Source organism: Acinetobacter halobius (assembly GCF_044130335.1).
Classification (GTDB): Bacteria; Pseudomonadota; Gammaproteobacteria; order Pseudomonadales; family Moraxellaceae; genus Acinetobacter.
The window spans coordinates 227962-285632 of the sequence record NZ_JBIQOD010000002.1 but is presented as its reverse complement, the minus strand read 5'-3'; the positions used below and the strand labels follow the sequence as shown (position 1 = coordinate 285632).

The following is a 57671-nucleotide window of genomic DNA, read 5'->3' as shown; positions in this document are numbered from 1 at the left end:
ACTGATGGTGAGCTCCCTGCGCAAAATATTCAGGTTGAGACGGTCAATATTTTGCAACAACTCAGCCCATGGGGGCAAAAGTTTCCAGCCCCGATTTTTGAAGGAAATTTTCAGATTTTAGATTTCCGTTGGTTGAAAGAAGTGCATTTAAAATTACGCCTTGCTTTAGATAATGGTCAGGTGGTTGATGCTATTGCTTTTAATGCAGCGGACAAATACCAGTTTAATGAGATGAATCATCAAGTTCGTTTGGTCTATGAGTTGGATAAAAATGAATTTCGTGGCAATGTCAGTGTACAACTTCGCATTTTGTATTTAGAACAACATTAAAAAACCGCTCTATAGAGCGGTTTTTTTAAATACATTTTTGTTTCAATTAGAAGCGGTAAGCACCACGTAAACCGAATATATTGCCTTCATCAGCAAAGTCAACTGAACCTTCTAGGCTAACCTGTTGTGTGAAGAATTTTTTCGCACGAATGGTAAATACGTCAGCATCTTCTTCGTCTGTATCAGAAAAACCGAGACCAACGCTCAAGGTTTTATCTAAATATAAGTCAGCAGCTAAGTTATAAGCATCAATATCGCCAAAAGATGCACCACCTTCAAAATTCATGTCGTAGGTGCCGACTTGGGTGACATATTTTGCACGTAAGGTTGGGTCTACATCGTCGCCATAATCATTATCATATCCGAATAAACCGACTGCAACCAATAGGCCTGGAACGGGAAGGTAGCCAAGCTCAGCAGAATAAATTGTTGTATCTAGATCTTCAACATCATCCATTTCATGTTTGGTTTGTCCAATATTCCCGTTGATATAAAAATCTGAGTTTGGCACAAAATATTCGAGTCCAACATTAAAAGCAGTGACTTCATAGATATCATAGTCAATATAAGAAACTGCGCCATTGAGATTACTGGAGCGGTTTAAAAAAGCAGCTTCATTCAGCGGATTGTTTTTGACTTGAACTGGGTTGAAGTAGTATATGCCATCTACACCAAAACCTGTTGCAGTATCCCCATGATCAGGATCAACGACAGCAATGGTGCCACCAATTTCACCTTGGTAAGCATGTGCAGTCCCGAAGCTCGCAATCAGTGCTGTAGTAAGCGCAAGTTTTTTAAGCATTTTAGAGATTCTCTCTTTGTTATAAGAATAATGACTGTTCTATGACAGTTGTAACGCAGTGTACAAAAAAGTAGCAGAGAGTCAATCTTTATTTATAACAATGCTTTATAGAAATGAAAAAAGCCCATTCGAGAATGGGCTTTTGTTTTCAAACTTTGATTGAATGGTTTTAGAAGCGGTATTTCGCAGCTACACCGAATTTGTTGTAGTCGTTGTTGCCGACTTCACCAAAACCAACACGGCCTTCAAGGCTGACTTGTGGAGTGAAGAATTTACGAGCATTGATACCGAATTCATTGGTATCAGTGAGATCATTGCTGTAATAGTCAGCCCCTAAGCTTAAAGTTTTGTCGATGAAATAATCGCCTTTAAGGTTATATTCATCAAGGTCTCCGAAAGCGGCACCTGCTTCTAAGTTTATGTCTTTACCATTACTGAGTGTTGTGACATATTTGGCACGTAAAGTTGGGTCTACGCCATCGTCATAATCGTTATCATAACCCTTTAGACCCGCAGCGATTAATAAACCTGGAGCAGGTAAATAACCGACTTCAGCACTATAAACTGTAGTATCAAAGTCACCGCCATTATCAAAAGAATAATCATCACGTCCAACTTTACCACCGAGGTAGAAGTCTGAGTTCGGGATGAAGAATTCTGCACCAATGCCATATTGCTGACGTTCATCATCACCAACTTCATCGTATTGGTATTTGGCATTTACATTACTGGCACGATCTAAGAATGCTGCTTCTGCAAGTGGCGCATTACGAGTTTGTACGGGGTTAAAGTAGTATGTACCATCCACACCAAAAGAGCCGCTTGAACTACCATTGTCTGGATCAATTAGGCCAGCAGAAGCACCGACTTCTGCTTGGTAGGCATGCGCAGTACCTGTGATTGCCAAAGCTGAAAGAAGTGCTGAAGCAATTGCTAATTTTTTCATGGAATGTACCCCTCGAAAGTGGACCGATATTTAAATTTTTTGTTACAACTTCAGTCTAGGTCAAAATAAAAAAGCGTCAACCAATGGAAAGTTAATGCTCTGTATCCATGGTTACATCATGTAATTTTTCATATTTAAATAATTGATAATAAATTATATTTTTATAATGTTTTGTTTTATTAAAATTGTGTAGATTCTGTGGATCTCATAATTTTTGTCCATATTTTATACAATTTTAGGCCAAAATGTTTAGCCCATTTGTCTGCTGAGAAATGCTCTCAGATTTGTTTTATGTGGTTGCTGAAGCATATAGAGATTTGCTTGCTCATTGAAGTAATCACTTTCTTGACTGAAGGTTAACTTTCCATCTTATGAAGAAGAGCCAGTTGTGTCGGGTTTGAGATGAATAATCACAGCCACTGAGTGTGCTATAATCAGCGACTATTTTTTCGCTTTATATTGATTGAGAGTAATTCACGTGGAAATTAATCCGTATCTAAACCAATTAAAAGACTTAAACGACCGTGGTCTGACATTACGGGGGTATCTTTGACTACGATCTGAAAAAAGAGCGTTTAGAAGAGGTTCTCCGTGAATTAGAAGATCCAGCGATTTGGAATGATCAAAGCCGTGCGCAAGCGATGGCCAAAGAAAAAGGCGAACTTGAAAACGTCTTAAACGTGTTAGATGGTTTGGCAACACAGCTTGAAGACGCAGAAGCGATGCTCGATTTGGCAGTCGAGGCCGATGATGAGAGTCTGCTGACTGATGTTCAGGCTGAATTGAATTCTGCAGAAGAAGAATTAGCGAAGCTTGAATTCCGCCGTATGTTCAGCAACCCAATGGACCCGAACCCATGTTATGTGGAAATTCAAGCAGGTTCAGGGGGTACAGAAGCGCAAGACTGGGCTTCAATGTTACTGCGTATGTACATGCGCTGGATTGAACGTCATGGTTTTAAAGCTGAATTGATGGAAGAGTCAGACGGTGATGTCGCCGGGATTAAGTCAGCAACGATTCGTGTGGAAGGTGAATATGCTTATGGTTGGTTGCGTACTGAATCGGGCGTGCATCGTTTAGTTCGAAAATCGCCATTTGACTCAGGTAACCGCCGTCATACCTCGTTCTCTGCTGTGTTTGTGTCGCCAGAAGTTGATGACAATATTGAAATTGATATCAACCCATCTGACGTGCGTACAGATACTTACCGCGCTTCAGGTGCTGGTGGTCAGCACATTAACAAAACAGACTCTGCGGTACGTTTAACCCACGCACCGACAGGGATTGTGGTGGCATGTCAGAACCAACGTTCACAACATGCCAACCGTGATCATGCATGGAAACAGTTACGTGCGAAGTTGTATGAGTTGGAAATGAGCAAACGTAACGAAGCGGCTCAAGCACTTGAAGACTCGAAGTCAGATATCGGTTGGGGCAGTCAGATTCGTTCTTATGTTTTGGATGACTCACGTATTAAAGACTTACGTACTGGTGTTGAAAATTCCAATACAGGTGCAGTACTAGATGGTGACCTTGATAAGTTTATTGAAGCCAGCTTAAAACAAGGTTTGTAATTTAAATAATGAATGAAAGCAAAGCGTTAAAATTTATTTTACAATATATCTAAAAAATTCGATATTAAAATCGAAAAAATACGATATATTAGATAAAAGAAACTGAATCACGCTTTGCTGCCCATTAAACGTGTCTTGAGTATGGATATAGATTTAATTTTTAAAGCCTTGGCTAATCCGACGCGTCGTCAAATTTTGGAATGGTTAAAAAAGCCTGAACAATTTTTATCGAGCGACGAATGTGGTGACTTTAAACGGGGCGTATGTGCAGGTCATATCGAGCGGTTGGGCAATGTGTCGCAATCGACGATGTCGAACCATTTATCTGTGTTACAGCAGGCCGGTTTAATTCAAGTCGAGAAAAATGGACAGTGGTCATATTTTTCGCGCAATGAAGCGTTGATTCAGCAATATATCGAACATTTGCAACGTTCACTTTAATTGAAAAAAGTGGCGATCGAGGCGACTATGGCTGAACTGAATACTCCTTTAACTTTGGGTGATTTACACTTAAAAAACCGCGTCATTATGGCTCCATTAACGCGTAGTCGTGCAACAGCAGACCGTGTGCCAACAGCCATGATGGCAGAGTATTATGCACAGCGTGCAAGTGCAGGTTTGATTATTTCTGAAGCGACCGTGATTTCGGAAGAAGCCAATGGCTATTTGAATACACCGGGGCTATTTAATGAAGCGCAAGTTGAAGGCTGGAAACAGGTGACTCAAGCGGTACATGACAAAGCGGGCTTAATTGTTGCGCAGTTGTGGCATGTCGGTCGTGTATCGCACCCTGATTTATTGGATGGCGAAACCCCAGTTTCTGCAAGTAGCGTACAACAAAAGGGCTATGTCAGTTTATTACGTCCAAAACGTGAATATGTGGTTCCTCGTGCATTAGAGATTGCTGAAATTCAAAGCATTGTTGAGCAGTACAAGCAAGCAGCGGTTTATGCTAAAGCGGCGGGCTTTGATGGTGTGGAACTGCATGCGGCCAATGGTTATTTGATTGATCAGTTTTTACAAAGCTCAACCAATCTACGTAAAGATCAATATGGTGGCAGTGTAGAAAATCGTGCGCGTTTGTTGCTTGAAGTGGTGGATGCATTGATTGAAGTCTGGGGTGCAGGTCGTGTTGGGGTGCATCTAGCCCCACGTGGTGATGAACATGACATGGGCGATGATGATCCACGTGAAACCTTTGGTTATGCACTGGAGCAACTGGGTCAACGTCAGATTGCGTTCTTCTTTACCCGTGAATATTTGGCTGATGACAGTATCAGTACGTACCTCAAACAACGTTCGGGTGGTGTACCATTGATTGCCAATATGCGTTTAAGCCGTGAAGATGCGATTGATCTGTTGGCATCGGGTCAGGCCGATGCAGTGTCTTGGGGTAAAGACTATATTGCCAATCCAGACCTGTATGAGCGTCTACTGCAAGATGCGCCACTGAATGAACTGAAACTGGAAAATATGATTGGAACTGATGTCGCGGCAGGCTATGTGGACTATCCGACTTTAGCTGAAATGGAAACTGCTGCGGTTTAAATTGCTTTTCCGTTAAATTCGCGACAAGATAACAGCGCAATTCATTTCATGGCATGAGTTGCGCTGTTTTATTTTTGCATTGATTTTTGGAGCACGTATTTGGCTACTCCTTTTTGGTATAACGCAGCACTTGCGCTGATCAAACCGCTGTATAAGTCTAAAATAAAAAAACGTGCAGAGAGTACAGAACAGTTTCAACAAGAATGTCTCGAACGTTTCGGGCCATTTCAACCCGTTAAAAATCGCCAAGCGATTTGGTTCCATGTGGTGTCGGTGGGTGAAACCAATGCAGCGCAGCCTCTCATCGAGCATTACTTAAAAGCGGGTCATCCAGTCTTGGTGACCAATACCACCAAAACGGGTCAGGCACGGGCCAAATCACTCTTTTTAAAAGCACCTTATTTAGACCTGTTCCAAGCGGTATATTTACCTGCAGATCAGAAGCCCTTAGTTCGTCAGTTCTTTGCATTGTATCAGCCTAAACTCTTGGCTTTGGTGGAGACGGAACTGTGGCCAAATTTAATTGCCCAAGCGGGGCAGAGTCAGGTGCCATGTATTTTGATGAATGCCCGTCTTTCTGAAAAATCAGCCAAAGGCTATGCCAAAGTATCTAGCCTGACGCAACCAATGTTACACGGACTAGATCAGCTCTTGGCACAAGATCGGGCAACTGCGGAGCGCTTTATCCAGCTCGGTGCAGTTCAGTCAAAGACGCAGGTGGTGGGGAGTATTAAGTTTGATATTCATGCGCCTGAATCATTTGTTAAACAGGCGGCTCAGCTCAGGCAAGAATGGTCATTGGCTGGACGTAAGATCATCACTATGGCCAGTACTCATGCACCTGAAGAACAAAAATTGTTAAGTGCGTTTAAGCCATATTTGGATGCACAGCCTGAACTGTTGTGTATTGTGGTACCGCGTCATCCAGAGCGTTTTGATGAGGTCTTTAATGTCACGCAAAGTTTAAATTTAAACACCACTCGCAGAAGTACGGGACAAAGAATAGAAGCAAAAACTCAAGTCTATTTAGCCGATTCAATGGGAGAGATGTGGTTATGGTATGCCTTATCGAATACCTGTTTTGTCGGTGGCTCGCTGAATGAACCCGGGGGTGGGCATAATATTTTAGAGCCGATTGCGTTAAATGTGCCAACAGTTTTGGGCAAAAACTATTTTAATTTCCAAAGTATTGTTGATGAGTTTGTACAAGCCGATGCAGTGAAAGTTGTTGATGATGCTGAACAGGCTGCCGCAGTGTTGATGACACTGTTAGAGGATATTGAGCAAGCGAATACACTGAATCAAGCGGCACAGCAAATTATGCAGTTAAATACGGGTTCTTTGAAAAAGCATATTCAAGTGATTGATGCTTATTTATAAAATTTGAGTGAGTTTGTCATTACTACAAATACTGTAACTTTTATGTATGGTTTTGCGTAGGCAGTTCTTACTTTTCAAAGATGAAAAGTAACAAAAATCTTTTGCTGCGCTGAAGGTACATCCTGTACCTCAGCCCAGCGGGCGACATCCTTGTCGCCTTTCACGATGGCATGTGCTGATTAGGCCTCCACTGTTTGGATTTTTTCTATTTATTATGAATATCGTTCTCTTAGATCCGCGCCAAACTGAATCTGAACTCTGGTCCATTCGTGCCAAGCGTCAGCTTGAACATTTACATCAGCATTTAGAGCTTAAAGTCGGTGATACTTTAAAAGTCGGGATACAAAATGGAAAGCGTTATCTTACAGAAGTGATGGACGTCTCTGAAACAGCTATACGCTTAAAACCCTTACATGAAGAACCTGTACCCGCCAAACTGCCGGTGACGTTAATTGTGGCGATGCCACGCCCTAAAGTTCTACGTCGTTTGATTATGGATGCGGTGACTTTAGGGATTGAGAAAATCATTTTGCTGCACAGCTATCGGGTCGATAAAAGTTATTGGCAAACCCCATTTTTACAACAGTTGGATCACTATGTGACTTTGGGGCTAGAGCAGGCAGGCGATACGGTTGCGCCAAAAATTGAAATTTATAAACGCTTTAAGCCTTTTGTTGAAGATCAATTGCCAAGCCTGATTTCAGCCGATAGGCCTGCCTATGTGGCACATCCCTATAGCGATGCCAACATGCCTTTTGCGATTCAACATCCCTGTACGATTGTGATCGGGCCAGAAGGTGGATTTATTCCTTATGAAGTTGAACTCCTTGTAAAAAACGGCTGCCAAGCGATGAGCTTAGGCAACCGTATTATTCGGACTGAAACTGTGATCCCTTATGTTTTAGGACGCTTATTTGGCGGTTGAAGCATCCATTGGGTAGCTGTCATTCTTCGCTACGCGAACTTCTTGAACAGGGTATGGGATAGAAATATCATGTTCAGCAAAAGCTTCCACCACATATTCTTGTACAGCACTGATTGAGCCAGATACCGTGGTTTCTGTGGTGTTAACCCACCATTGAACTTTAAGATTCACCGAAAAATCTGCAAGTGCAGCGACGTTCACACTAAAACCCGGCTGACTTAAAATAGTCGTATCTCGGTCTAAAATGCCTAAAATAATATCTTTGGCTTTTTTGATATCATCTTCATAACCAATACCGACCAAGAACTCACAGCGACGACGTGGATAGGCAGTGTTGACCGTAACAGCGCTGGTATACACAGTTGCATTTGGGATCACAATACGACGACCATCTGGGGCGCGTAAGTAAGTGGCACGAATTTGAATATCCTCAACATTGCCTTCCATACCCGAGACGATGATGTCATCACCTATTTTAAAGGGTTCACTCAATAAAATGAGAATTCCCGAAAGCAAATTTTGGAAGATATCTTTAAAGGCAAAACCAATGGCAACTGAGCCAATCCCCAAAGCGCTCATCAACTGACCGGGTGTGAAACCAGGAATTGCAATCACCATGGCAATCAGAAAACCAATAAAGATGATGGCTGAACTGCCGACACGGTTTAGGACAAGGACAAGATTCTGCTTGGTATAGGAGCGATCAGACAGTGCTTTACGAACAAACAGTTTGAACAGCTTAGAGAGTAGATAAAAAATGATAAACGTAATCAGCGCAATACAAAAATAAGGCATACGCTCCCAAAAACCATCGACAAATTTGTCGATGGTGGAATAGGCGTCATTATATTTTGCCGTATGTGCGATTACACTTTGCGTGGTCTTTGCAGTCGCGTCATGTAGCATCTCTGACGTACCTTGCGCAACTTCACTCAAGGTAGGGGTTTGTTCTGACACTGGTCTTCCAATCACTGAAAATTTGGCATATTTTGCCTGAAAATTGTGTGTATTTAATAGAGAAAAACGTATGAGATTGGCGCATTGGCTGATGACAATGCTAAATCAACCATTCTCTTCATTTTTAACTCGGTTAAATTTTGGATTAAGGTGTGCTTAGTGCTGCTATATCGGCCATAGAACGATTAAATGTAACAATATACTTAAAAAAGATCAGATCGCACCTATTTACAGCCTCTTGGGCTGTTCATGTTACGGATTTGACACAGGAACTCATTGAAAGATCACTATAAAATGTGTTTTAAATTGTAGAAATAATATACGACCAAAGCCGTGTTGATCTGTTTAAAAAACAATCGTCATACTGTGGTTATGCAGTCCAATAAAAAACCAATAACTGTGGCATAAGCTCTCGCGATGAGAGCCAGAATATAAGGAAGTATGATATGAAAGAAGTCTATCCTGTACCTGCTGAATTTGAAAAAACTGCACGCACCAATGAGCAAGAATATTTTGAGCGTTATCAAAAATCACTAGAACAACCTGATGAATATTGGGCTGAACAAGCTTTGAAGCTGGATTGGATCAAGCCGTTTAGTCAAGTTAAAAACACCAGTTATGATAAAGATAATTTTAAAATTGAATGGTTTGCAGATGGTCAACTGAACTTAAGCGCCAACTGTCTTGATCGACATTTAAAAGAGCATCCGTATAAACCTGCGATTATTTGGGAAGGTGACCATCCTTCACGCCATAAGATTATTTCCTATACTGAACTGTATGATGAAGTATGTCGTTTTGCCAATGTCCTGAAAAAGCATGGTGTGGTAAAAGGCGATCGTGTGGTGCTGTATATGCCGATGATTTCAGAAGCAGCCATTTCGATGTTGGCCTGTGCCCGAATCGGTGCCGTGCATTGTGTGGTGTTTGGTGGCTTTTCGCCTGACTCATTGGCGAGCCGAATTGATGACAGCCAAGCTAAAATTGTGATTACCGCAGACTCTGGAATGCGCGGGGGTAAACCGATTCCGCTGAAAGAAAATGTAGATGCGGCATTGAATCTACCCGGTACAGACTCGGTACAAAACGTGATTGTGGTACATCGGACAGGTAATCCGATCACGCTGAAAGAAGGACGTGATTTGTGGTATCACATGGAAATCATGACTGTCAACGAGATCTGTCCACCTGAACCGATGAATGCAGAAGATCCACTGTTTATTTTATATACATCAGGTTCAACGGGTAAACCGAAAGGCGTACTGCATACCACAGGGGGTTATTTAACCTATGTGAATAGCACCTTCCGTGAAGTATTCGACTTAAAACAAGATGATGTGTTTTGGTGTACCGCCGATGTGGGCTGGATTACGGGGCACTCTTATGTGCTGTATGGACCCTTGTCGAATGGAACGACAACGGTGATGTTTGAAGGAATTCCACAATACCCAACGTGGGCACGTACAGGGCATATTGTGGATAAGCACAATGTGACAATTTTATACACGGCACCGACAGCGATCCGTGCCATGATGCGTGAAGGGGATGCCTTTGTCCGTGAGAGTGATCGTAGCAGTTTACGTTTAATTGGTTCTGTTGGAGAGCCGATCAACCCAGAAGCATGGAATTGGTATTACACCGTGGTAGGGGAAAGTCGTTGCCCCGTGGTGGATACTTGGTGGCAAACCGAAACAGGCGGGATTTTGATTTCTCCACTTCCGGGTGCGACACCACTTAAACCCGGGTCTGCAACGCGTCCTTTGTTTGGGATTCAACCTGCTTTGGTCGATGCTGAAGGTAACGAGTTAGAAGGAGAGGCTGAAGGCAATCTGGTGATTAAGGATTCATGGCCGGGACAAATGCGAACCATTTGGGGGGACCCTGAGCGGTTTATCGAAGCGTATTTTGCAACCTATCCAGGTACATATTTCACGGGTGATGGCGCACGCCGTGATAAAGATGGTTACTACTGGATCACAGGACGGGTGGATGATGTGCTGAATGTGTCAGGGCATCGCTTGGGTACGGCTGAAGTGGAAAGTGCTTTGGTGGCACATGAGGCAGTGGCTGAGGCTGCGGTGGTGGGGATGCCGCATGACATCAAAGGGCAGGGAATTTGTTCCTTTGTCACTTTACAAGCGGGCACAGCGCAAACGGAAGAACTCCGTGCAGAGCTGATTCAATGGGTGAGAAAGGTACTCGGTCCTGTGGCGACCCCAGATGCCTTACATTGGGCGCCGTCTTTACCAAAAACACGTTCAGGCAAAATTATGCGACGTATTTTAAGAAAAATTGCGGCGAACGAGTTAGATAGTTTGGGCGATACATCGACGCTGGCTGAACCACAAGTGGTCGAGGTGTTGATTAAAGAAGTATATCCAAACGGCTAAAATCGGCCTAAAAATACCGTCTTAAGCAGACGGTATTTTTATTTAAGCATAAGCAACAACAGGTTTGGATTGCGCTATAAACATGTATATAGGATGCAGTCGAATGAGATAGAAGAGCGATCTTAACGCTGATGGATATTCTCTAAAGTATCGACCATCGTCCGTGTCATTTGATCAATTTCATAATTGACCGCATCCCCCACTTTTACCGATGCCCACGTGGTTAAACGTAAGGTTTCAGGAATCAAATCAACTGAAATTTCATGGCTGTTACGATCAACACGGTTGATGGTGAGGCTACAACCATTCAGACCAATAAAGCCTTTTAAGAAAAAGTATTTGATATTGCCCTCTGGAATGTGGAGATCCACATGTAAGGTCTCGCCGTGACGGCTCAGCTGCTTGACCGTGGCTGTTCCTTCGATATGTCCATACAAGTTGTGCCCCCCATTTTCCATTCCGACTTTGGCTGAACGTTCGATATTCACCTCATCACCTGCTTGTAAAGTCCCTAAAGTAGTCAGGCGTCGAGTCAAATCTGAGACATCAAAATGGACTTGATTGGCGGTAAGATCAATATGCGTCGCGGTTAAGCAGGTGCCGTTAATGGCTACACTTGCACCGATGAAGACATCGTGAAAAAAGTTGTGGGTATTTGAAACCACAAAGGTGCTAAAGCCATCACCATGACGGACATCTAAGATTTTCTCTAAGCCTTGTACGATACCTGTGTACATCAGAAGTCTTCCTAATTCGGGGTTTATGTTTAATGTAAATGATCTATCACTTGATGTGGCATTATTTTGAGTGGAGGTGCGCTAGAGCTGTATCTTTGATGGGATTCCGACGCCAATAATAGGGTCGTAAAAATCGGAGCAACAGACGTAATGGCGTCATCCATACGATGCGACTATGGCGACGCTTATTCTCTAAAATGCGTTGAGCCAAATAGCGACAGACCACTTCAGGTGGATCAATAATAAAAAAGAATAGCCTTTTCATTTTGTTCCAGTGCTGCACATTGCCATTTTGCCATGAGGACACCAGTAGGTCGGTTGCTACCATTCCGGGACTGAGCGTTCCGACTTGAATATGGGTCTGTTTGGTTTCTTTAAACAGGGCTTGACTAAAGTAACCTACGGCACGTTTGGTGGTGGCATAGATCGTCATGCCTGCACTCCATTCGCCGCGAGTACCCCAACCTTCCATATTGAAAATTTGACCATAGCCTTGTGCCAGCATGCCGTTTAAGGCCACTTGTGAGCCGAACATACTGCCGAGAATATTGGTTTGAACCACTGTCTGTATGTCTGCTGCTGTGAGATCTTTAAAGTCCAGAGTCGCCGTACAACTGCCTGCATTATTAATCCAAATCTGAACAGCGCCAAATTGTTGAACAGCTTCATCCCAAAGCGTTTGTACTTCATGGATCTGCGTGACATCACACGTGACGGCATGAATCTGCGCAGTGGGAAAGCGATATCGCAACTGTTGCAAGACGCTGTGCAAATCTGTGCTATTTCGACTAGATATTACCACGGCTTGTTGTTGTTCTAAGAAGGCTTGAGCTAAACCCAAGCCGATACCTTTAGATCTGCCTGTAATGACGATGCAACCTGATTTTGAAGTCATATTGATCCTTTATTTTGTGTACTAAAGGAAGCCGTTTCCTGATTGCGAAGCATACAATAACAAATGGATAGACTGATCATGGCAAGGTTCATGACCACAGGATTAAAAGCACGAACAAGACTGTCTGGTATCAGAAAAGTGACCAATGCGAATAAAAACACTAAGCTGAAGATACTGAGGTAATGCAGATATTTACTTGAATTAAATAGGAACAATAAAGCAAAAACACACTCAAGCACACCTGAGAGCTGACCTGCCAGTTGAGCCTGTGCGTAGGAAAACCCAAAAGTTTGCCAAATGGCAATTTCATCGGGATTGATAAAAAGGATTTTAGGGACTAAACCCTGATAGCCCCATAGAAAGGCCAAAGAGAGATTAATGAATTTCAAGAGTGGGTTGTTGTTCATATCAAGGGGTTATTTTTTACTTTGTACGGATTATACACCAATAAAAAAACCCTCAAGCCGAGCCTTGAGGGAAGAATAGAGTCACCTATCATTATTATTTTTTTAGTTCGTGTCTGCTGCTTACCGAGCTAAGCAGATTTGGCAGTCTCAACGGATTGCTGTTGAGCTTCCAACTCACGAACCAATGGCAACACTTTGGCACCGAAGTATTCAACCTCTTCGATAAAATGTAAAAAACCTGAAAGGATTAAATCCACCCCAACGGCTTTTAATTCCACAATACGTTCCGCAATTTGGCGTGGTGTACCAATCAAATTGGTTTTAAAGCCATCATTGTATTGAACTAAATCTTCAAAGGTCGATTTGGCCCAATTGCCTTCACCTTCAAGTGTTGCAGCACCCGCCTCACGGGTGGCATCGCCAAAGGCATGAACCGCTTGAATATTGGCTTTATCAATAATTTCTTGCAGAACACTTTTCGCTTCTTCCTCTGTATCTCGGGCAATGATAAAAGCATTCACCCCAATTTTGACCTGATGGCCATTCTGTTGGGCTTTTGCACGAATATCATCAATCTGTTTTTTAAGCTCCTCAGGGGTATTGCCATTGGTGAAATACCAGTCTGAAACCCGCGATGCCATATCCCGTGCAGCACGAGAACTGCCGCCTTGGAAAATTTCAATGTGTGGCTTCTGCACAGGTTTGGGTGACAAGGTGTAGTCTTTGAACTGGTAGTATTTTCCATTGAAACTATAGTTGTCTTGGGTCCAAACACCTTTTAATGCACGAATAAATTCTTCCGAGCGGGCATAGCGTTGGTCATGTTCAGGCCATGCTTCACCAATGGCATCAAATTCGCCGCGGAACCAACCACTGACCACATTAATCGCAATACGTCCTTGAGTTAAATGGTCGATGGTTGCAAGCTGTTTTGCGGCAAGCACGGGTTTCCACGGGCCAGGTAAAATGGCTGCAATCACTTTGAGTTTGCTGGTTTTGGCTAAAATACCGTGACTAAAACTGACCGATTCATGTTGGTTTTCTGCGTTATAACCCGCAGTAAAACGAATCTGAGTTAGAGCATAGTCAAAGCCATTCTTTTCCGCAGTCTGCGCTAAACGGACGTTATAGTCATAGCTCCAATCTGTGCGTTGCTCAATATTACTTACCACTAAGCCACCGCTGACATTGGGAACCCAATAAGCAAACGTAATATTTTTATTCTGTTGTGACATGTGAAAACCCTCTCCATGCTTTTTGCGTTAAGCGACTTGTGGTTTGGCTTTTTTCTGATGCAAGCGAGACTCAGCTGCATCTAAATTTGGGACCGCAGCTGAAGGCAGTACATCGTCTTGTTCAATTTGCGTGTTGATACCCAAGTTCTGATTGGCTAGTTGGGTCTTTTCTTTCACCACTTCTGCACGCTGACCTTTCGCAGGGGCCCACTCTAGGATGGGTAAAGCACGAGCTACCGCAAGAGTAATCCGATCTCGTAATAATTCACTTTGGATGGTATACGCTGGGGTAAAGTCTTTGTCTGTGGCATAGACGCCAATCGGTAAAGTTTGCGCTTGGAAGAAACTGAAGAGTGGACGAAGTTGGTGTTCAAGTACCAGTGCATGGCGTTCACTGCCACCCGATGCGGCAAGTAGTACTGGTACATCGACCAGTGCTGTTTGTTCAACAAAGTCGAAAAAATGTTTAAACAAGCCCGTAAAAGAGGCGCGGTAAACTGGTGTTCCAACAATCAATGCATCAGCAGCTTCGACCGCGGCTAAGTCATCTTGCACACGTTGTGGCAGTTGGTTGCGGTAAATTGCGCCACCAAGTAAATGTCCAATTTCACTAAACTTAATAAAATGTACATGGATTGGGGTTGCTTCACCTAGTTCATTTAAAATTTCTTGCACTAGCGCTTCGGTTTTAGACGGGGTATTTAAACCACCTGACACAGCGACAATATTGAGTGGTTTTTGCAGTAAAGTTGACATAAGAAAAGCCCTAAAATGTTGTATCTCGGAATGGGCTTATTTATCTAATATCTCGGCTTAGACTGTAAAATAAAGAAATAGCGTTAAGTTATCAGATTTTAAGATATATCTTTTTTGTGTTTCAAATGGACTCCAATTTTTTTTCAAACATTTGAAATCAAAATATATATTTAGTTTAAATAAGGTTTTTCATTATGAGTATAAAATTTATATCAAAATGTGATTAGTTATTTATATTGTGGGATTGAACTGAATTTGCTGCCGTTTTAGTGCATAAAGCGTGATAAAGTGAAAAAAAGTTATACTTTGCATATCCTTATCGGCACTTGTATGGTTAGAATAGTCAAGACTAGTGCACTCGAAATCTCTCGTTGCTTATGAATATATTAATCGTTGATGACCATCCGCTGTTTCGCCATGCGTTGATCCAAGCTGTTCGTTATAGCTTACCGCAAGCTCAGATTCATGAGACAGCTGCAGTAAACGAATTCTATGAACGCCTTGAAAAAGGTCCTGAACCTGACTTGGTGTTATTGGATTTAAACTTACCTGGTGCTTCAGGCTTTTCAGCATTGGTACATGTCCGTGCTCAGTATCCATCATTGCCGATTATTGTGGTTTCTGCACATGAAGAAACTTCGATTATTCAACGTTCAATTGCACATGGTGCAATGGGCTATATTCCAAAATCAGCACACCCAAGTCATATTGGCGAAGCCATTCGTGAAGTCTTAGATGGCGAAATTTGGTTACCACCAAATTTACCTGCGAACATGAACTTTGACCCACGTGCAGCGGATGAAACAGCTTTGGCTGAGCGTATTCAGTCTTTGACCCCACAGCAGTTCCGTGTATTGATGATGGTGGCAGAAGGCTTGTTGAATAAGCAAATTGCCTATGAACTTGATGTTTCAGAAGCGACAATTAAAGCACATGTGACTGCTATTTTCCGTAAGCTTGGAGTACAAAACCGAACTCAAGCTGTGCTGGCGATCAATGCTTTAAATATTGAAGAAAAGAAAATATAAAATCATTGAGATAAAAAAAGCGCTGAAACATCAGCGCTTTTTTTATGTTTTGGACTTAAGCCAAGCAATTTTGTTTACTGGTAACATCTGTACAGAACAGAGGATTTAAAGCACATTGCAGGTCATCAATTTGCTCTTCAGAGACATAGCCCAATTGTTTTAAATAGGCTGCGACACGATCATCCCTTAGACTTAAAAAGGCTGCATCATATACCCCAAGATCGACAAAAAGTGCAGCAGTTTCGAGGCTGTTGAAACGGTCTAAATAAACTTCGTTGTCATACATCAGGAAAATATGATCTTGAGTACCTTGAGCATTAATAGCTAAGCGTTCCGCTAAAACTTGTGGTGGGGTCTTGATAAAGAGTAGATCCGAAAGTTGGTCAAACTGGGTAGTGTCGAGTTCATCCTGATCGGTTTTGACTTTACCAAGCCATGCTTTAAACACCAGCACTGCACCGCCACGGAGCAACATACTCCATATCTGATGACGCACATCTTCATTTAAACCGCTACTTTCTGCCTCTAAGGCGAGCAGTAATTGCTGTTCTTGTTGTTGCAGCTTTTCAAACAGACCTAAGCCTTGTGGCTGGTAGGCTACTGGTTGGAACACATCAAAATCGAGTTGTTCAAACACTTGCAATGCGAGTGGGACAGCACTGTGATACAAGGTGTCTAAGGCTTGAACATGGGTTTCACTGAGCTTGCTTTGTTTAAACAGTTCACGCCAGTCAATTGTTGGTAAAAATGCATTGGCACTATATTGACGTAAGAATTGTTGTGACTGATCTGAACCGTGTGGCATGGCTTTAGAAATGTTCATCGTAAAACTCCAATATGAGATATGGATGATCAGTTTCTTGAGCTAAAGAAAGAAGGCACACATTTAGACAAAACTGATCTTTTCTTAGTCCTAGTTATCTGCCAATGCCTTATGGATATGAATACGACTAAAGTCGTATTTTTGATTTTTCAATATATTTAATTAATATAAAACAATGGTTTAAAAAATTGTAACTAAGTATACAAGTGTTCACTAATGTAACTGGTGTATTTTGCCATAGTAAAAGTAAATGTGTAATTTTTAGCCAGTTTAAATGGGCTCAAATATACTCAAAATGATCACTTTGGTTAGTGGGGGCGAAACTTTAGTCATTTGGCTTAAGATTTTGAGGTTCAAATTGACAAACCTCAAATAGGATCACTTGAGGTTTGTGAATACATGTAGCGAATTTATTCAGTGTTTGAAATTTTTAAACCCGAGAGCCATGCACGTAATGAGGCGGGTTTTAATGGTTTCTTCAACAATACAATATTCATGTCTTTGACCCGTTGAGGCAGCTCAGGATCTGAATCTGCTGTGATTAAGGCAACAGGCACGTTTTCTTGACGGTTGGCTAAAATGAAGTCCAACCCGATTTTGTCATGATTCAAGTGCTGATCGACCAACCAGACCTGAATGTTTTCTTGCTGAATCATTTCAAACGCTTGTTCAGGTTCAGTCGCTTTAAACACTTGATAGCCCCATTTAGTGAGTAACGTCGACATCCCTTCTAAAATCGTTTCGTCATTGTCCAAACACAGAATTTTATAGGCTTTGGTTTTGAGTGGAACGGCCTGTACAGGTGCAGCAACCACTTTTGGTGGGTCTATGATCGGGACTTCAATCATAAAGCAGGAGCCTTTGCCATATTCTGAATAGACATGTACAGGGTAGTCGAGCAGACTGGTCATTCGTTGCACGATGGCTAAGCCCAGACCTAAACCTTGTTCACCCCATGGCGAGGTATGGCCACAGCGCTCGAATTCTTGAAACAGTTTGATTCGTTGTTCTTCTGCAATACCGGGGCCTGTATCCCAAACCCCAATTCGAATATGACGTGGTTGATCACTGGAACGAAGTACACCCACCACCACTTTGCCTTTGGCAGTATAGCGCAGGGCATTACTCACAAAGTTTTGAATAATACGACGAATCCACTGCGGGTCGGTATCTATCCAGAATTGCGCATCATGTACGCTGAAACGAATACCTCGTTGTGCGGCAATAGATTTAAATTGCAATTCAAGGTCACTGAGTAAATCATGTAGCGGATAAGCCTGACGGTTGGGTTGAATAGTGCCACCTTCAAGACGGGCAATATCTAATAATGCAGACAACATACTTTCCGCACCATGTAAGGCACGATCAAGCTGTTGTAAAGTTTTGCGGTCTTCTTCACTTTGTACGCTTTGTTCTAAAGCGGTACTGAACAGACGTGCAGCATGCATTGGTTGCAATAAGTCATGACTGGCAGCGGCAATAAAGCGACTTTTTGACATATTGGCTTTATCGGCTTGTTCACGTGCCAGTTGTTGTTCAGACAATGCATCTGCCAACTGTTGAGTTCGATCTTGAACCCGTGCCTCAAGCATGGCTTCATTTTCACGGAAGGCGGTAATGTCGGCAAAGGTGGTGACAAAGCCACCGCCTTCAATCGGGTTACCGCGCATTTGAATGACACGACCATCTTTACGGATCCGTTCAAACTCATGTGCGCTACCAACTTGCATCCAGTGCATCCGTTTCCGTACATGTTCCTCGACCGAACCTGGGCCACACTCGCCACGTTCTGCGTTATATCGAATCAAATCAGAAATTGGACAACCGACATAGACAATGTCTTTAGGATAATCAAACAGTTTTAAATATTGGTTATTCCATGCCACCAAACACATGTTTTCATCGACCACACTCACCCCTTGGGTCATGTGGTCAATCATGGTCATGATCAGGTTTTGATTAAAACGTTGCCATTGTGAGGCTTGGTCTAGAATGTTTGCCACTTGGCCAAGTGCGAGACCATTGTTGACCATCGCGGTGGTGAGCAGGGTACGTGCCGACGCAGCGCCGATGGTGCCTGCCAGATATTGTTCAGTGAAACGCCACCACATACCGTTGGCATTGCTGTTTTCATTCAGCACCACATTGTTTTGTGCGCAGAACTGTTGAAATGCGCGCATGGTTGCGCCATCGCCTGTAATCCGTTTGGCTAAGGTGATCAAATCACCGACTTTCAAACGTGCAACATCGTGATGAATGTAGTTGATGTCCGTTGACGTGCTTTGTGTTGGCAGTGGCTTGGTTTCATAATAGAAAAAGCTTTCAGCCTGAATTTGTTCAGCTACGCTTGGACGAAATACACGGGAAATCCAAATGTATAAAATAATATTCAGACCGAGTGCCCACACCACTCCATGGGTAAGCGCGGCAAAGGATTCAAAACCGAGCAGGGCTTCAGGACGTAACCAGTTAATACCCATTGGTCCGAAATTGAGAAAGCTTTCGGTAAAGTGTGCATATTCAGCCGGCAAACTGCGTAATACAGTGGGTAACAGCAGGGTGTAGGCCCACATGCCAAAACCTGCCAATAGACCTGCATAGACCCCTTGTTTACTACCACCACGCCAGTAAAGACCACCAATGAGGGCCGGTGAGAACTGAGCCACAGCACTAAAGGCCAATAAGCCAAAGACTGATAATTGGTCAATGTCATTGAAGAAATGGAAGAACAAAAAGCCCAGAAGCATGACGGCTAAAATACAGACCCGACGGGTGAATTTCAGTACCAAAGGTAGACGCTTGTCATGACGTGATAGCACATTTGTGCGCCATAAAGCTGGCATGATTAGGTCGTTACTCAGCATGATAGATAAGGCGACGGATGATACCAACAACATACCCGTAGAGGCCGAAAATCCCCCTAAAAATGCCAAAAGAGTTAACCAGTCTTGTCCATAACTCAAAGGTAAAGACAGGACTGCGACATCCGGGATCGCTAAATAACCAGGCGTTGCATGCAGCGCCCAACTGGCAATCGGGATAATCGCAATGATGGTTAAAACTAAATAGACAGCAAACCAGCGCCGTGCCCCGCGAATGTGCTTTTCATCGCGGAGTTCAACCACAGCGACGTGGAACTGACGCGGTAAACAAATGATCGCTAACCCTGCTAATAAGGTTTGAATCCAGAAGGTATCGGGCACACCGATTAGCTGTACTTGATGGAACGTCTCTGCGACGTCTTTAGAGATTTGATGGACATTTTCAGGTGCAGCAAACACGAAAAAGAGGGCCACACAGAGTAAAGCAAATAGTTTGACAAAAGACTCAAAGGCAACTGCTAACATCAGACCGCCATGTTGTTCGGTATTGGCAATCTGTCTGGTTCCAAAAATCATGGCCAAAATGGCCAAAATGCCAGTGAGGAACAGGACACCGTTGGTGGTTGAGGCAATGCTACCTGCTGTTGGTTCTAAAATTACCGCAGCACTGAGGGCAATGGCCCGCAGCTGCAGGGCAAGGTAAGGAATAATGGCAATGACGGCGAGGATAGTCACCATTGAGGCTAAAGGTCCGCTTTTACCATAGCGTGCTGCGACAAAGTCTGCGATGGATGAAATCGCATGGTGCTGGCGGACACGCCCTAAACGACGCCAAATGTCATAGCCCAGTGCAACGAAGAGTAGTGGACCAAGGTAAATGGGCAGAAAGATAATGCCTTCACGAACTGCGGCACCTGTAGCACCATAAAAAGTCCATGATGAGCAGTAGACGCCTAAAGTTAAACTAAACAATAGCATGCGCCCACGCGTACTCAGGCGACTGGCGTGTTTTTCACCAAAAAAGGCACAGATAAAGAGTAATGCAATGTAGAGGGCCAAGACCCCTATGATGAGCCAGCTGTTCATTTTACCTAAAGTTTTTCCACCATGGTTGCATCATAACGCATCTCGGAGAGAGCCTGCTGTGCTTGTTTAAAATTTAGAGACCAAAGTCTAAATTACAACCAATACAGAAGCTTGCTAATTTAGCAAATGTAATAATTCGAATTAAAAAATTGTATCTACGGTTGGATACAGACAGGAGTGTGGTTATGGACGAGAGACAAGTAGAACAGATTCTACAAAATCCCAAATTCAAGGAAATGGTTAGTCGTAAAAGTAAACTCAGTTGGACATTAACGGGCATTATGTTGGTTGTGTACGTTGGTTTCATGTTGTTAGTTGGTTACAACAAAGAGTTTCTAATGACTTCAGTCAGTGGTGGGGTGACCACGATTGGCATGCCATTAGGCCTAAGCATTATTGTATTGTCTTTTGTTTTATGTGGTGTGTATTCGTATATTTCGAATAACAAACTAGATGCATTAAATGAAGAAGCAATGCGTGAAGTTGAAGCCATTGCGCAAGAGAAAGGACAGCACTAATGAAATGGAATTCATTGAAAGCGCTTACAGTCGCTACGATAACACTGTTGGCTTCAAGCCTAGCAATCGCAAGCCCTGATTTAGGTGAGGCTCAACAGCAGGCGACAAACTGGCATGCCATTATCATGTTCGCAATTTTTGTGGGCTTTACATTGCTGATCACTAAATGGGCAGCAAAACAAACCACCAATACTGCTGACTTTTATACAGCGGGTGGCGGTATTTCGGGCTTCCAAAATGGTTTAGCAATTGCGGGTGACTATATGTCCGCAGCGTCATTCTTGGGTATTTCCGCAATGGTTTTCAGCTCAGGCTTTGATGGTTTGCTTTACTCACTTGGCTTCATGGTGGGCTGGCCAATCGTATTGTTCTTGGTTGCTGAGCGTCTACGTAACTTAGGTAAGTTCAACTTATCTGACGTGGTGTCATTCCGTTTAGCTGAGAAACCAGTACGTACACTTGCTGCGGTGAGTTCATTGGTGGTGGTTGCATTCTATCTGATTGCTCAGATGGTGGGTGCAGGTCAGCTGATCAAACTGTTATTTGGTTTGAACTATAACATTGCGGTGGTGATTGTCGGTCTTCTGATGATGGCTTACGTGATCTTCGGTGGGATGCTGGCAACGACTTGGGTGCAGATTATTAAAGCTGTAATGCTTTTGTCTGGCGCAACATTCATGGCTTTCATGGTGATGAAAGGCGTGGGCTTCAGCTTCTCTGAAATGTTCTCTCAATCAATTCAAGTTTTCTCTAAAGTACATGATATTTCTTTAGCAGAAGCGGGCAATATTATGGGCCCTGGTAAACTTGCAGCGAACCCAATTGATGCGATTTCTTTAGGTCTTGCATTAATGTTCGGTACAGCAGGTCTTCCACACATCTTGATGCGTTTCTTTACTGTTAAAGATGCTAAAGAAGCACGTAAATCAGTGGTTGTTGCAACAGGTTTCATTGGTTACTTCTACCTATTAACTTTCATCATTGGCTTTGGTGCGATCCTTTATGTATCGAATAACCCTCAGTTCCTTGATGTTGCGAAAATGGCAGTAACTGGCAAGCTTGAGCTTGTAGGTGGTAACAACATGGCTGCGGTGCACTTGTCTGACGCTCTTGGCGGTGACTTGTTCATGGGCTTCATTTCAGCGGTAGCATTCGCAACAATTCTTGCCGTAGTAGCTGGTTTGACATTGTCTGGTGCTTCAGCAATTTCACATGACTTGTATGCAAACGTATTCAAGAAAGGTCAAACAACCCCTGAATCTGAACTTCGTATGTCTAAAATCGCGACTTTAGGTCTTGCTATTTTTGCGATGATTTTAGGAATTCTGTTCGAGAAGCAAAACGTAGCCTTCATGGTGGGTCTAGCATTCTCTGTAGCAGCATGTGCAAACTTCCCAGTACTTGTACTTTCAATGTTCTGGAAAGGTTTAACCACACGTGGTGCAGTGATTGGTGGCGTGGTTGGTCTAGCAACTGCAGTAACATTGATTATCTTATCTAAAGCGGTTTGGGTAGATACCTTGGCTATCTCTGAAACCCCAGTGAACCCATTCAATGGTCCAGCAATCTTTGCTATGCCATTGGCGTTCTTCTGCTGCTGGTTGTTCTCTGTGACTGATAATTCAGCACAAGCTCAAGCAGAACGTAAAGCATTTGATGCGCAGTATGTACGTTCACAAACAGGTATTGGTATCTCAGGTGCTTCAGATCACTAATCTGAACCTGATAAAAAAAGCCCCAACTGATGGGGCTTTTTTTTTGTGGGTAGCTCTGAACTTTTGACCGCAAACTGTCTTTTATCTAGACATTGTTAGATGGAGGTATTAGCAGAAAAGTAAGTAAGATGAAAAGGAACGTGATGACATCTACAAAAACCATGAGCTTCCTACTTTATTCATGTTAAATTAACCACGTAGAACAAAAATGAACCACACTGGGCTTTAAAAAATAATAACTTGGATGGCTAGATATGCAGGTATTGGTCGACTTTTGGAAAGGTTTTCGCTTACTCCCTTCAGCATGGCTGCTGTTACTGCAATTTATGATGCTGATCTTGGCGATGCTGAGCGGACATAGTTTGTCTTTGCGTGTCTTGGTTTGGGGCTTAGGTGTATTGGTGTTATTGATGATTGCCAAAGTCATACGCCAAACCCCAGTATTTACCATTCTAGGGCTGAGTTTTGTCGGTGGAGCCCTGTTCTTTTCCTTATTGATTTTGTTGGGTGCCACGCATCCGATGCTCTTGGTGATTAGTCATGCCTTTGAAGCAATGGCGTATTTTATTGCGGCCTATGGCTTGTTGCGCTATATGTTCGCAGACCGTTATCTGACCAAAGACGAGCTTTTTGCAGCGGGTGCAGTGTTTACCCTTATCGCATGGGGCTTTGCTTTTCTATATAGCATTTGTCAGATTTTGGAGCCCAATAGCTTTTTAAATCCCAATGTGGTGGGCGCACAGTCATGGCTAGATTTATTATTTTTAAGTTTTAGTTTGCAGTCGGCAACGGGCTTGTCTGATTTAATGCCGCTAACACCACTGGCCCGTATGATTGCCATGTTACAGATGTTTTGTGGCGTCATGTATTTTGCGCTAATTGTCTCTCGTTTAATCGCATTGCAATATATTCAGCATCGACCCAATGATCATAAAGAAAATTAAACTGTTACAGGATTCGCACTGCCTTATTTTTAAACATAAATTATGATGGTTCTGAATCGTTAAACTTTAAACAATTCACTTTTCAGTCTGAATCAGACTCGTCTCATTAACCATCTTGGTTATATCTTTGTATTAAAAATAATTTTCTGGGGGAATTATGCCTTCCATAAAACCATCACTGTTTGCGAACGTCAAACAGAATGTATTTCTTAGCACGGTCGTGATTCTAGTGCTTTTTCTAGCCTTAATTCTTTTTGACCCAAGCGGGTTTGAGGCTTTGACCAAACATTTAAATCAATGGATTATTGATTCATTTAGCTGGTTTTATGTCTTAGCCGTTGCATTATTTCTTATCATACTGGTATTTATTGCACTCTCCGACATGGGGAAAATCAAACTTGGTCCAGACCATAGTTTACCTGAATATAGCAGTGGTTCTTGGTTCGCCATGCTATTTACCGCGGGTATGGGGATTGGTCTCATGTTCTTTGGTGTGGCTGAACCCGTGATGCACTATGTCAATCCACCCACGGGCGATGGACAAACTGTAGATGCTGCACAACAAGCGATGCGCATTACCTTTTTCCATTGGGGATTACATGCATGGGCCATTTATGCGCTTGTGGGCTTGTCACTGGCTTATTTCTCTTTCCGACATAATTTGCCTTTAAAAGTTCGCTCCGCTTTATATCCTTTGGTCGGTAAAAAAATTTATGGTGCAACGGGAGATGCGGTTGATACTTTTGCAACCTTAGGCACTATTTTTGGGATCGCTACTACACTTGGATTTGGGGTAACTCAAATTAACTCGGGACTGAATTATTTATTTGGTATCCAGCAAAGTATCGGGATTCAGGTCGGACTGATTATCTTTGTCACTTTTTTGGCTTCACTCTCGGTCGGTTTTGGTTTAGATAAAGGCATTAAACGTCTGTCTGAACTGAACTTAGTACTCGCATTGGTGTTATTACTGTTTGTCTTTTTTGCCAGTTCTTCTATTTATATCCTACAAACTAGCATTCAAAATGCAGGGCAATATGTTTCCAACTTATTTGCCATGACCTTCAACTTATATGCCTATCAACCGAATGGTTGGATTGGTGGTTGGACGATTATGTATTGGGCTTGGTGGATTTCGTGGTCGCCTTTTGTGGGGATGTTTATTGCCCGAGTGTCTAAAGGTCGAACCATTCGCGAGTTTATTGTTGGGGTGCTGTTCATTCCTACAGGTTTTACGCTGATTTGGATGGGCTTTATGGGAAATGCGGCACTGTTCAGTATTATTCAAGAAGGCCACACTTCTTTAATTACTGCGGTACAACAAGATTCATCGGTTGCACTATTTGAATTTTTAACTCATTTGCCTTTCGTTCAAATATCAAGTCTGATTGCGACCGTTCTGGTGGTGTTATTCTTTGTCACTTCTGCTGACTCAGGTTCATTGGTGATTGATTACTTAACCGCAGAAACAGAAAACTCACCCTTATGGCAACGGCTGTTTTGGACCATTCTGATTGCTTTACTGTCGATTATCCTGCTGATGGCAGGTGGGCTTTCCGCCTTACAATCGGCCACGATTATGAGTGCTTTACCGTTTACTTTGATTATGCTGTTGGTCTGCTGGGGCTTATTGAAAGCACTACGTTTAGATGTCACCAAAATGCGTGCACTGCAAGATGCGCGAATTACCCCTCGTGCGATTCAAAATCCACGCAGTTGGCAACAGCGTCTAGGTCTGATTATGCATTATCCGCATACTCAGCTTGAGGTGGAGCAGTTTATTGAACAGCGGGTGCAAGCTGCTTTTTCGGCGGTACAAAAGGAATTCCAGCGTCGTCAATTAGACGTGACCATTCAACAGATTGAGCATGGCTTGCAGTTACGCGTAGATCACCATAATGAAATTAACTTCATCTATCAGGTTGTTGCCCGTGAAACACAACCGCCAAGTTTTATGGCGGATAGACTGGAGGAACAGCAGTTTTATCAGGCTGAGGTTTTCTTAAGAGAAGGTGGGCAGAATTATGATGTGATGGATTGGACTTTAGAAGATCTACTGCAAGATATTATTGACCAGTACGAACGTCATTTACATTTCTTAAATTTAGTCAGAACCACAAACTAAAAAAAGGACGCTTCAAGCGTCCTTTTTTTTTATTCAGTTTCTAAATTGAATTAGAAGCGGAATTTAGCATTTACGCCAACAGTTTGTGTATCGAGATTTTCGATTTCTTTAGCGTTAGCATTTACATAGCTTGCGCCTACAGCAACTGCTGGAGTGATGAAGTAGTTAACGTTTGCACCCCAAGCTGAGTCAGGAGTACCTGCAAAGCTTGATTCAGCATAAGATGCGCCTACGCTCAATTTAGGCGTTAAGTACAAATCAGTTTTTAATTGGTAAGCAGTGTCGTCGCCATAAACAAGACCAGCTTCTAAACCAAGTGCCATGTTTGTACCGTCGATGTTACCTACATATTTAGTACGTGCAGTGATTGCGTCTTGGTCTTCACCAATTGTTGCGGTTTCACCAACAGCTTTAACAACACCATTGCTCATTACATTGAACGCATCAAGAGCAAATTGGTCAGCAACGCTAGTATAACCTACAGCAACCAAGAAGTTCGGAGCAGCTAAAGCACCCACTTCAAGTGCATAACGGTCACCATTGTCATCAGGCGTTTCGCTGTTTTTACCATCTAAAATAGTGTGGCTGTAAGATGCGCTTGCATATACAGGAACAACTTTAGTTGGGATATACGCTTCAGCTTTTGCGCCGTAGTTGTGAGCGATGAAATCAGTACCTTCAGAGCCTAATTCAGCATAGTTATATGCCAAAGAAACATTTGAAGCTTGGTTTAAAAAAGCAGCTTCAGCTAAAGGACCTTTAGATGAATCAACATCTTTAAAGTAGAAAGTACCTTGTAAACCGCCAGTAAAATCTTTGTCATTTGCATCAGATGCATCGATGTATTCAGATTGACCCTGTACTTCGAATTGGTATGCTTGAGCACCGGTCATGGCTAATAATAAAGCAGTGGCTAAACCGAGTTTTTTCATGATATTTACCAGTTTGTTAACATTGGATTAAACAATGAACATTCTATTGTAACAATTTATTAAGTCAATGAACTCTAATGACATTATAATATTGAGTAAATGCTCTAATTATGATATTGATTAAAAAATATTCAAATAAACAGATCCATGTCAACCAAAAAAAACTTATGTCAGAACAATAGGGTATATCTATTTATAAAACAGAGAATGCGCAATATTGAATTATCCTGAACTGATTCTTTAATTGATAAATTAGATTGAATTAATAATAACAAACGGTAAAAAAACTAATAAAGTCCCCTTTAAACACTTCAATTTTGTGACATAAATCATGTAAATGCTTAAATTTAGTGCATTAAAACGGCTTTTTGCTTGCATAATGTACATATCTGCAAGTCATTTGTGAGAATTCTCACAATTTTTGTGCAATTATATCAATTCATAGTGCTTTACTTGGCTTTACAATCGAGCAGATTTATTTCATAATTATTTTAGCGAATCATTTAACAATATTGTTGTTTTCTGAGAAGCTAATTCTCCTCAAACAGTTTTTGTTTATATGCCCAACTTTCCCCAAGGTTGGGCTTTTTTTTATTTAAAATTCAGAGACTTTTATTTTATAAGCAGGCAAAGGGTTAAAATATTTTTTGAACCAAAATGGTGCATTATTTTGTTCGATACATTCATTCATATTTTAACATGGCATAAAAAAACCCAATCTTTTGAGGAGATTGGGTTTTCTTGCCAAAACTTGTGGGAAAATTAGAATATTTGCTGAGAGTATATTCTAATTCGCCCCAATGTTGTGCATTATGCACCATAATGTTGCGCATGTAAATATGGCATCTTCAAATGTAAGCGTCTAAAAAAATATTGAAAGAAATTCATCTTTAACATGAAAGTTATTAATGATTGATTTCCTTAGCTTTCATTTGTATTTGAGTATGAGCCTCAAGGAATTTTGCATGAATGAATACTAAAAACTAGGCAAAACAAAGAATTAATGACTTAAATAAGAGATATATTGTTTGTATAATGAGCATTATTGATTATATTTTTTTCTTTTTTCAGAATAGGGGGCGTAGTTTAAGTATGCGAGAAGTACGCTCTGAACATCTGAGTAAAAAGTTATATGTCGCAATGAGCATTATTATTTTGTCATTGTGTAGTCTTTCTATTCCTTTGATGGTCAAAAGTTATAATGATTATATAAAAGCTAACCAAGCACTCATTGAGATACAAGCTTTGCAAGCAGTAGCTGATCTTGCCAATAAAATTTCGCGAGAGCGTGCACCAGCGAACAAAGTGATGTCGAGTAATCAACAAGACTTTGCTAAACATGTCTTGGAGCTAAAAGCATATCGGGCTAACGTCGATGGACAAATGCGTAGTACTCAGGAAATTCTTAAAAAATCGGGGTTTTCTAATTTAAATTTAGACTTATTTTCTCAGCTCGAACAAGCATTAGCACAGGGAAGACAGCAAGTAGATCAATATGCAGCTTTGCCACGTGAGCAACGTAATGCAGAAAAAATGGATCAAGCTATTTTAAAAATGTTTACGGCTTGGGAGCGTAGCCATGATGTTTTGAAAGATGTGATTGCCGTTTCAGAAGGAAAAGACACGGCCATTTCAAATTTTTATACGCAAATTTTGTTATTGGCAGATTTAAGGGATCAAGCTGGGCGGGCAGCATCAAATGTCATGGCGCATGTAACCTTTGAACAACCGATTCCTGAAACCAACTTGGCGCGTTCCTTACAAACACGTAAGCAAGTCATGTACTTGTGGGAGCTGATTGATACACTCCAACCTGAACGTGATAAAACCCCTGAATTCAAGGCATTACATCAAGCTGTTTATAATGAGTTCTTAGCCAAAGGATTGTTGATTGTTGAGCGACTGATGAATGAAAGTATTTATCATCGGCCATATTATTTAACGGGAACACAACTTACCGAGGTGATTGTTGATAAATTCACCACGGTTGTGGATTTGCAGAATTATTTACTCAAATATAGTGTGGAAAAAGCTACACTTGAAAAACGTAAGGCTAAAAATGTTTTGCTCACGACTGTAAGTATTTCATTAGTCTCGATTATTGCTGCGTTATTCACTATGATTTATGCACAAAAAAGAGTTTTTGCTCCATTAATTCAGGCGCGGGAAATCCTCCTCGATTTGTCTAATTCGAGTATGCGTTCTAACGATTTAGAGTCTAAAGATCAATCCGCCAATGTACATTCATTGTTTACAGCGATACAGCAGCTTAAACACACGCTTCAGCAACGGGATGCATTGGAATTTCGGTTGAAAAATATTGCACATTTGGATTCTTTAACAGGCGTCGCAAACCGTTATGCGCTTAACGAGTACATTAAGCTTTTGGAAAATCAGCCGACGCAGTTTTCTGAAACTTGTTTAATGATGATGGATATTGATTATTTTAAACAAGTGAATGATGTTCATGGGCATTTGGTGGGTGACCAAGTCATTCAGTTTGTGGCTGAGAAATTAAAAGATAATATTCGGACTTCTGATTTGTTGGTGCGTTATGGCGGCGATGAATTTATTGTACTCATTGAAAACATTAGCATGGAACGTGCTTTAAAAATTGCTGAGAAGATTCGCTGTGAAATTTATGAAGCAGCATCAATGGATTCAACACGTAGTCCAGATTTGAGTGTGACCATAAGTATTGGTGTTGCGATTGGAGCTGCGAGTTGGACTGAACTTTTGGAGAAAGCCGATCGTGCCTTATTTCAAGCCAAAGAGCAGGGGAAAAATAAGGTGGCGAGTTGAGTTTATTTGTGAAATTCTTAGCTACTGGAAATATCAAAAAAACCAGGGTGATATAACTCAATAGAAGTCTGTGTTTAAATTAAATTTGATAATAATAGAAGGAGCTAAACGTGAGCGAAGGCTGTATTTTTTGTCAGATGATTCAAAATAAAATACCTTGCCACGTCATTGATAGCAATGATGACTATATGGCTTTTTTGACTATCTTCCCAAATACATTAGGCGCAACGGTTGTGATCCCGAAAAAGCATTATGCAAGTTATGCTTTTGATTTAGATGATGATGTTTTAACTGGGTTAATACTCTATACCAAGAAAATTGCGAAAAAGTTAGATGGATTCTTTGAAGACGTTGGACGTACCGCAATGGTATTTGAAGGTTTTGGTGTCGATCATATACATGCAAAATTGTTCCCTATGCATGGAACTATGCAAGTGCATGAAAACTGGAAAGCTGTAAATTCTAATGTTGATAAATACTTTGAGCAGTACGAAGGCTATATTTCATCACATGATTTTCAGCGAGCAAATGATGACGAGTTGGCGAAATTGGCGGAGAAGATTCGAGCATTTGAATAATATAAGTAAACTGTTGGTATGGTAATCCCCCCTAACCCCTCTTTGATAAAGAGGGGAACACCATTTAATTCGTAATGGGAACTCCCTCCTTTTTAAAAGGAGGGTTGGGGAGGATTTACTACTTCAACATCGGCTTCAAAAACTTCGCTGTATGCGAAATTTTATTCTTCGCAACCTGTTCAGGCGTTCCTTCCGCGATAATCATCCCGCCACCTGAACCTCCTTCTGGACCTAAGTCGACAATCCAGTCTGCGGTTTTAATCACATCCAAATTATGTTCAATCACCACAATGGTATTGCCCTTATTACGCAGTTCATGCAAGATATCTAAAAGCTTAGCAATGTCATGGAAATGTAGACCTGTAGTTGGTTCATCCAAAATGTACAGTGTTTTACCCGTATCACGTTTCGCTAGTTCACGAGCCAGCTTCACACGCTGTGCTTCACCACCTGATAGTGTAGTTGCAGACTGGCCTAAGCGAATATAGCCTAAACCGACTTGATTTAAGGTTTCCAAACGACGGTGAATGACAGGAATCGCGTCGAAGAAATGCATGGCGTCTTCCACTGTCATTTCCAACACATCCGAAATATTCTTGCCTTTATAACCGACTTCTAAGGTTTCACGGTTATAGCGTTTACCATGACAGTTATCACAAGGCACATACATATCAGGTAGAAAGTGCATTGCGACTTTGATCATGCCGTCACCCTCACAGGCTTCACAGCGACCACCTTTCACGTTAAATGAGAAACGCCCTGCGGCATAGCCACGTGCTTTGGCTTCTTGGGTCTGTGCAAAGAGTTCACGAATTGGGGTGAATAAACCGGTATAGGTTGCAGGGTTGGAGCGAGGTGTACGACCGATCGGGCTTTGGTCGATATCAACCACTTTATCAAGGAATTGCAGACCATCTATCGAGTCAAACTTTTCTGCAGTTAAAGTGGTTGCACCATTCAGTTGAGTCGCTGCCAAAGGCAATAATGTACGGTTAATCAAGGTTGATTTACCCGAACCAGACACGCCTGTGACACAGGTCATCACGCCTAAAGGAATAGTTAAATCTACATTTTGTAGGTTATGACCTGCAGCACCCATCAATTTAATTTGTTCATCAGGCTTTGGTGGTTCAGTACGTTTTTTCGGAACTTCAATTTTCAGTTTACCTGATAAATACTGACCTGTGAGCGAGTCTGTATTCGCGAGAATTTCATCATACGTCCCTTCAGCAATCACATGACCACCATGAATCCCTGCACCTGGACCAATATCAATAATATGGTCTGCTGCCCGAATCGCATCTTCATCATGCTCAACCACTAACACTGTGTTGCCTAAGTCGCGTAAGCGAACCAAAGTTTCCAGCAAACGGTCGTTATCACGTTGATGCAGACCAATAGATGGCTCATCGAGGACATACATCACGCCCATTAAACCTGCGCCAATTTGTGAAGCTAGACGAATACGTTGCGCTTCACCACCAGACAAGGTTTCTGCTGAACGCGATAGGCTTAAATAGTTTAGACCCACAGAGACCAAGAAATGCAGGCGCTCACGAATTTCTTTAAAAATCTTATCGGCAATTTCACCTTTAGCCCCATCAAGATTTAAGTCCTGATAATAGCTTTCAGCATCGCCAATCGACATTTTGGTAATTTGGGCAATGGTTTTGTCTTTGACACGAACATGACGTGAAATTTCGTTCAGACGTGAGCCACCGCAGGCATCACAGGCCGCATTGGATAAATACTGTGCCAAATCATCACGAACATAGTTACTTTCAGTTTCGCGGTAACGACGTTCTAAGTGCGGCAAAATTCCTTCAAAGGCTTGTACGCGGTTATGTTTACGACCACGTTCATCTATGTAACTGAGATCAACTTTTTCTTTGCCTGTACCATAGAGGAATTTCTTTTTGGTATCGGCATCTAGTTCATTCCAAGGCGTATCCAAAGAAAAACCAAAATGCGCCGCCACTTTTTCAATCATGCTGTAGTAGTACGGGCGTTGTCTGTCCCAACCACGAATCGCGCCTTGGCTAATCGAAACATCAGGGCTTGGAATGAGTTTTTCAGCACTAAAATGACTACGGGTCCCTAAACCATCGCAGGTTGGACAAGCACCAAAGGGGTTGTTAAATGAAAATAAACGTGGTTCCAGTTCTGCAACAGCACGGTCACATTCAGGACACGAGTGTTTAGCCGAAAAAATCCGATCGGGATGTTCACCGTTCATCCACGAGAGAATGGCAATATCACCACCGAGACGTAGAGCAGTTTCAAAAGATTCTGCAATACGGTTGCCGAGGTCATCACGGACTTTGAAACGATCCACCACCACTTCAATGGTGTGCTTTTTCTTTTTATCGAGTTCTGGGATCGGATCGAGATCTACAATTTCACCATCGACACGGGCACGCACAAAACCTTGACTTTGTAGTTGTTCAAACAGGTTTGAATATTCACCTTTACGTTCCCGCACGACTGGCGCCAGCAGCATCAGGGCGGTCCCTTCATCTAATCCTTTTACTGCATCGACCATTTCCGACACAGTCTGAGCCACCATCGGCAAATCATGTTCTGGGCAAAACGGTGTGCCGACACGTGCGTAGAGTAGACGTAAATAGTCATAAATTTCGGTAATGGTGCCCACCGTAGAGCGTGGGTTGTGGCTGGTCGACTTTTGTTCAATCGCAATTGCAGGGCTTAAGCCTTCAATTGAGTCAACTTCAGGTTTTTCCATTTGTGATAGAAACTGGCGCGCATAGGCCGAGAGCGATTCGACATAACGACGCTGACCTTCGGCGTACAGTGTATCAAATGCAAGCGATGACTTACCTGAACCAGAAAGTCCCGTGATCACCACGAATTTGTCGCGGGGAATATCAAGGTTCACATTTTTTAAGTTATGGGTACGTGCGCCTCGAATACGGATATGACTTTGGCTCATAAAACTATCTCGAAATTGTGCAGATAAAGGAGGTATATGATAACGACTTATGCTTTGTTCAAGTGTTACAGATGATTTTATAGCGACAAATTATGTCGGCTAGAAGAAAAAATGCTGCTGATAGACTGTAGCTAGATTTGATGGTCGAGACAAGTCTCAAAGTAGAGTGACAGACTGAGAGTTGGAGATGAAAAATTTGATATAAATATAGGAATAGAAGAAACATTAAAAATGTCAGGTGTATGGCAAAGCTAAAATGCTGTTGTCATTTGTATCGTTTGTCATACGCCTGAATGAGATCGCAATAGTGATGCGCTTATGCTGCGACTAACATGCGATGGCATAGCTACGTTCAAAGATTGAATCGACTGTTTCAAAAGCAAAAGGACGCGCGATGTCATGATGAATTCGCGCATAAAAATTAACCTCATGCTCAAGGGTTTGCAAGAAAGTGTCGTAGTCATCTTCAAAGTCAGGTAAGTCGAGTAAATCTTGTTGCCGACTTAAAAGACAATGATATTTTTTAATAAAAGCTAACATCAGTTTTTGAATGTGTGGATTGGTATAATAAATCAGATAGGTCGCGGCAGAACCACAGTGTAAACAGCCTTTTTCAAGATAAATTTCTTCGTTATTTAGCCAGCAGCATTGTACGGTAAAAAATGCACGAATGGCTTCAGTACCTAGAGTATCAGGATGCATGGGAATGGCCCTCGAAAGTTAATTATGCAAATGATAATTATTATCATTAGTGAAGTTTAGTTTTAAATCCTTAAAATAGCAATCGCGTCATCTGAAAAAATACGATGTTTGGGCAATAAAAAAGCCCTGAAGGGTTCAGGGCTTTTGGGATCATTTGAGCTTTTAAGCGTGGTCTAAACCGAGCCATTGCTGTTGTTTATAAGCGCTGTCCCAGAATAACCATTCCAGTTCAGCCCCTTTACGGTAGGCTTTATGCATTTTCTCAATGGTATCGGCATCACAACGTGCAGCTACTTTATCAATGGTTGCAATCACATTGCGCACAGCTTGATTGAATTCTTCTCCAGCATAAGTATCAATCCAGGCTTGGTATGGGTTGTTAGCGATAGAGTTGCCCACAATGTCTTTACCGACTTCAGCATAAATCCAAAAACAAGGTAAGAGCGCCGCTAACACCACAGGATAGTTTTCAGACCATGCTGTTGCGGTTAAAAAAGAAGTGTAATGATGACAAGCTAAAGTCAAAGGGGTTTCTTCAAATTGTTGTTTTGAAATCCCAAAGTTTTTCATAAAACCATCGTGCAAGCTGCGTTCGACTACAATTGCTTCTTTGGCCCCTTGGCTAAACTGAATAATGTCATCAGCATCATAAGCTTTGGCGCCACATACGGCGAGCGCGCGACCATAAGCCACCAAGTAATGTGCATCTTGGATGACATAATGACAAAACGCTTCTTTATTCAAGCTACCTGAAGCCAATTCTTGGTTAAAAGGCAAAGCCAATGTTTTTTGATATAAGTCGACATTACGTTGCCAAACATCTTGAGAAAAAGCCATTAATTTATCCTGAGAAAAGCCGAAATATGGGCAAGACTATAACAACTGTTGACTCGGAAGAACAATCCAACACTGTGTGGTGAGGAAATAAGTAAAAATTAACGAAGATGTTTTGGTTTCATCTACAAAAACGGTCATAATTGCGACCATAAAACTCAACCTGATTTTTAAGTTTTAGTTAATTTCCAAATTTTTTAAAGGTCGATCTGTCATGATGAAACATTTTGGTTTCTCTATCATTTTTACGATCGTGTGTCTTGCGTTGTCTGCGTACTGGGGTTTTACCCATGGACCAGACGCGGGCTTAAAGACCATGTTTACTGCACTGACTATTACTGCCATTTTAGCGGTGATGGAAGTCTCTTTATCTTTTGATAATGCTGTGGTCAATGCGTCCGTGTTACGTGGTTGGGATCATTTTTGGAAAATGTTATTCCTTACCGTGGGTATTTTAGTCGCTGTATTTGGTATGCGCTTAATCTTCCCTGTCGCAATTGTAGCGGTAACTGCAGATATGGGCTTCGTTGAAGTCGTTCAATTGGCTTTAAATGATCCGAAGACTTATTCACAACGTTTGATGGATCATCATCCTGAAATTGCTGCATTTGGTGGCGCGTTCTTATTGTTAGTGTTTCTTAACTTCTTTTTGGATGAAGGTAAAGATACGCACTGGTTCCGTTGGTTGGAGCGTCGTTTGGCAAACTTGGCCAATGTCCCTGCAATGTCTGTATTCTTGGCCTTGATTGCACTCTTGGTGATGGCGGCGAATGTTGATGAAGCCAAACGTCTAGTCGTGACTATGGCAGGAATCTGGGGCATCGTGGTTTATATTGGTGTACAGGTACTGAGCCATTTACTCGGTGGCGAGCCTGAAATTGATGAAGATGGTAATGCAATTGTGCATGATGCCAATGGCGCAACGACAGGTGTCGTTAAAGCGGGTATCGGTGGTTTCTTATACCTCGAAGTTCTCGACGCATCGTTCAGTTTCGATGGTGTGATTGGTGCCTTTGCCATTACTTCCGATGTCGTGATTATCATGTTGGGCCTTGCCATTGGTGCGATCTTTGTGCGTTCGATGACCATTTACTTGGTCGAAAAAGGCACCTTGGATGCTTATGTCTTCCTTGAACATGGTGCGCACTATGCAATTGGTGCTTTGGCATTTATTATGCTGGCAAGTGGTACAGGTCTTCATGTTCCTGAAATTGTTACAGGTTTAATTGGTGTAGCCTTTATTGTTTGGGCCGTGATTGCGTCTATCCAATATCAAAAACATCAAGCCGTTTAAAGCAGCTTGTTTTGAACCGAAGAAAAGCGCAGCTCAGGCTGCGCTTTTTGTTTTTCAGATCAGGAACGCTTTTATTAAATATAAAATTCATGTCGCTAGTCGGATTGAATAGCCTATAATCTTGATCCAAGATTAATTCAATACAGTCTGTCTTCGTTTATGATGAATGCTTTAGAACGTCGTTCAACTTTTGCCTTAAGCAGTATTTTTGCCTTACGCATGTTGGGTTTGTTCATGATCATCCCTGTCTTTTCTGTAGCAGGGCAGACTTATGAATATGCAACACCTGCACTGCTCGGTTTAGCTGTGGGGATTTATGGTTTAACCCAAGCTATTCTACAGATTCCGTTTAGTCTGATTGCTGACCGTTATAGTCGGAAGCCTTTGGTGGTTTTTGGGCTGCTTCTGTTTGCTTTGGGCGGTGCAATTGCGGCAATGTCAGACACTATTTATGGGGTGATTATTGGTCGTGCTATTGCTGGTGGTGGTGCTGTTTCTGCTGTGGTGATGGCGCTCCTCGCCGATGTGACCCGTGAAGAAAACCGCATGAAAGCCATGGCAACCATGGGGATGAGTATCGGGGTTTCTTTTGCTGTAGCCTTTAGTTTGGGGCCGTGGCTTACAGGTTTAGTGGGTATTTCAGGTTTGTTTTGGGTAACGACGATCATGGGCTTGGCCGCCATTTCAATGTTGCTGTTGGTTCCAAAAGTTACCCGCCACCATCGAAATTTTGATCAAGGTTATTTGGCTCAGCTCAAACAAGTTTTAAAAATGGGTGATCTGAACCGCCTGCATGTATCAGTGTTTAGCTTACATTTATTGCTGACAGCAATGTTTATTTATGTCCCATCACAGTTGATTGATTTTGCCAAAATTCCACTAAATTCGCATGGTTGGGTGTACTTGCCATTGTTGGTAATTAGCCTGTTTTTTGCTTTCCCAAGTATTGTATTGGCTGAAAAATACCGCAAGATGCGTGGCATCTTTTTAACTGCGATTGGCGGTATTATTTTAGGCTTAGGCATTCTAATTTTTGGTTTTGAGTCAAAGTATATTTTGCTCACGGGTTTGGGCTTATTCTTTATTGCTTTTAATGTTATGGAGGCGTTGTTGCCCTCATGGTTATCGAAAGCCGCACCAATTCAGTCTAAAGCCACCGCGATGGGCGTAAATGCCAGCAGCCAGTTTTTAGGCGCTTTTTTTGGTGGCGTTACAGGTGGACAATTATTGTTATTAAACAATACTGCTTTGGGCTGGAGCATTTTGACTGGACTTGCCATTATTTGGTTATTGATTAGTTTTGGTTTGGCGCAGCCACGCTATTTATCTTCGATGGTGCTACGTTTACCTGAACATAAACAAACAGATGAATGGACTTCCCAACTTTTAGCGATTCGTGGTATTGAAGAGGTCGTGGTGATGTCTGATCAGCAAGTGGCGTATGTCAAGGTCGATAAGCAGCAAATAGATGATGCGACGCGACAAGATTTAACGCAGTTGTTAGGGAAAGAGGTAGCCATTTAAGCATAACTCTTATAAAGTAAATAATAGAAACAGATAGGAAGTAAACATCAGATGCGCGGTGTAAATAAAGTTATTTTAGTGGGCACATTAGGCCGAGATCCAGAGACGAAAACTTTTCCAAATGGTGGTTCGTTGACTCAGTTTTCAATTGCAACCAGCGACTCTTGGACAGATAAAAGTACAGGTGAGCGTAAAGAGCAAACTGAATGGCATCGTATTGTGTTACACAACCGTCTAGGTGAAATTGCGCAACAATACCTGCGCAAAGGCTCAAAAGTGTATATTGAAGGTTCATTGCGTACGCGTCAGTGGACAGACCAAAATGGTCAAGAGCGTTACACCACAGAAATCCGTGGTGAGCAAATGCAGATGCTAGACAACAACCGTCAGCAAGGTGAGCAAATGCAAGGCGGAAATGATGGTTATGCACAACCACGTTTCAACAATAACCAAGGTGGAGGTTATAACAATAACAACCAAGGCGGTTATGGTGGCAATCAAGGTGGTAACAACCAACAAGGTGGTTATGCGAACAATAACCCAAGTGGTTTTGCACCAAAAGCAGCACCTCAGTCTGCGCCTGCAACAGCACCAGCGGATATGGATGATGACCTTCCGTTCTAACTGGTATCAGGTATAAACCTTGTACAAAGTGATCAAAAAGAACTTGATTGATATCAAGTTCTTTTTTTATGTGCAGAGAAACTCAGATATTTTGGATAAGGCACATTGTTTATTTTAAAGGGCTTAAAAATTGAAATTAAGACAATCAAAAAGCGAAGCCTCTGGATGGATGTATTGTGGAACAGGCTTTATCGGCTATACCGTTTTTATATTCTTTTTGCTCTCAGAAAGAACACATGGCATCCATTATTCTGAAAATCTTGCTTTATTTAATCAAAATATACTGTATTTTTTGGCCTTTCTCTTAGTTACGTTATCTATAGGGAAAAAGCGTCTATTTACAGATGGGCATGGAAATAGCCCCGTATGGGTGGATAGGTATGTTGCCCCATTTGTATTTTTTTTATTAGGTGTCATATTCCCTGCGATGTTTTTTATTCTGATAATTAAATAAGTTAAAGTGATCATTTAATATCGTAGATCTTGTATCAATGAATTTATACAGGCGCATTTTCAAGGGCTTTTCTGTTGTGGCTGTGCCTGCATTAAAGTGTCTTCATTGGAAACTCACAGTTAAATAGTGGTTTTTTATACTGTATTTTATTTTCTAAATATTGATCTGATAATTTAATTGTAATTCATCAGCATTTTTACCTCTAATTCCCCAGTTTTCTTTTGGGGTTTCAAATATTGTGATTTCAATATCATTGAAATCAATTCCACATAAATCATTAATGTTTTGAAATAGTGTGTTAATGAGGGCTTTTTTTGCTTCTTTTGTCCTGCCCTCAAACATAGAGATTTCGATAATGATGTAAGATTCTGTACGGTCTGATGGGTAAATAAAATGTTCTGATTCTAATGAAATGAAACGTTGAAATTTTTTTTCTATGGGATATTTCAGTGTTTTGGTTAACGCTTGGTGAATGGCAATACTTAGATGATCTCGATGTCTTTTTATGGTTTTATTTAAAGCATAGATTTTAATTTGGGCCATGACTTTCTCTATATTTTAAAATGAAATTAATGGGGATAGATCATCATTCATCTTAACAGAGTGTATGCAAATTCATTTGAAAAAGATCATTGTTAGTTTGTACGCATTTAAGATGAACGGATTGAAAACCCACCATCGAATAGTGGGTTTTGGTCGCAAATTTTATTTTTTCAGTGAAACCCACATTGTAATTGTGGCACGAAAAACCAGTTCTTGAGCAGTGTTTTTAACTTCAACATTGACCACATAATCACTGCCTTCATTCCAAACAAAATTGGACTGTGCTGGTGTTGCCACTGCGACTAAATCAGTCGATGCTTTCTGTATATATTCGACTTGCATGCCTTTTGGAATCCAGCGGTGCGTATTGGGTACGGTCACATCGGTCATGGTGCCTCCGGCGAGTTCTGCCATATTACACATCGCAATGGCATGCACAGTACCAATATGATTCAACACAGCACGGTGTTTTTTTATGCTCACTTCGCAGTAGTCTGGGCGCAGTTGTTCGAATAATGGGGAGATACTGCTGAAATAAGGCGCCTTTAAACACAGCAGTTTTGAAAATGTCCATTTCCCAGCAGGTTTGGCTTCTAGGGTTTTCCATATTTTTAAGGCTTGACTCATGGTGATGTCCTTCATGCATTATTTGAAGAATAATATTCTCATACAGAATATTATTCTGTATTTGGCTGATTTGACGACTCTGCTACACAAAAGAGCGAGTCTTGATTTATGATGAGCACAGTAAAAAAGGAATGATGATGCAAAACATAGCCTTACTTGAACGAATTTATCCTGGTCGACGTGCGGAGCTTAAACGTCAGATTTTAAATTGTGCTTTACAACAGTTTATTCAGCAGGGTATCGAAAGCACGACCATTGAGATGATTCGAGATGCTGCTGAGACCAGTGTTGGGGCGATTTATCATCATTTTAAACATAAAGAAGGCATCGTTTCGGCTTTATATATTTCGGCTTTAAAGGATCAAGCGACTCAACGTATGCAAGCTTTGCAACAGAGTCAAAACCTTAAACATGGACTGTATGCCGTTATTCATAGTTATCTGGACTGGGTAGAGCAGTATCCTGATTTTGCACGATTTTTATATGCAGCCAGTTACAGTGTGCAGCAAGGGATACATGCCGAAACGTTAAAGCAGGAAAACTTACAGCGTAATTTGCAATTAGGTCAGTGGCTGGCTCTTCAGCCTGATGCCGAGTACATGACTGCTGTGCCAGTTGAACTTCGCCTTTCTCTGATGATTGGACCAACAGAAAGCTACTGCCGTGCTTGGTTATCTGGTCGAGTAAGCCCTTTACCTACAGATTATGCAAACATTTTAGCTCAAGCAGCATGGCAGTCTTTAAATGCATTTCAGATGTAAAACTTGATAGTGACAACTGTGAAAAGGGTAAAACTTAACGAGGGCTTTTTAATCTAGAAAACCGATAAATTTCATAAAAACTTACTGTTTCACCAATTTTTAATTTGCACGTATTCTAGCTTCATTACTTAAGCACATTCATTCATTTTTGAGGAAAAATACATGAGTTTAATCAATACTGAAGTTAAAGCGTTTAATGCAACAGCGTACCAAAATGGTGAATTTATTGAGTTGTCTGAACAAAACCTTAAAGGCAAATGGTCTGTTGTATTTTTCTATCCTGCTGACTTTACCTTTGTTTGTCCAACCGAATTAGGCGATTTAGCCGATCATTATGCTGAATTCCAAAAATTGGGTGTGGAAATTTATGGTGTATCTACAGATACTCATTTTACCCATAAAGCATGGCATGACACTTCAGATGTGATTGGTAAAATTCAATATCCATTGATTGGGGATCCGACTTGGACATTGTCTAAAAACTTTCAAGTACTGATTGAATCTGATGGTTTGGCTGATCGTGGTACATTTGTGATTGATCCCGAAGGAAAAATCCAAATTATTGAAATTAATGCAGGCGGTATTGGCCGTGATGCTTCTGAACTGTTACGCAAAGTAAAAGCTGCGCAATATGTACATGCGCATCCAGGTGAAGTATGTCCAGCAAAATGGAAAGAAGGTGAAGCGACGCTGGCTCCTTCAATTGATTTGGTCGGTAAAATCTAAGTAGATCGAATGATACAAGGTCGCGCATCGTTCCAATCTATTGGAACGATGCGCATAAAAAAATCAGCCCAGTGGCTGATTTTTTTATGTTGAGTACGGTTATTTTTTAAAGGTGATAGCCTTTACTGTTGGTGGCAAAGTCGCGTAGGCCTTGAATCAAATGTTCAATCAGTTTTTCCATGACCAAGCGCTGTCCTTTGCGTGAAGCATAGACCAGTTGTACGGTGCCAATATTGGAACACCAGTCAGGTAAAATATGAACCAAGCGACCAGTTGTAATGTCATCTTCTACGGTTAAGTAGGGCAGATTGGCAATGCCTAAACCATCTAAGGCTGAATAATAAATGCCTGCTACGTCATTACTTTTTATCCGTGGTGTCAAAGGAATGACGATTTGTTCTTGGGTCTCAATATGATGTAATAGCCACTGATATTGGTTCTTTTGTACCCCAAGCGCGAGGGTTGGGAAATCATTCAATTCTGTCGCAAATTGAATGTTGCGTCCTTGTAGAAGTTCAGGGCTGGCAACTAGGCAATGTGTAGTTCTTACGACATCACGTACCACAATGCTGGAGTCTTCATTGGCTGTGAAATTGGTACGAATCGCCAGATCAATATCATCATGTAGGACATCCACACGACGACTGGTGAGCTCCATTTCAACTTGAACTTTGGGATATTGTTTTAGAAACTGATTGAGCAAACTGCGAATTTGATAGCGCATCATGACAGAAGGGCAACTCAATTTGATTAAACCCTGAGGTTCGCTTTTCTGTTTCAGTAAAACGTTGTTGGCAGTTTCAACTTGCTGAATAATTTGTTGGCATTCATCAAATAATTCCTGACCCAAAGGTGTCACTTTAAAGTGACGGGTTGAGCGTTGAATGAGATTCACATTATATTTAGCTTCAAGGTCTAAAATGCGGCGACTGAGCTTCGATTTGGTGATATTTGAGGCCTCACTTGCGGCACTAAACCCCCCGTGTTTGACCACAAGATAGAAATAATAATAGTCGTCAAATGAATGCATGATGTGTTTAAGCCTGTATAGATTTACGACATATCGCAGTCTGTTATGAATGTCTTACACTGTATCATTGCGGATGGGTAAGCACGACGAAAAAGTGATCTGAAGATCTAATGCTGGCCTGTTCAGTTTTCTTGTCATGAGCCCCTTAATTTTTGAGTCCGTAAAAAAGTATCTTGCAACATAGCGTGTTTCACCGCAGAACTTGCCAGATTCCTTTGATGCGGAAATAGATCGCAGGACGCTGACTTGTTTAAAATGTTTTTGCCTTGAATCGTGCCAGATAAAAGTTCTACCTATCAAATAACATGATGAATTTAAAAACAAAATGCCAATCAATTTCTGAACTGATTGGCATTAATTCAAAGATCGCTTCTTCGCTCAGCAGATTATTTGCTCGCTGTATTTTTGCTATAACTTTGAATCAGGTTTTTATAGTCTGGGATGTGTGCTGCAAAAAGAGCGCCTAAGCCTTCAATATCATTACGCCAGTCACGGTGTAATTCACAAGCTGCACCAAACCAAGACATCAGTTGAGCACCAGCTTGTGACATACGATCCCATGCGGCATCACGCGTGATGGGGTTAAATGTTCCTGAAGCATCAGTGATGATAAATACTTCAAATTCTTCTTCAAGTGCTGAAAGTGCAGGGAATGCCACACAAACCTCTGTCACCACACCTGCAATGATTAACTGTTTTTTACCTGTTGCTTTGACTGCTTTGACAAAGTCTTCATTGTCCCATGCGTTGATTTGTCCTGGACGCGCAATATAAGGAGCATCTGGAAACATATCGACCAATTCTGGGACTAAAGGGCCGTTTGGACCATCTTCAAAGCTGGTGGTTAAAATGGTGGGAAGATTAAAATATTTTGCTGCTGCGGCAAGGGCAAGCACATTGTTTTTAAATTTATCAGGGTCAATATCACGGACCAATGACAGCAAACCTGCTTGATGGTCAACTAACAGCACGGCTGCATTATCTTTGTCTAAACGAATATATGGCTGAGTCATTTTTCTATCCTCTGTGTGGTTATCTATAAAACCGAAAAGCCAAAGATCTGTTTATTTTCGCTTCTCGATTTAGCACCATCCTAGTGATGAAAATGGGACAATAAAATAAGCCAAACGAGATGCTTAATCTTAAAAATAGGAAAATTTGAGCAAAAATATGCCATTACAATAAAAGATGGCTTTGTTTTTCAACTGGTTTTTATAAAAGCAGGATGGTTCTAATGATATTGTCCTACTGGTGTGATTGTGTGTATTGGCACAGAGCTATAAGTGAACTGAGGAAAGGGGTAGTATAGATTGCATATTCATCCTATCCATATAGGAGTTCCAAGATGAAAAAAGTAATAGGTGTATATCGCAATCAAAACATGCATTGGGTCGGTGACGGTTTTCCAGTTAAAAACCTGTTTTCATACGACCGTTTAGGCCAAGCCATTAGTCCGTTCTTACTGTTGGACTATGCTGCACCATACAAATTTGATCCGACTACGACTCAACGTGGTGTGGGTTCACATCCACACCGTGGTTTTGAAACCGTTACTATTGCATATAGTGGCGAAGTCACACATAAAGACTCGAGTGGTGGTGGCGGTACGATTAACACAGGTGATGTACAGTGGATGACCGCAGGTGCAGGTGTGGTGCATGAAGAGTTTCATTCACCTGCCTTTGCTGAACATGGTGGTCTGTTTGAAATGGTGCAACTTTGGGTGAATTTGCCAGCCAAAGATAAAATGACTACGCCACGTTACCAAGCTTTGACTGTTGCGGAAATTCCACGGATTGAAATGGATGATAATGCAGGACATATCCGTGTTATTGCAGGTGAGTTTGGCGGTCATCATGGTCCAGCGCAAACTTTCAGCCCAGTCAATGTATGGGATGGAGAACTCAAAGCAGACTACGAAACTTTTGTGCATGTTCCTGTGACTCATAACACCATTGTGGTTGTGCTCAGTGGTGAAGTGCTGATTAATGGCACACAAAAAGTGGTGGATAATTCAATTGTGATGTTCGCTCAAGATGGCGAAGCTGCAATCCAGTTTCAAGCACTCACAGACACTAAATTTTTGGTGTTGACGGGTGAGCCACTCAATGAGCCTATCCAAGGTTATGGTCCGTTTGTGATGAATAGCAAAGAGGAAATAGTGCAAGCTTTTGATGATTTTAATCGTGGAAAGTTTGGTGAAATTCCAGTTGCTGTGGTGGACTAAGCACTGACTGTCTAAAAGAAGAAATCCCTACTCGGTCAAGAGTAGGGATTTTTTATGCGCTGTATCTTTCTAGTTTTAGCTCGTTTTGCATAGTTACCTATGCAATATTATGTGATGTAGTTATCATTTTTATGTGGGGCGTATCTTAGCGTCTTTTGCGGATGTTGTAAAACATCTATTTTAAAAATAGTTAATTTATATCTATTGTTTTTAAACAACTTAAATTTTAATTTGGAACAAGATTCAGAAAAGCATAAATTTGTTTACATGCTTCTTTTTAGTGTAATGAAATGTAATTTCAGCTGATTGTATATTTTAGACAAGGTGCATGAAAAGATGTGATTCTGGTATTTTTTAATAGCCCTATTTTTTCGACATTGGGTCATAATTTCAGTCAATATAAGTCAGATTGACGGATCATAATTTTGGATATTGCAGTTATTGGTAGCGGCATGGCTGGTCTTGCTACCGCAAGAATTCTGAAGGATGCAGGGCATAATATTACTATTTTCGAAGCGCTGACTGGGCGTGGTATGGATAGCCACAGTACAGAGTTTGAAGGTGGTTTGATTGATGCTCCCTTACGTGTCATGAACCCGCACTTATGGAAAAATACCTTGAGTCTTGCGACTTATTTGGGCATTAAAACCTATCCTGTGCGTACCTATATGGCATGTAGTTGGCTGTTTGAAGATCGTACTGAAACGTGGTTAACCACGACGCGAAGTCGCATCGGCAATTTTCCAATTATTAATAATCGCAAAGGTCTCCAACAGTATGGATGGCGTTTGGTTAAAGGCATGTTGCAACTTAAAACTGCGATTGCTAAGTTCTTCAAATCTAAAGATCAAGACATGACTTTGGCTGAGTTTATTAATCAGCATGAGATTGAAGAAGTATTTTGGCATGGTGCAGTTATGCCAGTGCTTTATACCATTTGTACCTGCAATCCAAAAACCATTGGTGAATGGCCTGCCAAACCATTGTTGATCTTTTTACGTCAATTGACCGATGGCGATGCTTTACTACGTCTACAAGGCGGAACCCCAGCTTTGGTGGATAAGTTGATTGAAAATATCAATATTCAAAGTGGCTCGGCCATTACCAAAGTTACAGAGCAAGCTGAAAAGGTTTTGGTAGAAAATAACAAGGGCGAACAGCAATTATTTGATCGTGTGGTGGTTGCAACCCCAACGACCAAAATTGAAGAATTTTTAGATTCTGCACAATTTGTCGATGATATTGCATTGTTAAGACAATTCCGTTTTGAGCAAGGTCAACTGGTCATTCATACCGATTCTTCTGTGATGCCGCCAAAGCGTAAAGATTGGTCAGTGCTCAGTTATATGATGGATCGTAAGTTTACCCGTCAACAGTTCACAGTCTGGCTTAACTCAGTAGAACCAAGTCTGGTCGGTAAAAATGCGGTGTTCCAAACGTGGCAGCCCGTGACGGAGATTGATCCGAAAAAAGTGATTTCAACCGTAACCTTAACTCGCGCCGTGGTGGATTCAAAAACCGTCGCGCTGAATAAAGAATTACAACAGCGTCATAAAATGGCAAACCGAAAAGTCTTTTTCTGTGGTTCATGGTCGTGTGATGGTTTACCGATTTTAGAATCAGCAGTGACCTCTGCAATGCATATTGCAGAAATTTTTGGTGCACCATTGCCGTTTGTAGGATTAAAACCTAAAGTTGAGGTTGCCCCACAACTCGGCTACTAAAGCATGAACTGGCTCCAAACTTTACAGCAATATTTTCCGAAGCATAAGTATGCAATTGATGCCAAACAATTGGGAGATCACGCTGTACTGGCTTGGAGCAATCTCGGCTATTGGGAGGATGGTCAATCATCTTACCCTGAGGCTGGCCAAGCTTTGGCCATGCGCCTTGCAGATCGGTTACAGCTAGATGCCAATGATCGGGTTTTGGATTTGGGCTGTGGGCAGGGTGCGAGCCTATTGCTGTGGCGACAGCATTACCATGTTCAGCAACTTTGCGCGGTTGAATTACAAGTCGAATGTGTGCAGCGCATACGGCACACTTTAAATTCAAATATACAGATCATCCAAAATTCTTTTTTAAATTTAAATTCAAAGACATTCTCTAGACCTTTTGATGTGGTGCTGTGTCTGGATGCTGCTTATCACTGTGATTTAAATTTATTCCTGCGATCCACCCATTCTATTTTAAATTCAAACGGTCGGATTGGATTTCATTATCTGATGCTAAGCGATGCATTTTTGAATTTAAATCGTTTTGAGAGGCTTCAACTGAAAATGCTGTTAAAAGCTGCCGACGTTCATTTAGGTCATCTTCAGTTAGAAGTAGACTTGATGCACAGCATTCAAGCACAGGGTTATCAGCAGATTGAAATTGAGGATATATCTGGTGCAGTATTCTCAGGTTTTTCAAATTATTATCATGAGCACTTGGCGCAAAATGTAGTTAAAAACTTGGATGATTTGAAAATTCAAATGACAGCTAAACTTTGTCAAAAATTATTTGAACAGGGCATCGTGCGCTATGCTCAAATTACAGCAATTAAAGATATTTAAAACGAAATAAAAACCTAAAGGCTAGAAACAACAAAGCCTCACTAAAAAGCGAGGCTAAGTATAAAATGGTGCCGGCACACGGATTCGAACTGTGGACCTACTGATTACAAGTCAGTTGCTCTACCAACTGAGCTATGCCGGCAACGTGGAGAGAATAATAGCGGATTTTGTTGAAAACGCAAGCCAAAAAGTGAGCGATTGAAATACACATCATCTTTTGTACAAACTTCACCCACCATCGGGTGGGTGAACGTTCAGAATAAAGCAGTAAGCTAGAATGAAACTGTTTTTTTAAAAAGCGTTAAGTGAGTACATGGAACTTATTTGCTCCTTAAAATTTGATCGAGGTCTTGGGCACATTCTTCCAACGTAAAAGCCATATCGAGTTGCATTTGAGGTTTGAGTTCATTGGCCAGCGTTCTCCATTGTTCAATCAGACGAATTGCTTTTTGAATTTTGTGTTTGTTGACATCCTTTGCAAGGGTTGGGGTATAACCGCCTCGTTTAGCGTTTTTAATTTGTTTGACATAATTGGTGCTGTTATTCATTCCGACTCCCGAATAGCAGTTTTATTGGTCAATTTCGTGTTTCGCTAGTTGTATACCGCAAATTCATTGTGCTTGATGAACATTGCATCTAGATGATAAGTGATGATTTATTTTTAACCTCCCTGCTTATTTGTTTTAGCCCAACTTTCAGTTAGGTTCGAGCATTTATTCTTTAATGAATCTTTATTTTTGTGGTGAAATTTCTCCTAATGGCTAAAGCTTGTGTTTCATAAAGCAGACTTTATGCCAAGTTGAATGTGCAACTTATATCTGCATAAAAAGAGTCTGAATCTGAATGAAGAGCGTCACACTTGTGCTAAAAGACGAGGAGTGAAATGAGCAGAAATGCAAAAGGAATGTATAGATTGAAAGGGATGAGTTGGAATTCAGTTTATTCTTTACATGTGGACTAGGGTTTTAAATCTCTATGGATAGAGGCTGAGCACCATTTTTTGAATGTTGTGTAGTGCTCAGTGTTTTATGATGTGATACTCAGTGTCGCGTTCATCCTATGCAGGATTAATGATGGTGATGATGGTGTCCGTGCTTATGTTCATGCTCATCATAATCTTGTCGTATACAGCAGCCTGCAACATATTGGCTGCTTCCATCTGTATAGAATTCTTCTTTCCACACGGGTACTTCGTGCTTAACACGTTCAACAGCTTCTTCACAGGCTTGAAATGCTTCTCTGCGATGTGGAGCATAAGCAATCGCAATAATTGCTTTATCTCCAATATCTAACTTGCCAATACGGTGCACAACGCGAACATAGTGCAGACCATATTTTTCTTGTATTTCCTGTTCAATGGCTCGAATCATCTTCTCTGCAACAGGAGCATAGGCGGTATATTTTAAAGCCTGAACCGCTCGCCCTTCATGATGATTGCGGACGGTTCCGATAAAAATCCCAGTTCCACCACATTCAGGAAAAGCCTGAATTGTATCAAAATGATTTAAATCAAGAGCTGTATCTTGAATACGTGGAAACACAAGCATATTAGCCTCCTGCGACTGGCGAAAGTAAAACCAAAGTACAGTCTTGAGTCAAGACTGTTTGACGAGGAATAATGTCTTCACCTATAGCACAGGCACAGCGTTCTATCATGTCAGCCACAGATGGATAGTGTGTTTTAATTTGGTTTAATACATCCGTAACTAAACTGTTTGATGCACAGTTCAAGTTTAGATCAGCAGGCAGGTGTTTTTCGATGGCACCGTAAGCTTCGATTTTAATATGAATGTCCTGCATGATGAGTTCCGTTTAATGGGTTCAAAACAATTTTTGATTCAGTCGTTTTCAATAGGTTTGGATGCACTTTAGCACTATTCAATTCGCTCCTCAAAATCTCAAAGGTCATTGTCTTCAGATGGATTCATATTCGACTTTTTGCTTCAAATTTGCTATTTCAGAATGACCGCCTGAATTGAGTCACTCAGCGTCATTTTATGCCAGCTTTCTGGTAGGCCTGCACTTCTTCAAACGAATTTAAGCTATGAAAAGTTGAATGCTGATTTTGAATATTTACTCTTTGAGGGCATAGATTTGCAAAACATTGTTTTAAGCTAAGCTGTTGGCGCTCTAAATGCTGATTGAATGTATCGAGACTGCTGCGTTTCAATAAACAAAAAGGATAAAGTGCTTGCCCATTGAACGCGACGTAAGCAACGGAAGATAAAGGATGGTGTTTGAGTGCTTGATGCAGCTGAAGCAGGATGTCTTGTGGAATTTCGGTAATGTCGCATGGAACACATAAAATATAATCAGATTGAACATATGACCATGCACTTTTCATGCCGACTAAGGGGCCTAAGAAACCATCTGTATCATCTTTGAAATAGCGAATATCAGGAATTAACGCCAGATAGTCGGCATAGTCACAATGGCTATTGATCCAAACTTCCTGAACTTTGTCCTGAAAAGCTTTATATATTTTTAACAGTTGAATGTCGTGATCAAAGCATTGCAGGAGCTTGTTGACGCCATTCATACGTGTGGCCTGTCCACCAGCTAAGATGATCAAAGCTGTCGCTGGGTAAGGTTGCATTGCATGTACCTGATTTTCAAAATGAGAGAGTCTCTCTCATTTTGAAATCTTTTTTGCTGCGATGATGTGCAATCAAAGTTAAAGCTTTGATTGTCATTATGCATCGGCAGCATTGTTATTGTTGGTTAGAGATAAAGACCATCAATCGACCTCATATCGAAATAAAATCAACATAGTCCATTGAAACGGGAGCATCGGTCCGGGCAGGAATTCGAACAATCACATTGGCCTGATTCAAATTGCTCAACATGTGTGATTGTTGCTTTCCGAGTTTGGCAACCGTCAATTGTCCATGTTCGTTCACATTTAACACCATACGTAACAACTGCTCGCGACTGTCTTGTTTTACGCTATCAGTGAAACGTGCTTTTTTCCATACAGGAGCAGGGGAGTCGATCCCTTGCAGTGCCGCCAACACTGTAGAAACATGTACGGCAAGGCAGGTCAGTACCGCCGCAGGATTGCCTGGTAAACCAATTAAGTAAGAGATATGGTTATCTGCTTGATATTCAGCAAAATATAATGGTTTTCCTGGTTTTTGTGCCACCTGCCAAAAGATTTCTTTTGCCCCTAAGGCCATAGAAACAGGACGAATCAGGTCATAATCCCCAACAGAAACGCCACCTGTGGTAATAACCAGATCATAACCATTCATTGCATTGGAAAGCGATTGAGAGAGTAGACTCTCATCATCAATCACATGTTCTAAATGCACATCTGTTAAACCTTGCTCGTTAAGCCATGCCAAGATCATTGGGGCATTGGCATCAAAAACTTTAGATTCATTATCCAATTGGCTACTGACTTCATCCCCTGTAATCAGAACGGCAATTTTGGGTTGGCAGTAAACCTGTACATCCTGAACACCCGCCATACTGAGTGCAGCAATTAGGCCATTGCCTAAGCGTTGCCCTTTTTGTGCAAGCTGAGTTCCAATACTCAGTTCTTCGCCTTGGTAACGAATATCTGCACCTTTTTCTAAAGCTTGATTTAAAACAGCGAGATTATGGCTACGGGTGATAATTTCTTGTCGTGCTACGGTATCTGCTGAATGGGGGAGTTTGCCTCCAGTAAAAATACGAACAGTTTGTCCTGATTGTATTTCAATGTGCTCTGCAACACCTGCCCGAATTTCTCCAATGACCTCAAAACTTGTGACCCCTGCAAGTAAGTCCTCAGAGCGAAGAGCGTAACCATCGACTGCGCTTTGGGTAAAGAGTGGCAGGGCAACCGTTGATTCTACATCTGCGGCTAAAACATGCCGATGCGCCTGTACTAAAGGTAAAGTCACGCAAGGTAGTGTTTTGACTGAACGATAATGCGCAAGGGCTTGATCAAGGGTAATTAAACCGACACCTGAACAACTCATTCATAACCTCCCGGATGAGGTAGATCACGGCAAACATCAAAAATATGAACCAATGCAGGTAGAATCGCAGCCATGGATTCACTGGCACCACCACGACTTCCCGGCAATGTGATGACCAATGAGCGGTCAATAAAACCGGCAACACCTCGAGACATTGCTGCATAAGGAGTGCGTTTTTGACCAAAAGCCCGTGCAGCTTCCATGAGTCCATTGAGCTCACGTTCTAGCAAAGGTTGTAAGGTATCGACCGTAATATCTCTTTTGCCAATTCCAGTTCCACCTACAGTAATCACGCAGGCATAGGATTGGGTCAGCTCTAAGACCAAATCTTTTAGCTGAGCTGCTTCGTCAGGTAAAACTTGATAATGAATAGGATCGAAACCTGCTTCGGTTAATGTATCAACGACTGAACGACCTGCTGTATCAGGTTTACGGCCTGCTGCAACTGTATCTGATAGTACCAAAACTGCTGCAGAGACTGGCTGGCGTAAATGGCGTTTGAAGTGTGATTTTCCACCTTTTTTCAGGTCTAATTTGCACTGTTGGATAATCAACTCATGTGGTTCACAATGCGGTTTAAGCATGTCATAAATGGTCAATCCAGCAAGACTGGCAGCAGTGAGTGCTTCCATTTCTACACCTGTGGGTCCAATGGTTTCAACTGTTGCTCGAATCACGACACGATCGGCCAAAAGCTCAAAGTCGACATCAGCACGGTAAATGGGTAGGGGGTGACATAGTGGAATCAGTTCATCGGTGCGTTTTGCCGCTAAAATGCCTGCAATGCGTGCAGTTTTCAGCGCATCGCCTTTTTCAGTATTGCCATCGGCAAGAAGTTGTAAACAATGTGCTGGAGCAAGTAACTCAGCACTTGCTGTTGCCACTCGGTAGCTTTCTGGCTTCATGCCAACATTTTTCATAAAATATTCCGAAACATTAAGGAACCGACAGGCAGTTCAGCAGTTTGATCAGTAGACAACGTTTATGACGTATTTAGATAACACAAAAATAAATGCGGATATAGTCGAATGACTGTCGAACTCAAAATTAATCAACTTATTAACCACCTATGGCATGCATACTGATTTTGCGTGTTGGAGCCTGTTGATGTTCGATAAAGCCAGCTTTTTTATGCCATACCGCATTCAAAATATGAGTTTGCAATAAAGAAAGATCTGGTTGTTGAAGTAAATGCCGTAGCGGAGTGCCTGTATTGGCAAATAAACAGCTAAAAAGTTCGCCTGTCGCAGTCAATCTCAAACGATCACAACTCTGACAAAAAGGTTTGCTGATGGTGGAAATGATGCCTAGTTTATAATGCCCATTGAGTAAATAAAGCGTTGCAGGGTCATGTTGTCTGGCTTGTATTTCAACTTGAAAATGAGATCTAAGTTTTTGAATAATTTCATCTTCAGTAATCACCTTTTCTGCACGCCAGTGATCGGGTTGGTCTAAAGGCATATATTCAATAAAACGTAATTCAAATTTTTGTTGGTAGGCCCATTGGGTGAGTTCGACAATCTCATGATCATTCTTTCCTGCCACCAAGACACAGTTGAGTTTGATTGGGATACCTGCGTGTTGCGCCGCAGTAATTCCCCTTAACACAGGCTCAAGTGGGCGCTGGGTCATGTCTTTAAACGTATCTGGATGGATGCTGTCGAGGCTGATGTTGAGATCATCTAAACCAGCTTGTTTTAGCCCTTGAGCATATTTTTGAAGATAAAAAGCATTGGTGGTCATAGAAATACGTTGTAGACCATGGGCTTTGAGGTGATTTAAATCATGAATAAAATTGACAATACCTTGGCGCATTAACGGTTCGCCACCTGTAAGGCGAATGTGTCGAATACCCAGACGCACCATAACCGCACAAAATTGTAAGAGCTCTTCAAAATTCAAGATATCTTTTTTAGCCAACCACTCTGGGGTGTCTGGCATGCAATAACTACAACGAAAATTACAACGATCGGTCAGTGAAATTCTGAGTTTATGTTTATGACGGCCGAACTGATCGACCAACTGTGACAGTCTGCTCATGCCAAGAGCGGGTGTTACTGTTGTTGTAGTCGAACCATCCATAGTTACTCCACGGGTATAAACACACCTTTGGGTTGTGATCAGAAGAGTATGAAATGTTTTATTTTAAATATCAAACAAACGATAGAGTGAATTAAATTTATCCTTATTTTCAATAACTTGAGTGGTTTGCTTTAAATGGAGCTACATGTGAGAGAGGGTGTTTGTAATAAATAGAGTGTTGAAATTTAATCCTAAAAGGGGGATATTTTTTATCAAAAGTGTTGTTCAGGGTTGTGCCACACAAGTCAAAGAGTTTTTAAAAGTGCAGGAAAACGGCATCAATAGATAACACGTCCAAGCAATTCGCAAATGATATGAGCAAGTCATTTTTATAGTTTAGAAAATGGATAGAGGACGGTCAGATGGAAAATGTTGAAAACAAAAAGCATGACGATGAGCAGACGAATTATGCACGAATAGAGCCGTATAACAATCCTGCGGGTGGCTGGGGAGCGCTATTAAGTGTAGCCCGAAATTTAAAACGACAAGAGGTCTTCAAAAAAGGCGCCATTACACTTCTCAATATTAACCAACCGACAGGCTTTGACTGTCCCGGCTGTGCGTGGCCTGAAAAGAAAGATGCACATGCCTTTAACTTTTGTGAAAATGGGGCGAAGGCGGTTGCTTTTGAAGCCACATCCAAGCGTGTTACGCCTGATTTTTTTGCCACGCATACGGTCAGTTGGCTTTCAGAACAAAGTGATTTTTTCCTTGAAGATTCAGGTCGTCTAACTGACCCAATGTGTTATGACCCTGTTTCTGACAAATATAGTCCAATTTCTTGGGATGAAGCTTTTGCCCTGATTGCAAAACATCTACATGCTTTAGACAACCCAGATCAAGCAGCGTTTTATACTTCGGGTCGTGCCAGTAATGAAGCCGCGTTCCTGTATCAGCTCTTTGTTCGTGCTTATGGAACCAATAATTTCCCCGACTGTTCGAACATGTGCCATGAAACCACCAGTGTTGGCTTATTGCACTCGATCGGACTCGGTAAGGGCACTGTCACATTGGAAGACTTTGATATCGCCGATGCGATTTTTAGCTTTGGACATAATCCAGGCACCAACCATCCGCGTATGCTCGGGACTTTACGTGAAGTGTCGCGACGTGGTGGCAATATTGTGGCCATTAACCCCTTAAAAGAACGCGGTTTAGAACGCTTCCAAGACCCTCAAGCGCCTGTTGAGATGATGACCAATGGCAGTACACCCATTAGTCGTTATTATTTCCAACCTAAAGTGGGCGGTGATTATGCGCTCATGTTCGGGATGTTGAAACATTTACGTGAGTGGGACATTCAAGCACTGGCAGCTGGGAACAAGAGCGTTTTTGATCGTTCTTTTATCGAAATGAATACGGTCGGTTTTGATGCCATGATGGCAGAAGTAGATCGAACGCCATGGGCTGATATTCATACACACACAGGGCTTAGCCCTGAGCACTTAGAATCTTTATCTAAAATGTATTTGGATGCCAAAACGGCTATTTTCTGTTGGGGCATGGGGATTACCCAGCATCGACATGGAACGGCCAATGTTCACATGCTTGCAAACCTAATGTTAGCAAGAGGGCATATTGGTCGACCTGGCGCAGGTTTGGCACCGATTCGTGGACACAGTAATGTGCAAGGTGACCGAACTATGGGGATTAATGAATTACCCAGCACAAAATTACTCGACAATATTGATCGTGTTTTTGGGATTAAATCGCCTCGTCATCATGGTTTTGGTGTGGTGGATACGATTAAGGCCATGTATGAAGGGGCGGTCAAAGTCTTTATTGGTTTAGGGGGGAATTTTGCTGTTGCAACACCAGATACACCCTATACCGAAGCAGGTTTGCGCCGTTGTAATTTAACGGTACAGATTGCTACCAAGCTCAATCGTAGCCATTTGGTCTGTGGTAAAGAGGCATTACTTCTACCTTGTCTGGGGCGTACCGAAATTGATATGCAACTGCATGGCGCGCAGGCAGTGAGTGTTGAAGATTCCATGAGTAATGTGCATCTGTCCGCAGGGCGTAATGAACCGGCGTCCGAGAATCTTCTTTCAGAGCCTGACATTGTGGCGCGTATGGCGGCAGCCGTCTTGCCTGACAGTGATATCAAGTGGCAATGGTATGTAGAAAGTTATGACCGTATTCGAGATTCGATTGAAGACGTGTTTGATGAATTCCACGATTTTAATGCTCGGGTCTATCAGCCAGGTGGTTTTCACTTAGAGCATCCTGCCAATCAGCATGTGTGGAATACACCAGCAGGCAAAGCACAGTTTTTAATTACGCCACTGGCTGAAGTGTATGCCGATAAAGAGAATAAATACGCTGAACAATATACAGAAGTTAAAGTCTATACCTTAATGACCACGCGTTCTCATGACCAATATAACACCACCTTGTATGGATTAGATGATCGTTATCGTGGGGTGTTTGGTCAGCGCCGTGTCTTGTTTATGAATGCTGATGATATTGCAGAAGCAGGGTTTGTTGCAGATCAATGGGTGGATATCGAAAGTATCTATTCGGATGGTGTTAAACGTGTGGTACAGAGCTTTCGCATTGTGCCATATAACATTCCTCGGGGTAGTTTGGCTGCCTATTATCCTGAAACCAACCCATTGGTTGCGCTCAGTAGTCATGATAAATACGCCAAGATTCCTGCCTCGAAAAGCGTGCCTGTGATTTTGCATGCAGGTAATGCGCCAGAACATTTCAATTTGAATACAGAAGTTGATCCTGACGATGCCGATGAGATCGTGAATCGGGCAGGTTAGATCTTATGATTAATGAAATGACACAGATTTTGTCTCGTGTCATTTCAATCATTTAAATGAAGTGCTTTGCAATATGGAAGATAAAAAACAGCATGGATATTGAGGCAAAAATGTTGAATTCCCAAGGGTATGAAGCCGTTGAGATCCAGCGTTTAAATGAAAATAAAGCAGTTGAACAATCGGATTTTGTGGTGCAAGAATATCCTATTGCATTGGTTTATAACGGTATTTCTCATGCAGTGATGATGGCAACACCAGCAGATATTGACGTGTTTGCAAAAGGATTTAGTTTGTCTGAAGGCATTCTGCACAGTTTAAAAGAATTATATGCATTGGATATTCAAGACACTGAGTTCGGTATTCAAGTCGAGATGAATATTTCTACCCGAGCTTTTATGGCGCTGAAACAACATCGACGCATGATGGTGGGGCGAACAGGCTGTGGACTCTGCGGTATTGAAAGTTTGCAACAGCTACATTTGAATCTGCCAAAAATTACCACTGTCGTTTCAGATGTATGGCTGACGCAAATCCCTTATGCAATTTCACAACTGAATATTCGCCAAAAAATTACCCAAATGACGGGTGGGGCACATGCGGCGGCATGGGTTGAGGCGGGGGAAATTGTGGCGCTATTTGAGGATGTCGGACGGCACAATGCTTTAGATAAGTTACTGGGATATATGGCGCAAAATCATCATGACGTGCGTCAGGGTTTTGTGGTCATGACCAGTCGGGCAAGTTATGAACTCATTCGTAAATGTGCTCAACTTAATATTGGTTTATTGGCGTGTATTTCAGCACCGACCTCAATGGCCATAGAAATGGCTAAAAGATCTGGGTTGCAGTTGGCAAGTTTTTGTCGTGGGGATGGTTTTGTTTTATATACTTAAGCTGAATCTGAGAGAAAATACCTTACAGAGGCTATGCGGAGGCATTCGCTACATTGTTTGATGTGGAATCATGTTGTATATGTTTTTTTAAATAATATTAAAGGCTTATTGGTATTTGTCGAGTTGGTGGTTGCTCAGTATTTTTGCGCTTGGATGATCCCTAACTTATCCCGAAAGCCTCGTGTGCTAAAAATCACACAGGTCGAATTGAAATGTGATTTAAATCTATTTCAAACCCAGTACAAGATGACGTAAGTTAGCCTTATATCAAGATTTATTTCGAACAGACCTTAACTTTATGTTGTAAAGTTAACTTTTATAGAAAACAAAATGGTTTGTCTTTAAGTTAGATTTATTCTTTAAATCATAGCTATTTGTTTCAATGACTTATTTTTATTTGAGTGACAGTGATGCATGATGCCAAATTAAAATTACAGCTTAGAATTTTATGGGATGAAGAAATTGCCATAGGCCCAGGCAAGGCTCAACTTTTAGAAGCAATTCAACGTACAGGTTCAATTTCACAAGCCGCAAAAAGTATGAATATGAGCTATCGCCGTGCATGGCAGTTGGTTGAAACCATGAATCATAGTTTTCAACAAGCCTTAGTGGAAACTCAAAAAGGAGGAACACATGGTGGTGGAGCTCATGTTACCAATTTTGGTGAAGCTATTTTAAGCCAATACAGACAGATGGAACAAAACGCACGTCATGTCATTGAGTATGACTTTCAAGCGATTGCCCAATTTCTTAAACAATAGTGGATAACATCCAACAATAATCTTTAGACAGCTGAATGCTTTTAACATGCAGCCGTCTAAAGATTATGAAGGTCAGATTGAATACAA

Annotated in this window: 51 protein-coding genes and 1 tRNA gene (1 of these 52 running past the window's edge); 26 read left to right on the top strand and 26 right to left on the bottom strand. The window is 41.6% G+C overall.

The window, feature by feature from the left end; genetic code table 11:
- Positions 1-330: the 3' portion of a single-stranded-DNA-specific exonuclease RecJ gene (recJ, locus tag ACE01U_RS03680; RefSeq protein ID WP_395578733.1), read on the top strand. 1377 nt of this gene lie to the left of the window's left edge; the window shows 330 of its 1707 coding nt (coding positions 1378-1707); its start codon lies off the left edge, out of view; its stop codon occupies positions 328-330.
- A gap of 46 nt (positions 331-376) precedes the next feature.
- Here the strand turns inward: recJ and ACE01U_RS03675 are convergent, their stop codons facing one another.
- Together ACE01U_RS03675 and ACE01U_RS03670 are read right to left on the bottom strand one after the other, a co-directional pair.
- The gene (locus ACE01U_RS03675; protein ID WP_086210249.1) at positions 377-1132 is read right to left on the bottom strand and encodes a putative porin; all 756 of its coding nucleotides are present in this window, start codon (positions 1130-1132) and stop codon (positions 377-379) included.
- Positions 1133-1301: 169 nt separating this feature from the next.
- Positions 1302-2078, bottom strand: a complete 777-nt coding sequence (locus ACE01U_RS03670; RefSeq protein WP_086209161.1) for a putative porin — start codon at positions 2076-2078, stop codon at positions 1302-1304.
- 478 nt (positions 2079-2556) lie between these two features.
- Between ACE01U_RS03670 and prfB the strand changes: the two genes are divergently transcribed.
- From prfB to ACE01U_RS03645, 5 genes are all read left to right on the top strand, one after another.
- A protein-coding gene (gene prfB, locus ACE01U_RS03665) for a peptide chain release factor 2 (protein WP_395578732.1) occupies positions 2557-3652 on the top strand; the annotation gives its coding sequence in 2 pieces (ribosomal slippage) (positions 2557-2628 and positions 2630-3652; 1095 coding nt in all).
- A 141-nt stretch (positions 3653-3793) separates the two neighbouring features.
- Entirely contained in the window at positions 3794-4093 is a 300-nt protein-coding gene (locus ACE01U_RS03660; RefSeq protein ID WP_086209159.1) for an ArsR/SmtB family transcription factor, read from the top strand.
- 27 nt (positions 4094-4120) lie between these two features.
- Positions 4121-5200 (top strand): alkene reductase, encoded by a 1080-nt coding sequence (locus ACE01U_RS03655; RefSeq protein ID WP_110974629.1) that lies wholly within the window; start codon positions 4121-4123, stop codon positions 5198-5200.
- Between the two features lie 99 nt (positions 5201-5299).
- Positions 5300-6580 carry a 3-deoxy-D-manno-octulosonic acid transferase gene (locus ACE01U_RS03650; protein ID WP_395578731.1) on the top strand — a complete coding sequence of 427 codons (1281 nt, stop codon included), beginning with the start codon at positions 5300-5302 and terminating at the stop codon, positions 6578-6580.
- A 214-nt stretch (positions 6581-6794) separates the two neighbouring features.
- Complete coding sequence (locus tag ACE01U_RS03645) at positions 6795-7505, top strand: 16S rRNA (uracil(1498)-N(3))-methyltransferase (RefSeq protein ID WP_395578730.1); 711 nt, start codon at positions 6795-6797, stop codon at positions 7503-7505.
- On the opposite strand, the gene ACE01U_RS03640 is transcribed toward ACE01U_RS03645, so the two are convergent.
- Complete coding sequence (locus tag ACE01U_RS03640; RefSeq protein ID WP_119063296.1) at positions 7491-8462, bottom strand: mechanosensitive ion channel family protein; 972 nt, start codon at positions 8460-8462, stop codon at positions 7491-7493. The two genes, ACE01U_RS03645 and ACE01U_RS03640, sit on opposite strands and share 15 nt — an antisense overlap.
- 446 nt (positions 8463-8908) lie before the next feature.
- Between ACE01U_RS03640 and acs the strand changes: the two genes are divergently transcribed.
- Positions 8909-10852, top strand: a complete 1944-nt coding sequence (gene acs, locus ACE01U_RS03635) for an acetate--CoA ligase (protein WP_086209155.1) — start codon at positions 8909-8911, stop codon at positions 10850-10852.
- A gap of 122 nt (positions 10853-10974) precedes the next feature.
- Here acs and ACE01U_RS03630 read toward each other — a convergent pair whose 3' ends face one another.
- The 5 genes from ACE01U_RS03630 to msuE form a co-directional block, all read right to left on the bottom strand.
- A complete protein-coding gene (locus tag ACE01U_RS03630; RefSeq protein ID WP_395578729.1) occupies positions 10975-11589 on the bottom strand; it encodes a riboflavin synthase subunit alpha in 615 nt (204 codons plus the stop codon).
- Positions 11590-11650: 61 nt separating this feature from the next.
- Positions 11651-12484: an SDR family NAD(P)-dependent oxidoreductase gene (locus tag ACE01U_RS03625; RefSeq protein WP_395578728.1), complete on the bottom strand. Its 834-nt coding sequence runs from the start codon at positions 12482-12484 to the stop codon at positions 11651-11653.
- Positions 12481-12891, bottom strand: coding sequence for a DoxX-like family protein (locus ACE01U_RS03620; RefSeq protein ID WP_291373803.1), 411 nt, complete (start codon positions 12889-12891; stop codon positions 12481-12483). The genes ACE01U_RS03625 and ACE01U_RS03620 overlap by 4 nt, the downstream gene beginning before the upstream one ends.
- A 128-nt stretch (positions 12892-13019) precedes the next feature.
- A complete protein-coding gene (gene sfnG, locus ACE01U_RS03615; protein ID WP_395578727.1) occupies positions 13020-14126 on the bottom strand; it encodes a dimethylsulfone monooxygenase SfnG in 1107 nt (368 codons plus the stop codon).
- Positions 14127-14153: 27 nt separating this feature from the next.
- The gene (gene msuE, locus ACE01U_RS03610; RefSeq protein WP_086209150.1) at positions 14154-14882 is read right to left on the bottom strand and encodes an FMN reductase; all 729 of its coding nucleotides are present in this window, start codon (positions 14880-14882) and stop codon (positions 14154-14156) included.
- Positions 14883-15259: 377 nt separating this feature from the next.
- On the opposite strand from msuE, the gene ACE01U_RS03605 reads away from it, so the two are divergent.
- Entirely contained in the window at positions 15260-15910 is a 651-nt protein-coding gene (locus ACE01U_RS03605; protein ID WP_086209149.1) for a response regulator, read from the top strand.
- 55 nt (positions 15911-15965) lie between these two features.
- On the opposite strand, the gene ACE01U_RS03600 is transcribed toward ACE01U_RS03605, so the two are convergent.
- A complete protein-coding gene (locus ACE01U_RS03600; RefSeq protein WP_086209148.1) occupies positions 15966-16733 on the bottom strand; it encodes a hypothetical protein in 768 nt (255 codons plus the stop codon).
- Positions 16734-17143: 410 nt separating this feature from the next.
- A complete protein-coding gene (locus ACE01U_RS03595; protein ID WP_086209147.1) occupies positions 17144-20641 on the bottom strand; it encodes a hybrid sensor histidine kinase/response regulator in 3498 nt (1165 codons plus the stop codon).
- A gap of 185 nt (positions 20642-20826) precedes the next feature.
- On the opposite strand from ACE01U_RS03595, the gene ACE01U_RS03590 reads away from it, so the two are divergent.
- The 4 genes from ACE01U_RS03590 to betT all read left to right on the top strand — a co-directional run bounded on the left by ACE01U_RS03590 (position 20827) and on the right by betT (position 25943).
- Positions 20827-21159: a DUF485 domain-containing protein gene (locus ACE01U_RS03590; protein ID WP_086209146.1), complete on the top strand. Its 333-nt coding sequence runs from the start codon at positions 20827-20829 to the stop codon at positions 21157-21159.
- The gene (locus ACE01U_RS03585; RefSeq protein WP_086209145.1) at positions 21159-22874 is read left to right on the top strand and encodes a cation acetate symporter; all 1716 of its coding nucleotides are present in this window, start codon (positions 21159-21161) and stop codon (positions 22872-22874) included. Before ACE01U_RS03590 ends, ACE01U_RS03585 begins: the two co-directional genes overlap by 1 nt.
- A gap of 254 nt (positions 22875-23128) precedes the next feature.
- A complete protein-coding gene (locus tag ACE01U_RS03580) occupies positions 23129-23818 on the top strand; it encodes an ion channel (RefSeq protein WP_086209144.1) in 690 nt (229 codons plus the stop codon).
- Positions 23819-23975: 157 nt separating this feature from the next.
- Positions 23976-25943, top strand: a complete 1968-nt coding sequence (gene betT, locus ACE01U_RS03575; RefSeq protein ID WP_395578726.1) for a choline BCCT transporter BetT — start codon at positions 23976-23978, stop codon at positions 25941-25943.
- A gap of 50 nt (positions 25944-25993) precedes the next feature.
- Here the strand turns inward: betT and omp33-36 are convergent, their stop codons facing one another.
- Positions 25994-26878, bottom strand: coding sequence for a porin Omp33-36 (gene omp33-36 / locus ACE01U_RS03570; RefSeq protein ID WP_265733399.1), 885 nt, complete (start codon positions 26876-26878; stop codon positions 25994-25996).
- 1089 nt (positions 26879-27967) lie between these two features.
- On the opposite strand from omp33-36, the gene ACE01U_RS03565 reads away from it, so the two are divergent.
- Both ACE01U_RS03565 and ACE01U_RS03560 read left to right on the top strand, forming a co-directional pair.
- A complete protein-coding gene (locus ACE01U_RS03565) occupies positions 27968-29677 on the top strand; it encodes a GGDEF domain-containing protein (protein ID WP_395578725.1) in 1710 nt (569 codons plus the stop codon).
- A gap of 110 nt (positions 29678-29787) precedes the next feature.
- Positions 29788-30255 carry an HIT family protein gene (locus tag ACE01U_RS03560; RefSeq protein ID WP_101598932.1) on the top strand — a complete coding sequence of 156 codons (468 nt, stop codon included), beginning with the start codon at positions 29788-29790 and terminating at the stop codon, positions 30253-30255.
- 118 nt (positions 30256-30373) lie between these two features.
- On the opposite strand, the gene uvrA is transcribed toward ACE01U_RS03560, so the two are convergent.
- The 3 genes from uvrA to tenA form a co-directional block, all read right to left on the bottom strand.
- A complete protein-coding gene (gene uvrA / locus ACE01U_RS03555) occupies positions 30374-33205 on the bottom strand; it encodes an excinuclease ABC subunit UvrA (protein WP_395578724.1) in 2832 nt (943 codons plus the stop codon).
- Positions 33206-33532: 327 nt separating this feature from the next.
- A complete protein-coding gene (locus ACE01U_RS03550; protein WP_086209138.1) occupies positions 33533-33907 on the bottom strand; it encodes a hypothetical protein in 375 nt (124 codons plus the stop codon).
- 162 nt (positions 33908-34069) lie between these two features.
- The gene (gene tenA, locus ACE01U_RS03545) at positions 34070-34744 is read right to left on the bottom strand and encodes a thiaminase II (RefSeq protein WP_395578723.1); all 675 of its coding nucleotides are present in this window, start codon (positions 34742-34744) and stop codon (positions 34070-34072) included.
- Between the two features lie 211 nt (positions 34745-34955).
- Between tenA and ACE01U_RS03540 the strand changes: the two genes are divergently transcribed.
- From ACE01U_RS03540 to ACE01U_RS03525, 4 genes are all read left to right on the top strand, one after another.
- Positions 34956-36035, top strand: coding sequence for a DUF475 domain-containing protein (locus tag ACE01U_RS03540; RefSeq protein WP_395578722.1), 1080 nt, complete (start codon positions 34956-34958; stop codon positions 36033-36035).
- A 159-nt stretch (positions 36036-36194) separates the two neighbouring features.
- The gene (locus ACE01U_RS03535) at positions 36195-37559 is read left to right on the top strand and encodes an MFS transporter (RefSeq protein WP_086209135.1); all 1365 of its coding nucleotides are present in this window, start codon (positions 36195-36197) and stop codon (positions 37557-37559) included.
- A 51-nt stretch (positions 37560-37610) separates the two neighbouring features.
- Complete coding sequence (gene ssb / locus ACE01U_RS03530) at positions 37611-38183, top strand: single-stranded DNA-binding protein (RefSeq protein WP_086209134.1); 573 nt, start codon at positions 37611-37613, stop codon at positions 38181-38183.
- A 130-nt stretch (positions 38184-38313) separates the two neighbouring features.
- Positions 38314-38637 (top strand): hypothetical protein, encoded by a 324-nt coding sequence (locus ACE01U_RS03525; protein ID WP_395578721.1) that lies wholly within the window; start codon positions 38314-38316, stop codon positions 38635-38637.
- Between the two features lie 153 nt (positions 38638-38790).
- Here ACE01U_RS03525 and ACE01U_RS03520 read toward each other — a convergent pair whose 3' ends face one another.
- Complete coding sequence (locus ACE01U_RS03520) at positions 38791-39180, bottom strand: tautomerase family protein (protein WP_086209132.1); 390 nt, start codon at positions 39178-39180, stop codon at positions 38791-38793.
- Between the two features lie 162 nt (positions 39181-39342).
- A complete protein-coding gene (locus ACE01U_RS03515) occupies positions 39343-39807 on the bottom strand; it encodes a hotdog fold domain-containing protein (protein WP_086209131.1) in 465 nt (154 codons plus the stop codon).
- Positions 39808-39944: 137 nt separating this feature from the next.
- Here ACE01U_RS03515 and ACE01U_RS03510 point away from each other — a divergent pair, with 137 nt between their 5' ends.
- Positions 39945-40568, top strand: a complete 624-nt coding sequence (locus ACE01U_RS03510; RefSeq protein WP_395578720.1) for a TetR/AcrR family transcriptional regulator — start codon at positions 39945-39947, stop codon at positions 40566-40568.
- Positions 40569-40730: 162 nt separating this feature from the next.
- Positions 40731-41294 carry an alkyl hydroperoxide reductase subunit C gene (gene ahpC / locus ACE01U_RS03505; protein ID WP_086209130.1) on the top strand — a complete coding sequence of 188 codons (564 nt, stop codon included), beginning with the start codon at positions 40731-40733 and terminating at the stop codon, positions 41292-41294.
- Positions 41295-41400: 106 nt separating this feature from the next.
- Here ahpC and ACE01U_RS03500 read toward each other — a convergent pair whose 3' ends face one another.
- Positions 41401-42324, bottom strand: coding sequence for a LysR substrate-binding domain-containing protein (locus tag ACE01U_RS03500; protein WP_291373782.1), 924 nt, complete (start codon positions 42322-42324; stop codon positions 41401-41403).
- A 386-nt stretch (positions 42325-42710) separates the two neighbouring features.
- Complete coding sequence (gene ycaC / locus ACE01U_RS03495; protein WP_086209128.1) at positions 42711-43337, bottom strand: isochorismate family cysteine hydrolase YcaC; 627 nt, start codon at positions 43335-43337, stop codon at positions 42711-42713.
- Between the two features lie 332 nt (positions 43338-43669).
- Here ycaC and ACE01U_RS03490 point away from each other — a divergent pair, with 332 nt between their 5' ends.
- From ACE01U_RS03490 to ACE01U_RS03480, 3 genes are all read left to right on the top strand, one after another.
- Positions 43670-44551: a pirin family protein gene (locus ACE01U_RS03490; RefSeq protein WP_151707190.1), complete on the top strand. Its 882-nt coding sequence runs from the start codon at positions 43670-43672 to the stop codon at positions 44549-44551.
- Positions 44552-44976: 425 nt separating this feature from the next.
- Entirely contained in the window at positions 44977-46275 is a 1299-nt protein-coding gene (locus tag ACE01U_RS03485) for an FAD-dependent oxidoreductase (protein WP_213033324.1), read from the top strand.
- Positions 46276-46278: 3 nt separating this feature from the next.
- Entirely contained in the window at positions 46279-47109 is an 831-nt protein-coding gene (locus tag ACE01U_RS03480) for an SAM-dependent methyltransferase (protein WP_395578719.1), read from the top strand.
- Positions 47110-47175: 66 nt separating this feature from the next.
- Here the strand turns inward: ACE01U_RS03480 and ACE01U_RS03475 are convergent.
- From ACE01U_RS03475 to moaA, 8 genes are all read right to left on the bottom strand, one after another.
- A tRNA-Thr gene (locus ACE01U_RS03475) sits at positions 47176-47251 on the bottom strand.
- Between the two features lie 178 nt (positions 47252-47429).
- Positions 47430-47657 (bottom strand): hypothetical protein, encoded by a 228-nt coding sequence (locus ACE01U_RS03470; RefSeq protein ID WP_004691623.1) that lies wholly within the window; start codon positions 47655-47657, stop codon positions 47430-47432.
- A gap of 519 nt (positions 47658-48176) precedes the next feature.
- Entirely contained in the window at positions 48177-48656 is a 480-nt protein-coding gene (locus ACE01U_RS03465; protein WP_110974226.1) for a molybdenum cofactor biosynthesis protein MoaE, read from the bottom strand.
- A 1-nt stretch (position 48657) separates the two neighbouring features.
- Entirely contained in the window at positions 48658-48909 is a 252-nt protein-coding gene (locus ACE01U_RS03460; protein WP_119063284.1) for a MoaD/ThiS family protein, read from the bottom strand.
- A 190-nt stretch (positions 48910-49099) separates the two neighbouring features.
- On the bottom strand, positions 49100-49705 hold the full coding sequence (gene mobA / locus ACE01U_RS03455; RefSeq protein ID WP_395578718.1) for a molybdenum cofactor guanylyltransferase: 606 nt from the start codon (positions 49703-49705) through the stop codon (positions 49100-49102).
- 151 nt (positions 49706-49856) lie between these two features.
- A complete protein-coding gene (locus tag ACE01U_RS03450; protein ID WP_395578717.1) occupies positions 49857-51074 on the bottom strand; it encodes a molybdopterin molybdotransferase MoeA in 1218 nt (405 codons plus the stop codon).
- Positions 51071-51994, bottom strand: coding sequence for a bifunctional molybdenum cofactor biosynthesis protein MoaC/MoaB (gene moaCB / locus ACE01U_RS03445; protein ID WP_151707185.1), 924 nt, complete (start codon positions 51992-51994; stop codon positions 51071-51073). Before moaCB ends, ACE01U_RS03450 begins: the two co-directional genes overlap by 4 nt.
- Before the next feature lie 139 nt (positions 51995-52133).
- The gene (gene moaA, locus ACE01U_RS03440; protein ID WP_395578716.1) at positions 52134-53156 is read right to left on the bottom strand and encodes a GTP 3',8-cyclase MoaA; all 1023 of its coding nucleotides are present in this window, start codon (positions 53154-53156) and stop codon (positions 52134-52136) included.
- A 362-nt stretch (positions 53157-53518) separates the two neighbouring features.
- Between moaA and ACE01U_RS03435 the strand changes: the two genes are divergently transcribed.
- The 3 genes from ACE01U_RS03435 (at position 53519) to ACE01U_RS03425 (ending at position 57584) form a co-directional block, all read left to right on the top strand.
- Complete coding sequence (locus ACE01U_RS03435; protein ID WP_395578715.1) at positions 53519-55930, top strand: FdhF/YdeP family oxidoreductase; 2412 nt, start codon at positions 53519-53521, stop codon at positions 55928-55930.
- 92 nt (positions 55931-56022) lie between these two features.
- The gene (fdhD, locus tag ACE01U_RS03430) at positions 56023-56823 is read left to right on the top strand and encodes a formate dehydrogenase accessory sulfurtransferase FdhD (RefSeq protein ID WP_395578714.1); all 801 of its coding nucleotides are present in this window, start codon (positions 56023-56025) and stop codon (positions 56821-56823) included.
- 410 nt (positions 56824-57233) lie between these two features.
- Positions 57234-57584 (top strand): winged helix-turn-helix domain-containing protein, encoded by a 351-nt coding sequence (locus ACE01U_RS03425; protein WP_086209117.1) that lies wholly within the window; start codon positions 57234-57236, stop codon positions 57582-57584.
- Positions 57585-57671 lie beyond the last annotated feature (87 nt).

Excerpts from the sequence above, each read along its gene's own strand:
- ssb (WP_086209134.1), top strand. The coding sequence starts at position 37,611 with ATGCGCGGTGTAAATAAAGTTATTTTAGTGGGCACATTAGGCCGAGAT.
- ACE01U_RS03540 (WP_395578722.1), top strand. The coding sequence starts at position 34,956 with ATGATGAAACATTTTGGTTTCTCTATCATTTTTACGATCGTGTGTCTT.
- ACE01U_RS03425 (WP_086209117.1), top strand. The coding sequence starts at position 57,234 with ATGCATGATGCCAAATTAAAATTACAGCTTAGAATTTTATGGGATGAA.
- ACE01U_RS03590 (WP_086209146.1), top strand. The coding sequence starts at position 20,827 with ATGGACGAGAGACAAGTAGAACAGATTCTACAAAATCCCAAATTCAAG.
- ACE01U_RS03605 (WP_086209149.1), top strand. The coding sequence starts at position 15,260 with ATGAATATATTAATCGTTGATGACCATCCGCTGTTTCGCCATGCGTTG.
- ACE01U_RS03460 (WP_119063284.1), bottom strand. The coding sequence starts at position 48,909 with ATGCAGGACATTCATATTAAAATCGAAGCTTACGGTGCCATCGAAAAA.
- tenA (WP_395578723.1), bottom strand. The coding sequence starts at position 34,744 with ATGGCTTTTTCTCAAGATGTTTGGCAACGTAATGTCGACTTATATCAA.
- ACE01U_RS03625 (WP_395578728.1), bottom strand. The coding sequence starts at position 12,484 with ATGACTTCAAAATCAGGTTGCATCGTCATTACAGGCAGATCTAAAGGT.
- ACE01U_RS03630 (WP_395578729.1), bottom strand. The coding sequence starts at position 11,589 with ATGTACACAGGTATCGTACAAGGCTTAGAGAAAATCTTAGATGTCCGT.
- ACE01U_RS03490 (WP_151707190.1), top strand. The coding sequence starts at position 43,670 with ATGAAAAAAGTAATAGGTGTATATCGCAATCAAAACATGCATTGGGTC.
- ACE01U_RS03595 (WP_086209147.1), bottom strand. The coding sequence starts at position 20,641 with ATGAACAGCTGGCTCATCATAGGGGTCTTGGCCCTCTACATTGCATTA.
- ACE01U_RS03670 (WP_086209161.1), bottom strand. The coding sequence starts at position 2,078 with ATGAAAAAATTAGCAATTGCTTCAGCACTTCTTTCAGCTTTGGCAATC.
- uvrA (WP_395578724.1), bottom strand. The coding sequence starts at position 33,205 with ATGAGCCAAAGTCATATCCGTATTCGAGGCGCACGTACCCATAACTTA.
- ACE01U_RS03620 (WP_291373803.1), bottom strand. The coding sequence starts at position 12,891 with ATGAACAACAACCCACTCTTGAAATTCATTAATCTCTCTTTGGCCTTT.
- betT (WP_395578726.1), top strand. The coding sequence starts at position 23,976 with ATGCCTTCCATAAAACCATCACTGTTTGCGAACGTCAAACAGAATGTA.
- ACE01U_RS03435 (WP_395578715.1), top strand. The coding sequence starts at position 53,519 with ATGGAAAATGTTGAAAACAAAAAGCATGACGATGAGCAGACGAATTAT.
- ACE01U_RS03465 (WP_110974226.1), bottom strand. The coding sequence starts at position 48,656 with ATGCTTGTGTTTCCACGTATTCAAGATACAGCTCTTGATTTAAATCAT.
- sfnG (WP_395578727.1), bottom strand. The coding sequence starts at position 14,126 with ATGTCACAACAGAATAAAAATATTACGTTTGCTTATTGGGTTCCCAAT.
- msuE (WP_086209150.1), bottom strand. The coding sequence starts at position 14,882 with ATGTCAACTTTACTGCAAAAACCACTCAATATTGTCGCTGTGTCAGGT.
- ACE01U_RS03580 (WP_086209144.1), top strand. The coding sequence starts at position 23,129 with ATGCAGGTATTGGTCGACTTTTGGAAAGGTTTTCGCTTACTCCCTTCA.
- ACE01U_RS03655 (WP_110974629.1), top strand. The coding sequence starts at position 4,121 with ATGGCTGAACTGAATACTCCTTTAACTTTGGGTGATTTACACTTAAAA.
- acs (WP_086209155.1), top strand. The coding sequence starts at position 8,909 with ATGAAAGAAGTCTATCCTGTACCTGCTGAATTTGAAAAAACTGCACGC.
- ACE01U_RS03550 (WP_086209138.1), bottom strand. The coding sequence starts at position 33,907 with ATGCATCCTGATACTCTAGGTACTGAAGCCATTCGTGCATTTTTTACC.
- moaCB (WP_151707185.1), bottom strand. The coding sequence starts at position 51,994 with ATGAAAAATGTTGGCATGAAGCCAGAAAGCTACCGAGTGGCAACAGCA.
- moaA (WP_395578716.1), bottom strand. The coding sequence starts at position 53,156 with ATGGATGGTTCGACTACAACAACAGTAACACCCGCTCTTGGCATGAGC.
- ACE01U_RS03645 (WP_395578730.1), top strand. The coding sequence starts at position 6,795 with ATGAATATCGTTCTCTTAGATCCGCGCCAAACTGAATCTGAACTCTGG.
- ACE01U_RS03565 (WP_395578725.1), top strand. The coding sequence starts at position 27,968 with ATGCGAGAAGTACGCTCTGAACATCTGAGTAAAAAGTTATATGTCGCA.
- ACE01U_RS03520 (WP_086209132.1), bottom strand. The coding sequence starts at position 39,180 with ATGGCCCAAATTAAAATCTATGCTTTAAATAAAACCATAAAAAGACAT.
- ycaC (WP_086209128.1), bottom strand. The coding sequence starts at position 43,337 with ATGACTCAGCCATATATTCGTTTAGACAAAGATAATGCAGCCGTGCTG.
- mobA (WP_395578718.1), bottom strand. The coding sequence starts at position 49,705 with ATGCAACCTTACCCAGCGACAGCTTTGATCATCTTAGCTGGTGGACAG.
- ACE01U_RS03480 (WP_395578719.1), top strand. The coding sequence starts at position 46,279 with ATGAACTGGCTCCAAACTTTACAGCAATATTTTCCGAAGCATAAGTAT.
- ACE01U_RS03535 (WP_086209135.1), top strand. The coding sequence starts at position 36,195 with ATGATGAATGCTTTAGAACGTCGTTCAACTTTTGCCTTAAGCAGTATT.
- ACE01U_RS03660 (WP_086209159.1), top strand. The coding sequence starts at position 3,794 with ATGGATATAGATTTAATTTTTAAAGCCTTGGCTAATCCGACGCGTCGT.
- ACE01U_RS03600 (WP_086209148.1), bottom strand. The coding sequence starts at position 16,733 with ATGAACATTTCTAAAGCCATGCCACACGGTTCAGATCAGTCACAACAA.
- ACE01U_RS03470 (WP_004691623.1), bottom strand. The coding sequence starts at position 47,657 with ATGAATAACAGCACCAATTATGTCAAACAAATTAAAAACGCTAAACGA.
- fdhD (WP_395578714.1), top strand. The coding sequence starts at position 56,023 with ATGGATATTGAGGCAAAAATGTTGAATTCCCAAGGGTATGAAGCCGTT.
- ACE01U_RS03510 (WP_395578720.1), top strand. The coding sequence starts at position 39,945 with ATGCAAAACATAGCCTTACTTGAACGAATTTATCCTGGTCGACGTGCG.
- ahpC (WP_086209130.1), top strand. The coding sequence starts at position 40,731 with ATGAGTTTAATCAATACTGAAGTTAAAGCGTTTAATGCAACAGCGTAC.
- ACE01U_RS03675 (WP_086210249.1), bottom strand. The coding sequence starts at position 1,132 with ATGCTTAAAAAACTTGCGCTTACTACAGCACTGATTGCGAGCTTCGGG.
- ACE01U_RS03450 (WP_395578717.1), bottom strand. The coding sequence starts at position 51,074 with ATGAGTTGTTCAGGTGTCGGTTTAATTACCCTTGATCAAGCCCTTGCG.
- ACE01U_RS03500 (WP_291373782.1), bottom strand. The coding sequence starts at position 42,324 with ATGCATTCATTTGACGACTATTATTATTTCTATCTTGTGGTCAAACAC.
- ACE01U_RS03515 (WP_086209131.1), bottom strand. The coding sequence starts at position 39,807 with ATGAGTCAAGCCTTAAAAATATGGAAAACCCTAGAAGCCAAACCTGCT.
- ACE01U_RS03585 (WP_086209145.1), top strand. The coding sequence starts at position 21,159 with ATGAAATGGAATTCATTGAAAGCGCTTACAGTCGCTACGATAACACTG.